The following is a 56,849-nucleotide window of genomic DNA, read 5'->3' as shown; positions in this document are numbered from 1 at the left end:
TCGATTGGGGTATGGGCGAGCACATGGCTTTTGCCTCGCTGGTGGCCAGTGGTTACCCCGTGCGTTTGTCGGGCGAAGATTGCGGCCGTGGCACATTCACCCACCGTCATGCGGTCATTCACGATCAAAAGCGTGAAAAGTGGGACACCGGCTCTTATGTGGCTCTGCAAAATGTGTCTGACAAGCAAGCCCCATTTGTGGTCATTGACTCGATCTTGTCCGAGGAAGCGGTTCTGGCCTATGAATATGGCTATGCCTCCAACGACCCCAATACCTTGGTGGTTTGGGAGGCCCAGTTCGGTGATTTTGCCAACGGCGCTCAAGTGGTGATTGACCAGTTCATCGCTTCGGGCGAAGTCAAGTGGGGCCGTGTCAACGGCATCACCTTGATGCTGCCGCATGGCTACGAAGGCCAAGGCCCAGAGCACAGTTCGGCCCGCGTGGAGCGCTTCATGCAGTTGGCAGCCGACACCAACATGCAGTTGGTTCAGCCCACCACCGCCAGCCAGATCTTCCATGTGCTGCGCCGCCAGATGGTGCGCGATTTGCGCAAGCCGCTGGTGATCTTCACCCCGAAGTCGCTGTTGCGCAACAAAGACGCGACATCGCCAGTTTCCGAGTTCACCAAAGGCAGTTTCCAAACCGTGATTGGTGAGACCAAGGACATCAAGGCTGACAAGGTCAAGCGCGTGATCGCCTGTTCAGGCAAAGTTTATTACGACCTTGTCAAACACCGCGAAGCCAAAGGCGCCGATGACACCGCCATCGTCCGTGTGGAGCAGCTGTATCCGTTCCCGCACAAGGCGTTTGCCGCAGAACTCAAAAAGTACCCGAACGCCACCGATGTGGTGTGGTGTCAGGATGAGCCACAGAACCAAGGCGCTTGGTTCTTCATCCAGCACAACATCCACGAAAACATGCAAAGCGGTCAGCGCCTCGGTTATGCCGGACGCGCAGCCTCCGCATCGCCTGCCGTGGGTTATTCGCACCTGCATCAGGACCAGCAAAAAGCATTGATCGAAGCGGCCTTCTCAAAGCTCAAGGGCTTTGTGTTGAGCAAGTGATCCCAAGAACAAACTGGCGTTTAACCTTTAAAGAGAAATCAACATGGCTATCGTAGAAGTCAAAGTCCCTCAACTGTCCGAGTCCGTGGCGGAAGCCACCATGCTGCAGTGGAAGAAAAAAGTCGGCGACACCGTTGCGGCGGATGAGATCCTGATCGAGATCGAAACCGACAAGGTGGTGCTCGAAGTACCCGCCCCCTCGGCCGGTGTTTTGTCTGAAATACTGGTGGGTGATGGTGGTACGGTCACGGCCGAGCAGTTGATTGCTCGCATCGACACCGATGGCAAAGTGGCCTCAGCTGCACCTGCAGCAGCCGCTCCTGCCGCAGCATCGGCCCCAGCAGCGGCAGCTGCACCTGCGGTGGCTAGCACCAGCATGGCCGGTGTGGCCATGCCTGCAGCAGCCAAGTTGATGGCCGACAACAGCCTGGCCGCTGGCTCGGTTCCCGGCACCGGCAAAGATGGCCGCGTGACCAAGGGCGACGTTTTGTCAGCCGTGGCCGGCGGCGTCAAGTCAACAGCCGCTGTGATCCCCACAGGCGTGCCAACCAAGACCTTGGTCCAAGTGGCAGCACCCGCCGTCAACCTGGGCGACCGCCCAGAGCAGCGCGTGCCCATGACGCGTCTGCGTGCCCGCGTGGCCGAGCGTTTGCTGCAGTCGCAGTCGACCAACGCCATTTTGACCACCTTCAACGAGATCAACATGGCCCCGGTCATGGACATGCGCAAGCGCATGCAAGATCGTTTCGAGAAGGAACATGGCTGCAAGTTGGGCTTCATGAGCTTTTTCGTCAAGGCCGCTGTGCACGCTCTGAAGAAGTTCCCGGTGCTCAACGCTTCGGTGGACGGCAACGACATCGTCTACCACGGCTATTTCGACATCGGTATCGCGGTCGGTTCGCCACGCGGCTTGGTGGTGCCCATCCTGCGCAATGCCGACCAAATGAGCTTTGCCGACATCGAAAAGAAAATTGCCGAGTTTGGCCAAAAAGCCAAAGACGGCAAGCTGGGCATCGAAGAGATGACCGGCGGCACCTTTTCGATCTCGAACGGCGGTACTTTCGGCTCGATGATGTCCACCCCCATCATCAACCCACCCCAATCGGCTATTTTGGGCGTGCACGCGACCAAAGACCGTGCCATGGTTGAAAACGGTCAAGTCGTGGTTCGCCCCATGAACTACTTTGCAATGTCGTATGACCACCGCATCATCGACGGCCGTGAAGCCGTGCTGGGCCTGGTCGCCATGAAAGAGGCGCTGGAAGACCCAGCCCGCTTGCTGTTCGATATCTAAAACTCCTTGTTTTGAATGCCCCCTACCCAGGGGGCGTTTTTCATCCAAAAGGCATTTCTCATGAGCAAACAATTTGACGTCGTCGTCATCGGCGGTGGTCCCGGTGGCTACATTGCGGCCATTCGTGCCGCCCAACTCGGTTTCCAAGTCGCTTGTATCGACGAGTGGAAAAATGCAGCCGGTGGCCCGGCGCCCGGCGGTACATGCACCAACGTGGGTTGCATACCCTCCAAAGCGTTGTTGCAGTCGAGTGAGCACTTTGACCACGCCAACCATCACTTTGCCGAGCACGGCATCAGCGCCACCGGTGTGAAGATCGACGTGGCCAAGATGATTGCCCGCAAAGATACCGTGGTGAAACAAAACAACGATGGCATCTTGTATTTGCTGAAAAAGAACAAGGTCACCTTTTTCCACGGTCGCGGCAGTTTCGCCGGCAAAGCCGATGGGGGCTACACCGTCAACGTGGCGGGCAAGACAGAAGAATCTTTGATGGCCAAACACGTCATCATCGCCACAGGCTCAAACGCCCGTGCCTTGCCCGGAACACCTTTTGATGAAGTGAATGTTTTGTCGAACGACGGTGCTTTGCGTTTAGGCGCTGTGCCCAAGAAGCTGGCCTTGATCGGTTCTGGCGTCATTGGCTTGGAGATGGGCTCTGTATGGCGTCGTCTTGGCGCAGAAGTCACCATCTTGGAAGGCTTGCCAACGTTTTTGGGCGCGGTGGACGAGCAAATCGCCAAAGAAGCCAAGAAGGCCTTTGACAAACAAGGCCTGAAGATCGAGCTGGGCGTCAAAGTCGGCGAGATCGTCAATGGCAAGAAGGGGGTCACGGTCAACTACACCAATGCCAAGGGCGAAGCCGTGGCGCTGGACGCCGACAAACTGATCATCTCGATCGGCCGGGTGCCCAACACCATCGGCTTGAACACCGAAGCGGTGGGTCTGCAGCTGGATGAGCGCGGTGCGATTGTGGTGGACGCGGATTGCAAAACCAACCTGCCCGGCGTGTGGGCAGTGGGTGACGTGGTGCGTGGCCCCATGCTGGCGCACAAAGCCGAAGAGGAAGGCGTGGCGGTGGCCGAGCGCATCGCGGGCCAACACGGTCACGTCAACTTCAACACCATCCCTTGGGTCATCTACACCAGCCCCGAGATTGCTTGGGTGGGACGCACCGAGCAACAGCTCAAAGCCGATGGTGTGGCTTACAAAGCGGGCTCTTTCCCATTCTTGGCCAACGGCCGTGCCCGCGCTTTGGGCGACACGACTGGCATGGTGAAGATGCTGGCCGATGCCAAGACCGACGGAATCCTGGGTGTTCACATCGTGGGACCACAAGCCTCTGAGTTGATCGCCGAGGCCGTGGTGGCCATGGAATTCCGAGCCAGCGCGGAAGACATTGCCCGCATTTGCCATGCTCACCCATCTTTGAGTGAAGCCACCAAAGAAGCAGCCTTGGCCGTGGACAAACGGACCCTGAACTTCTGAGCCCTTGACTCGCCCTCAACTGTGGTTTCGGGTGAGTTGGGTTAAAGTTCACTCACCCTGAAAACCCGGGCCGCACCCGGGTTTTTCTCATTTGAATTGAAGAGTCCACTGCCCATGTCTGTTCGTGAAGTTTACGAAGCTGAGTTGCTCAAGCGTGATTACCAGAGCGATCCAGCACAGCTCAAAGCCATTGACGCCTTGGAGCGCTGTGCCAGCGAGTGGACGACCTACAAATCCAAGCGCTCAGGCTTGTTGGGCAAGTTGTTTTCCCGGCCGGAAATCCCCAAGGGGGTTTATATGTTTGGCGGGGTGGGTCGAGGTAAAAGCTTTTTGATGGACTGCTTTTTTGCCGCTGTGCCGGTGGAGCGCAAAACGCGTTTGCACTTTCACGAATTCATGCGCGAGGTTCACCGCGAATTGACGGCCATTCAAGGTACGGTGAACCCCTTGGACGAGCTGGGCAAGCGCATGGCCAAGCGTTACCAGCTGATTTGTTTTGATGAATTCCATGTGGCTGACATCACCGATGCCATGATCTTGCACCGCCTTCTGGTGGCGCTGTTTGACAACGGTGTGGGCTTTGTCACCACGTCCAACTTTGAACCCAACGGTCTTTACCCCGACGGCTTGCACCGCGACCGGATCTTGCCTGCCATTGCGCTTCTGAACGAGCGCATGCAGGTGCTCAATGTCGACAACGGCACGGACTACCGCCGCAGAACCTTAGAGATGGTCAAGCTCTACCACACTCCATTGGGAGATCAAGCCGACACGGAGATGAACGATGCGTTCAACCGGTTGGCGACCGGCCCAGATGAAAGCCCCGTGCTGCACATCGAGGCCCGTGAGATCACGGCCCTGCGTCGTTCGGGCGACGTGGTCTGGTTTGATTTCAGGGCCATTTGTGGGGGGCCTCGATCGCAAAACGATTACCTGGAAATCGCCACCCAATACCATACCGTTTTGCTGAGCAATGTGCCTTTCATGCCGATCAGCATGGCATCCGAGGCACGCCGATTCACTTGGTTGATCGACGTGCTGTATGACCGCAGGGTCAAACTCATCATGTCGGCCGCCGTGCCGCCCGAGGGGCTTTACACCGCTGGCCCCATGTCCCATGAGTTTCCCCGAACGGTGTCGCGTCTTCATGAAATGCAGTCCAGTGAATTTTTGGCGCTGGAACACCGAACTGTGGACACGAACCTCACATGATCCGCGTTCGCCTGTTTTGGCTGGCTGTCTGGTTTGCGGCTTGGGGTCTGCTTGGTTTGGCACATGCTCAAAACTTGGAGGCTGCAGCATCAGACAATTCAGAACTTCAGACCGTACCCCAAGAAATTGCACTTCAAAGGCAGGCTTTGGCAGTCCAACGTGATGCCATTTTGAAATCTGATGAGCAGCGACAAGTGCTGTGTTGGCAAAAGTTTGCGGTCAATGCTTGTTTGATCGAGTCCCGTCGAATCCGCAGGCAAGCACTTGACCCGTTGGCCCAGCAGGAGCTGGTCTTGAACGCTCGAGAGCGTGAGTGGCGGTCAGAACAGCGTGAACTGCGCTTGCTCGGCAAGCAGCCTGCCAAGCAGGGCACGCCATGATGGACAGTTCGCCGCCAGCATTGCCAGGGTTTGATCTGCACTCACCCCAGCGTCAATTGATCGAGTGGCAAATGGCCCATGCCGATTTGGATGCCTTGATTGACCAAGCATCGGCCACAGCTGCAAACCAAGATGATCTGAGCCTGCGGCGTATGAAAAAAAGGCGTTTGGCGTTGCGTGACCAAATCGCCTCGCTGCAGGCCCGATTGATGCCCAAGGAGCCTGCTTGAACTTGCTTGACCAGCGGGTGGTCGATACCTTATCCAGTCAAGGTGTCTTGGCCCGAGCTGTTCCTGGTTTCCAAGCTAGGCAGGGACAAACTGACATGGCTTTGGCCGTGAGTCGAACGGTTCAAGCTGGTGGGCAGTTGGTGGTTGAGGCGGGTACGGGAACGGGTAAGACTTATGCGTATTTGGTGCCTGTTTTGCTCAGTGGCCAGAGGGCCTTGGTGTCCACGGCGACCAAAGCCTTGCAAGACCAATTGTTTTCGCGTGACATCCCCCGTCTGATCGAGGTCTTGGGTTTGCCGATTCGCGTGGCTTTGCTCAAAGGGCGCTCCAACTATTTGTGTTTGCACCGCATGGAGCAAGCGCGTCACAGCCCCGAATCAGCCCAACCGGGCGCGCAAAAAGCCTTGGCCAAGATTGAGACCTGGTCGCAGTCCACGCGCACGGGCGACATGGCCGAATTGACAGGTTTGGACGAGCGTTCGCCTTTGTGGCCACTGGTGACGTCCACCCGGGACAACTGTTTAGGTTCCAGCTGCCCCCGCTACCGGGCCTGCCATGTGAATCTGGCTCGCAAAGAGGCCATGGCGGCGGACGTGGTGGTCATCAATCACCATCTTTTTTTTGCCGACATGGCGGTGCGTGAGTCGGGTGTGGCCGAGTTGTTGCCCACGGTACGCGTGACAGTGTTCGACGAGGCCCACCAACTCAACGAGATTGGGGTGAATTTTTTAGGCCAGCAGTTGTCCACGGTGCAACTGCACGAGTTGGTGCGAGACGTTTTGGCCACGGGTTTGCAGTTGGCGCGTGGTCTTGTTGATTGGCAGTCTTTGAGCGCTGGCTTAGAAAAAGCAGCCCGCGATTGGCGCTTGGCCGCTGGCATATACCGAGGGGCCGTGCGTTTGCGTTGGACAGGCCAACAGCCAGAAGGCGTAGACCCTGACGAATGGAACACCGGTATGCAGGCTGTGACACAGGCGCTGGCAGACATGCAAAATGGTTTGGACATGGTGAGCGAGTTGGGACCTGATTTTCAGCGCTTGGGGGATCGCGCCCGCGAGCTGATGCAGCGTGCCGCCATGTTTGCCGACACCCCCAAGCCGGAGGGTGTGCGCTGGGCAGAAGTCAGTGCGCAGCTGCGACTGATCGAGTCACCTTTGGACATTGCGCAGTCTTTTTCGGCACTGACACGGCCCGCTTCAGCCGCTCCAGTCAACGATGCAAGCCCACTGGCCGACCCCGATTCTTTAGAAGCTCTCCTGGCCGGAGATCCCAGGAATACATCTTTGGACAGTGCGTCCCATGTCGCTCCTTCGAGCGTGGGTCAGCGTGCTTGGATTTTTACTTCGGCCACATTGGGCGACGAGCCCACTTTGCGTTGGTTCACCGAGCCTTGTGGATTGGGTTCTGCCGAGGTCATGCAAGTCAACAGTCCATTTGACTATGCGAGCCAAGCGGCGCTGTATGTGCCCACCCATTTGCCACGCCCAGGTGATGCAGGTCATGCTGGGCAGGTGGCCCGTTTGGTCCAAGAGGCTTTGGCCATTCTGGGAGGCCGAACCTTGGTGTTGACCACCACATTGCATGCGATGCGAAGCATAGGTGAACATCTTCAGGCGCAGTGCGATGCCAGCGTAGAAGTGTTGGTGCAAGGGCAAAGCCCCAAGCGCAGGTTGATGGAGCGTTTCCGTGAGGGAGGTGGGCAGGGTGATCCACATGGTCGCAGCGGCTGTGTGCTGGTGGCATCCGCCTCGTTTTGGGAGGGTTTTGATGTGCCCGGTGATGCTTTGCAGCTGGTGGTGATCGATAAGCTGCCGTTTCCTCCTCCCGGTGATCCTTTGTTCGAAGCCCGCAGCCAACGCATGACTCAACAAGGCAAAAGTGCTTTTGCCGACCACGCTTTGCCGGAAGCTGCTGTATCGCTCAAACAAGGAGCCGGTCGTTTGATACGGAGTGAAACCGATCGAGGGATCTTGGTGGTGTGCGACAACCGTTTGGTCGGCATGTCCTATGGCCGGCGCTTGGTACGAGGTCTGCCCGAGATGCGCCGTTTAGATGATCACAAAGCCTTTTTGGAGACTTTGCAGCAGCTCACCAAAGACGCCACCAAGCTTTAGTGCCGGATGGAGAATTGCCTGGAAGGTAAGGCGACTGAGGGTAGTTTTTGGTCAATACCCGCAATGCGTCGTCTCGCAAAACCGTCATGCCCATGGCGTCATACGACTTGACCAAAATGGCCAGGGCTTCTTCGATGGCCGGGACACCTTCGAAATCGATGATCGCTTGTTGTGCCCGGTTGATGGCGGCCACATGAGCCCCGCGCTTGGCGTAGTAGCGTGCCACATGCACTTCGTAAGCAGCCAAAGAATTGACCACATGGGTCATGCGCTGACGAGCGTCAGCACTGTACTTGGAGTCGGGGAATCGGGTGATCAGCTCAAGAAAAGATTCATAAGAGTCTTTGGCAGCTTTTTGGTCACGCTCTGACAAGTCTTGTCGAGTCAAAAAAGAAAACATTCCCAAGTTATCGTTGAAATTGACCAAGCCTTTCAAAAACAGGGCGTAGTCCAGTGCTGGGCTGGTGGGGTGCAAGCGAATGAACCTGTCCAAAGTGGCCAAAGCTTGGATTTTGCTGCCCGTTTTGTACTGGGCATATGCTTTGTCGATCTGAGCTTGTTGAGCCAAAACGGTTCCAGCGGCGCGACCTTCAAGCTTTTCGTAGTAGCCAATCGCCTTGTCCCAGGCACCCGCGTTGACCTCGTCGCGGGCTTCGCTGTAAATTTTCTCAGGGGTCCAGCCTGCAGTGGGGTCTTTGGGGTTGTTGGCGCAGCCGCTCAGAAGAAGAAGTCCCGCAGCCATGACAAGACCGACAAGAACCGTCGATAATCTGAAGCTTTGCATCTAAAACACCCTTGATCTGTTGAACACTTTGATTATATCGACCGACCCCGAATTGGAAGACACAGGTCAAGCGCTTGACGACGCAGAGCGCTTGGTGGAGGCCACCCATGAGGTTCGCCACGCTTTGGTGCCTTCGTCATTACACGGTCAAAGGCTGGACCGTGTTTTCGCGCAATTGGTCCCTGAGTTTTCACGCAGCTACTTGCAGCAATTGATTGAACAAGGCGATGCCTTGGTGGAAGGGCGTGTGACCACCAAGGTAGCAGCCAAAGTCCGTTTGGGGCACCAATTACAAATCACACTGCGTGCAACCCCTCAGTCCCAGGCCTTTGTGCCAGAAGCCATGCCCATTGATGTGGTTTTCGAGGATGAGCACCTGCGTGTGATACACAAACCTGCTGGTTTGGTGGTGCACCCTGCGCCTGGCAATTGGGGGGGCACTTTGCTCAATGGCCTGTTGGCTCTGGACCCTAAAGCCAGCGAAGTCCCTCGCGCTGGCATTGTTCACCGTTTGGACAAAGACACCAGTGGTTTGATGGTGGTGGCCCGAACTCGACAGGCCATGGACGCGCTGGTCGATCAAATTGCTGCCCGTGAGGTGCACCGACAATATCTGGCCATGGCCCATAAAAGCTGGACAGGTTCTGCCCAAAAGCATGTGGATGCTGCCATTGGCAGAGATCCGACCAATCGCTTGCGCATGGCGGTGGTGGATTTGACCCATCAATCGGGCAAAACCGCTTCAACGACCCTTGATTTGCTGGCTCAAGGTGAGCGTTGCTGCCTGGTTCGTTGCACTTTGCACACGGGGCGTACACACCAAATTCGAGTGCACATGGCCCACATCGGCCACCCGTTGATTGGCGATGGGGTTTACGGCGGTACGCCATTGGGCGGCATGGCTCGTCAAGCTCTGCATGCATGGCGTTTGGCTTTCGTCCACCCCATCACCGGCGACAGCATCGATTTGCAAACCGACTGGCCACAAGACATGGCTGATGCATTGCATCCATTGGGCCTCAGTTACAATTTGGCAGCTGAAATCTAAGCGTTGCTTGAATCCCCAGTCTGAGTCATTGACGTTTTGCCGAATCTTGAGGCCTGCGTTTGACCATGGTGGCAGCTGATTCCCTAACCTCGCCGTGAGGCGTTTTTTTCCGAAAGACCGACACCATGAACATGGCGCAAGCCAAGCGTGTCCTGGAAGCGGCGCTGCTCACTGCAGGCCAGCCACTGTCCCTGCGCGATCTTCGTGTTTTGTACGACGATGAGCTTGGGGCCGATACCCTGCGGTTGATGCTTCAAGAAATTGAACTCGAATGGGCGCACAAGGGCTTGGAGTTGGTCCATGTGGCGAGCGGTTGGCGTTTCCAAAGTCGACCCGAGCTGCGGTCTTTTCTAGATCGTTTGCACCCAGAAAAACCCCCTAAATACACACGAGCTGTCCTCGAAACCTTGGCCATCATTGCCTACCGTCAACCTGTCACTCGTGGCGACATGGAAGACATCCGCGGTGTCACGATTGGCTCTCAGATCCTCAAGCAACTTGAAGACCGGGGATGGGTTGAAGTGATCGGTCACCGAGAAACGGTGGGCCGCCCCAGTCTTTTTGCCACAACGCGTCAGTTTTTAGACGACCTGGGCTTGGCTTCTTTGGACCAGCTTCCTTTGTTGTCTCAGGTTGACCCGCAGATGTCGGCTTTGTCCAGCATGCTTGAAGAAGCCCCCTTGCAAGCGAGCTTGTCTTTGGACGAGGACCTGTCTGACGCCCCAATTCACTTGGCGTCACTCACCCATGTGCCCGATGCGGCCTCCACAATCGCCCTGAACGGGGATGAAACCCCCAACACATGAACGATCACTCTTCAAACGACCAGAACCCCAACGCTGGCGTTTACGCCAAACGCAAGCCTAGCGCCTTGGCGCCAGAACCGCAGGTTTCTTTCAAGCCCATCGCCTTGGCCGATGTGGTGTCTGGCCAATTCGATGACGAAGAGGTTGCTCAGGCCTTGTCCGAAGATTTGGGCAAGCGAGTTTTGGCACCACAAACCGATTCTCCCAAGTTGCACAAAGTGCTGGCCCAAGCGGGCATGGGGTCTCGGCTCGAGATGGAAAAGCTGATCACTGAAGGCCGGATTGCGGTCAACAACGAACCCGCTCACGTAGGCCAGCGTGTCCAATACGGTGATCAGATCAAGGTCGATGGCAAGCCGATTCGCATCCGCATTGACCCGCCACCTGCCCGTGTCATCGCTTACCACAAGCCTGCGGGTGAAATCGTCAGCCACGACGATCCGCAAAACCGTCCTTCTGTTTTTCGCAAATTGCCACGTTTGCAAAATGGCAAATGGCAGTCGGTGGGCCGTTTGGACCTGAATACGGAAGGGCTTTTGTTGTTCACCAGTTCCGGTGAATTGGCCAATCAGTTGATGCATCCCCGCTTTGGTTTGGAGAGGGAGTACGCCGTTCGTGTTCTGGGCGCCTTGAGCAAGGACGAAAAGCACCGCTTGCTGGACGGCGTCATGCTGGAAGACGGCCCTGCGCAATTCGGATCGATTGAAGATGGTGGCGGGGAGGGGTCCAACTGTTGGTACCGCGTCACCATTTCTGAGGGACGCAATCGGGAAGTACGCCGCATGATGGAGTCCGTAGGCCATGCGGTCAGCCGTTTGATCCGCATTCGTTATGGCGCTATGGTGCTGCCACATGGTTTGCGCCGAGGCGCTTGGCTGGAGCTGGACGAGACGGACATCCGTTCTTTGATGCGAGCGGCGGGAACGTCCGATCGCCCCCGCGCTGTGACCGAGCCTGTGACGCGGACTAACCGCAATGACAGACGTCCGCGAACCGGTGGTCAAGGGCGTGCGGGCACGGCTGTACCAAGAGCCAAACCCGCGGCCAAGCCGAATCAAGCGCCCGGTGGATCGGGTTTGCATGTCAAATCGGATGCCCCCAAAAATGAAGCCAAGTACATCGGTGCTGAAAGCTTCAACCGTTTGAAAAAAGTCCCGGGTAGTTCGGGGCGTGGGGGACGAGGCGGCAGCAAAACCAGCCGTTGAGTTGATTCTTCTATGGAAATTGCCCACTGGCATGAGACCCTTGCTTTGGCGGGGTCGAGGCCTTTGCAGGACACACTCAGGTTAGAATATCTGGCTTTGCTGCTAGGCAAATTTGCTTTATAAAACTCTTGAAATAGGAAAAAATCATGGCCATCGAACGCACTCTCTCCATCATCAAGCCGGACGCCGTCGCCAAAAACGTTATCGGACAAATCTATGCCCGTTTTGAAGCAGCAGGCCTGAAGGTTGTGGCCGCCAAGATGGTGCACCTGTCGCGTGGCGAAGCAGAGCAGTTTTACGGTGTGCACAAAGCACGTCCTTTCTTCAAAGATTTGGTTGATTTCATGATCTCCGGCCCGGTCATGATTCAAGCCCTCGAAGGTGAGAACGCGATTGCCAAAAACCGTGATCTGATGGGCGCTACCGACCCCAAGAAAGCCGATGCGGGCACGATCCGCGCCGATTTTGCTGACAGCATCGACGCCAACGCTGTGCATGGTTCCGACGCCCCTGAAACAGCCGCAGTTGAAATCGCTTTCTTCTTCGCTGGCTTGAACGTTTACGCACGCTGATCGCTTTGCGGCTTTCGCCCGTCCCGACCCCCATGACGGCCAACCTTCTTGAGTTTGATCTGGATGGTTTGGCCGTTTTTTGCGAGGGGCTGGGCGAAAAGCGCTTCAGGGCCACCCAGTTGTTTCGCTGGATTCACCAGCGGGGCGCTGCGGATTTCGATCATATGAGCGACTTGGCCAAATCACTGCGCCAAAAACTCCAGGCTCATGCCCACATCTCGGCATTGCCTGTCATCAGCCAACACATTTCAACCGACGGCACCATCAAGTGGTTGTTCGATGTCGGCGATGGCAATGCCATCGAATCTGTGTTCATTCCCGAAGACGACCGGGGCACTCTGTGTATCTCTTCTCAAGCGGGTTGTGCAGTCGGCTGTCGCTTTTGCTCTACAGGTCACCAAGGCTTCAGCCGCAACCTCACCACGGGTGAGATCCTTGCACAGTTGTGGTTTGCCGAGCATTTTTTACGTAAGCACCTGAATACGCCAGACCGCGTCATCTCCAACGTGGTGATGATGGGCATGGGCGAACCCCTTCAAAACTACTCGGCGTTGGTGCCAGCTTTGCGCGCCATGCTCGATGACCATGGTTATGGCCTCTCTCGCCGCCGCGTGACGGTATCGACGTCGGGCGTAGTGCCCATGATCGAGCGGTTGTCGGGCGATTGCCCGGTCGCCTTGGCAGTTTCTTTGCATGCACCCAATGATGCGCTTCGCGACAACTTGGTGCCTCTCAACCGCAAATACCCGCTTGCTGAACTCATGCAGGCTTGCATTGGTTACCTGGCCCACGCGCCTCGCGACTTCATCACTTTTGAATACTGCATGCTGGATGGTGTCAACGACCAAGTCGAGCATGCCAGTCAATTGATCGATTTGGTGCAAAAACACGCCCGTCAAGGCTTGCGCTGTAAATTCAACCTGATTCCTTTCAACCCGTTTCCGGCCTCAGGCTTGCTGCGATCACCCCATGCCCGTGTGCAGGCTTTTGCCAAGCACCTGCAAGATGCTGGTTTGGTGACCACGGTGCGTAAAACCCGTGGGGATGACATCGATGCAGCTTGTGGACAATTGGCTGGGGATGTGAAAGATCGCACGCAGGTTCAATCCCGCATGGCTCAGCAACGCGTTGTGCCATTGGTGCGACACGCGACACCTGCGGGTCAGGAGTGACCGAATGAACAACGATTCCGATAACCAATCGGGCTCCCCCATGACGGCGGGGCAGATGCTGCGGGAGGCCAGAATGAAGGCGGGTGTTCATGTGGCCGTTTTGTCCGTGAACCTCAAGGTGCCTGTTCGGCAGTTAGAGGCCCTAGAAGCCAATGCCTTTGATGCCGACAAGGGACCGGTTTTTTACCGAGGATTGGCGTCCAGTGTGTGCCGGCAGTTGAACCTTGACCCTGTACCCGTTTTGGCTCTGTTGCCGCGACCATCGGGTCAGCTAACTGCCTTGAAACACATTCAGCAACCGTCAACACTGACGCATGCCCAAAAGAGCAGGACCTTTCAAGCCAAGTTGACATCCAAGGTTTTTTGGCTGGGGGCCTTTTTGTTGGCATTGACATTGTCGTTTGTTTGGATGCCTTCCCCTCTTCATTGGGGTTGGTTGGACCTGTCCAGATTACCCTGGTCGCAAAGCGACGCCAGGGTTGACGTGATTCAAGATATTCGTGTTGCACCCACTCAATCGACTTCAGACAGGGCTTTTTCGCAGACGCGCACTGAACCTTTGAGCCCATCGTCAGTCAGCTTGCCACCTTCAGGGCTTGAGCCAGTTCCTGCGCTCTTGGCCGTGACGCAAGAGGGCAGTGCCATCAAAAATCCTTTCGTAGGTTTGACAGGGCCGACAGTCAAATCTGCACCGTGGGTTTTCAAGGCTTCGGCTGAAAGTTGGTTGGAATTGCGCGATGCTCAAAATGTGGTGGTCTGGAGTGGCCTTTTGAAGGCCGGCGACACCACCCGGATTGACAGTCCACTGCCTGTTCGTGTGGTGGTGGGGCGCGCTCAATCGGTGAGCGTCACACTGCGTGGCGAGGCCTTTGATTTGAAGCCACATACCCAAGTGACCGTGGCACGGTTTGAAGTGAAGGAGTAATCATGTCTTCTGTTTTGACTTCGTCATCGGACCATCCGATTGAAATTGCCAAACCTCTCAAGAGAGTCAGCAGGCAGTCTCGCGTTGTCTGGGGTTCCAAAGTGGTCACGGTGGGCGGTGGGGCACCTGTCAGGGTTCAATCCATGACCAACACCGACACCGTGGATGTCATTGGCACGGCCATACAAGTTAAAGAGTTGGCGATTGCAGGCTCAGAGATGGTGCGCATCACCGTCAACACGCCTGAGGCTGCTCAAGCGGTTCCACACATTCGCGATCAGCTTGACAAAATGGGCATCGATGTGCCTTTGATTGGCGACTTTCACTACAACGGCCACCGTTTGTTGACCGACTATCCGGCTTGCGCAGAAGCATTGTCCAAATACCGCATCAATCCAGGTAATGTGGGTAAAGGCGACAAGCGTGATCTTCAGTTCGGGCAAATGATCGAAGCCGCTATGCGTTGGAACAAGCCCATTCGCATTGGTGTCAATTGGGGTAGTCTGGACCAAGAGCTTTTGGCTGAGTTGATGGATTTGAACAGCCAGCGAGCAGCGCCTTGGGAAGCCCGACAAGTCATGTACGAGGCCCTGATTTCTTCGGCCATTTCTTCTGCCCAAAGGGCTGAAGCCATGGGCTTGTCTGGGGACCAGATCACACTCTCGTGCAAGGTGTCGGGCGTGCAGGACTTGATATCGGTGTACCGAGAACTGGGCCACCGTACCGATTATGTTTTGCACCTCGGCCTGACCGAGGCGGGCATGGGCACCAAAGGCACAGTGGCATCTGCTGCTGCCTTGTCGGTCCTGCTCCAAGAAGGCATTGGTGACACCATTCGAGTGTCACTCACGCCTCAGCCGGGCGAGGCCCGCACGCAAGAGGTGGTGATCGCTTCTGAGATTTTGCAGTCCTTGGGTTTGCGTATTTTTGTGCCCAGTGTGACCGCGTGCCCCGGTTGCGGTCGCACCACCAGCAGCACTTTCCAAGAGCTGGCTAAACAAATTGACGATTTTCTGCGTGCACAAATGCCTGTCTGGCGTGTGCGCTACCCCGGGGTCGAAAACCTCAAAGTGGCTGTGATGGGTTGCATCGTGAATGGCCCAGGCGAGAGCAAGCACGCTGACATCGGCATCAGCCTGCCGGGTACGGGTGAGGCGCCAGCTGCCCCTGTATTCATTGATGGCGAAAAGCGCCTGACTTTGCGTGGCGAAGGGATTGCGCAAGAGTTTCAGGTGCTGGTTGAAAACTACATTGAGAACCGCTTTGGTTCCGAATCTGCAGAACAAAAATGAGCGACGCGCTGAAAGAAAACACCTCTTCAAAATCCGACAAAGCCACCAAGCCGCAAAAGCTGGTGGGCGTGAAGGGCATGAACGATATCTTGCCGCCAGACGCAGCCCGTTGGGAGTGGCTGGAGGGTCAAGTTCGCACCTTGATGGCGCGTTACGCCTACAGAAATGTGCGTTTACCCATCGTTGAGCCCACCGCTTTGTTTGTGCGCGGCTTGGGCGAAGTGACTGACATCGTTGAAAAGGAAATGTATTCCTTTGAAGACCGCTTGAACGGCGAGCAGCTGACTTTGCGCCCTGAAGGCACTGCTGGCTTGGTGCGTGCGGTGGTTGAGCATAACTTGCTCTACGAAGGTGGCAAGCGCCTGTATTACATGGGGCCGATGTTTCGGCATGAGCGTCCGCAGCGTGGTCGTTACCGCCAGTTTCACCAAGTCGGTGCCGAGGTGCTTGGGTTTGGCGGCGCCGAGGTGGATGCCGAGCTGATCTTGCTGGCCAATGACCTGTGGAAGGTGTTGGGTCTGAAAGACGTGCGCCTTGAACTGAACAGTCTGGGGCAGCCGGCCGAGCGCCAAGCCCACCGCGCTGCCTTGATCGCTCACCTTGAAAAGCACAAGGATGCTCTCGACGATGAGGCCAAAAGACGCCTTCACAGCAACCCGCTGCGCATTTTGGACACCAAAAATCCGGCCATGCAAAGTGTGGTCGAAGCGGCACCCCGTTTGCTTGACTTTTTGGGTGAGGCCTCTTTGGCGCACTTCAACGCGGTCAAGGCGATTTTGGATGCCAATGGCATGGTCTTCACCATCAACCCGCGCTTGGTGCGCGGCATGGACTACTACAACCTCACTGTGTTCGAGTTCATCACCACGAGCCTGGGCTCGCAAGGCACGATTTGCGGCGGTGGCCGTTATGACTACCTGATTGAACAAGTTGGCGGTAAGCCGTCACCTGCGGTGGGCTGGGCTTTGGGTGTCGAGCGCGTGTTGGAACTCATCAAAGAGCAGGGCGAGACCCTGCCAGACTTGGCCCCTGATGTTTACGCCATCATTCCAGAAGCCGCGGCCTTGCCCGTGGCCATGCAGGTTCTGCAGTCCTTGCGAGCTTGCGGCGTGTCGGCCCAAATGCATTCGGGCAGTGGCGAAGGCATGGGCAGCATGAAGTCTCAATTTAAAAAGGCCGATGGCTCTGGTGCTCGTTTTGCCTTGATTTTTGGGGCCGAAGAATTGGCCTTAGGACGGGTGGCCGTTAAATCCTTGCGGGATGGCGTAGGGGTTCAGCGCACCGAGTCTTTGGGCACTGTGGCCGACTGGGCCCACAGCCTACAATCACACTTTTGATGTTTACCGAATAGTCAATACACCATGGCCAAAGCCCTCGACCTTGAAGAACAAGAACAACTTGACCAGATCAAGCATTTTTGGAAGAAATACGGCAACCTGATTTCTTGGGTTTTGATCGCCGTTTTGGGCGCATACGCATCTTGGAACGGCTACCAATACTGGCAGCGGGATCAGGCGGCCAAGGCTGCTGTTCTCTTCGATGAGGTTGAGCGTTCGGCCAATGCTGGCGATTTGGCGCGGGTCCAGCGGAGCTTGGCGGACATCAAAGACAAATACTCCGGTACTTTGTTTGCCCATCAGGCCTCTTTGGTTGCGGCCAAATTCTTAAGCACCCAAGGCAAATCTGCTGAGGCGCAAGCAGCCCTGAAATGGGTGGTGGGTGCTGCGCCAGAGCCAGCTTATCGTGACATTGCCCGACTCCGTTTGGCTGCTCTTTTATTGGACGATGGGTCAATGGATGAGGCCATGTCTCAATTGACTCAGCCCTTCGTACCATCTTTGATGGGTTTGGCTTCGGATTTTAAGGGTGATGTTTTGTCAGCCAAAAATCAAAAGCCCGAAGCCTTGTCTGCTTATAAAAAAGCATGGGATGAATTGAGCGAGATCCCTGATTACCGCCGTTTGGTAGAAGCCAAACTCAATGCTTTAGGAGTCGATCCACAAGCTCTAGCATCATCAGGAAAGACCCAGTGATGGCGCCTATGTTTTCAGTGGTGTCGCGTCTCATGCTTGTGGCTGCGGCCTTGCTTGTGGGTGCTTGTTCGAGTGCACCTGAAAAACCCAAGGCTTCGCCTTTGCCTGCAGTCAGTGGTACTTTCAAAGTTCAACCGGTTTGGAAGAGCCAAATCGGGTCCGTGTCACCACAGTTGCTTCCTTCCGTGCATGGGCAGCAGATGGCGTTGGCCTCTTCGCAAGGCCAGCTGGCCTTGATCGATGTTCTCAATGGCCGTGATATTTGGCGCCTTAATCTGAACGCGCCGATCCAAGCGGGTGTGGGGGGCGACGGTCGCCGCTTTGCAGTGGTGACCCAGGCCAATGAATTGGTGGTTGCCGAGGCGGGCAAGGTTTTGTGGCGGCATGTTTTGCCTGCCTTGTCTTACACCCCTCCGTTGGTTGCTGGTGATCGCGTGTTTGTGATGACCGGCGACAGAGCCGTGACGGCTTTTGATGCCGACACCGGGCAACGACTTTGGGGCCAACAGCGTCCCAGCGATCCTTTGTTGCTTCGTCAAGCGGGCCTGTTGATGCCTCTCGGGGACAACCTCTTGGTCGGGTGGGGGGGGCGACTGGCCTCTCTCAATCCATTGACAGGCGCTGTGCGCTGGGAAACTTTGGTGGGCGTGACCCGCGGCACCAATGAAGTTGAGCGCTTGGTTGATTTGGTGGCCGGTACCAGTCGTCAAGGCAATCTCGTTTGTGTTCGCTCTTTCCAAACGGCTGTCGCCTGTTTGGACGGTCTGACGGGACGCATGGCGTGGTCCCGTCCCGCCCAAGGCCATCAAGGTCTGGATGGCAACGAACAAATTTTGGTGGGATCGGAGTCGGATGGCAAAGTATTGGCTTGGCAGCGCAGCACGGGCAACCCACTTTGGACGCAAGACGCTTTGCGCTTTCGCGGTCTGAGCATGCCTTTGCTTTTGAACAATGCGGTGGTGGTGGGCGATCAAGAGGGTTGGCTTCACTTTTTATCGCCACAAAATGGTCAAGCTTTGCAACGCGTGGCCACAGACAGCAGTGCCATCATGGGCAAGCCAATTTGGTCTGGGCAGATGTTGGTGGTGGTGACACGCACCGGGGGCGTTCATGGTTTTCGCCCTGAATGATGGATCGGAAAATTTTTAAGTGAAACCCGTATTGGCCCTCGTTGGCCGCCCCAATGTGGGCAAATCGACCCTCTTTAACCGCCTGACCAAAAGCCGCGATGCCATCGTGGCTGATTTTGCGGGTCTGACTCGCGACCGCCACTACGGCAATGGCAAACAAGGTCGCCAAGAATTTATCGTTATCGACACCGGGGGCTTTGAGCCGGACGCCAGCACCGGTATCTACAAAGAAATGGCCAAGCAAACGCAGCAAGCTGTTGCTGAAGCTGACATGGTGATCTTTGTGGTGGATGCACGCGGCGGGCTGTCAGCACAAGACCACGACATTGCCAAATACCTGCGCAAAATTGGCAAACCCACTTTGCTGGTCGCCAACAAAGCTGAGGGCATGCTCGAAGGCATTCAACTGACGGAGTTCTACGAGCTGGGCTTGGGAGAGGTGATCGCCATTTCGGCTGCTCACGGTCAAGGTACGCGTGGCTTGGTCGAGTTGGCATTTGAATCGCTGAACCTGCCCGATGAACCCGAAGAGACCGAAGATGACCCCTCGGTCATCAAGCTCGCCGTGGCGGGTCGCCCCAACGTGGGCAAGTCAACCCTGATCAATACCTGGTTGGGCGAAGAACGTTTGGTTGCGTTCGATATGCCCGGCACCACACGCGATGCGATCTCGGTGCCGTTTGAAAAGCAAGGTCAGAAATTTGAGTTGATTGATACCGCTGGTTTGCGTCGTAAAGGCAAAGTGTTTGAGGCGATCGAAAAGTTTTCAGTGGTCAAAACGCTGCAAGCCATTGAGTCGGCCAACGTTGTGCTCTTGCTCCTGGATGCTGAGCAGGGCGTGACCGACCAAGATGCGCACATTGCTGGTTATGCCCTTGAAAGTGGCCGTGCCATGGTTTTGGCCGTCAACAAGTGGGACGCGGTTGACGAATACCAGCGTCAATTGGTGCAACGCTCAATCGAAACACGCTTGCCGTTTTTGAGCTTTGCGAACATGCACTTCATTTCGGCCAAAAAACGCCAAGGTTTAGGTCCTGTATGGGCTTCAATCGTTCAGGCTCACAAGGCGGCGATGTGCAAGATGAGCACGCCGATTTTGACGCGCTTGTTGTTGGAGGCTGTTCAGTTCCAAAGTCCGCAACGCGGTGGCATGTTCCGTCCTAAACTGCGTTATGCCCACCAAGGGGGAATGAATCCCCCAGTGATTGTGGTTCACGGCAATTCGCTGGAGCACGTTACTGACACTTACAAGCGGTTTTTAGAGGGGCGTTTTCGCAAGGCCTTCAACCTTTCAGGAACGCCACTTCGGATCGAGATGAAAACATCGACCAATCCCTTTGCTGATAAGGAATCCAGTTGAGGCTCGAGGGATTCATCTCATCTCAAATGGTCACCACAGGCCCTGTGGTAAGGTCAAGACTTTCAAACTTCTGAACACGGAGCATATCGTGAGCAATAAAGGCCAACTTTTGCAAGACCCCTTCTTGAACGCACTGCGCAAAGAGCATGTGCCAGTGTCCATTTATCTGGTCAACGGCATCAAACTGCAGGGTCAAATTGAGTCCTTCGATCAATATGTTGTGTTGCTGCGCAACACCGTCACCCAGATGGTCTACAAACACGCTATTTCGACCATCGTTCCAGGTCGCTCTGTCACTTTCAGCACGCCTGAAACCGGCGAAATCACAGCCTGACCATGCCCTTTGTGGTTTGGGTGGCTTCTCTGGCCACCAAAGGTTGCTGATTTTGTCTGATGCATCCATTAAAAAAACAGCACCGACGCTTTTGATCGGTGTTGATTTTGGTTTGCCGCACTTTGATGCCGATCTGGTTGAATTGGGGCTGCTCGCTAAAACGGCCGGTTTGCTGCCTGTTGCTCGTTTGACGTGCAAACGAAAAGCCCCTGACGCCGCTCTTTTTGTGGGCACAGGCAAAGCCGAAGAAATCAAAGCGATGGCATTGCTTCACGGAGCGGTTGAAATTCTTTTTGACCAAGCCTTGAGTCCTGCACAGCAGCGCAATCTTGAACGACACATCGGTTTGCCGGTCAACGACCGCACTTTGCTGATTCTTGAAATTTTCGGACAACGAGCCCGCAGCCACGAAGGTAAATTGCAGGTCGAATTGGCCCGTCAGCAATACCTGAGTACCCGTTTGGTTCGGCGTTGGTCTCACTTAGAACGCCAAAGTGGCGGCATCGGCATGCGCGGCGGCCCAGGTGAGACGCAGATCGAACTGGACAAGCGCATGATCCAAGACTCGATCAAACGCATCAAGGAGCGATTGATCAAAGTCAAGCGCCAGCGCAGTACCCAGAGGCGTCAACGCGATCGCCGGGATACCTTCAATATTTCTTTGGTGGGCTATACCAATGCCGGAAAGTCCACACTGTTTAATGCTTTGGTCAAAGCCAGGGCTTATGCAGCCGACCAACTTTTTGCAACGCTGGACACCACCACTCGGCAGCTGTACTTGGGTGAAGCAGGCCGTTCAGTTTCCTTGTCAGACACGGTGGGTTTTATCCGTGATTTACCGCACGGCTTGGTGGAGGCTTTTCAAGCCACCTTGCAAGAAGCCACCGATGCTGACTTGTTGATTCATGTGGTGGATGCCTCAAATCCAGATTTTCCCGAGCAGATGTATGAAGTGCAAAAAGTTCTGTCCGAAATTGGCGCAGATCAAGTCCCACAGTTGTTGGTTTTCAATAAAATTGACGCATTAGACCGTGCGAGCTACCCCCTTCATATGCAAGATCAATACGAGTTGGACGGCAAGCCTGTTTCTCGTGTCTTTCTAAGTGCTCAAAGTGGTTTGGGCCTGTCCGTCTTGCGGACCGTTCTTTCGGACATTGTCAAGATTGTTTTGCCCGTGATCTCACTATCAGAAACTGATCCCCGTGACATTGGCCGGGAATATGAGGATGACATGCCCTGAGAGGCTTTCATTTTCGGCACAATGCTGTTTCGTCACATAGACAAAGATTTATCACCATGAATTTCCACCTTCCCCCCCTTCGATGGTCCTTGCTGCCTGCAAAGATTCGAGGCATGTTCAATCTGAACGACCCTCGTTGGGGTCGTGACGACGACAAGCCGTCCAACGATTCGGGTGCCAAACCCAACAACGATGTGCCGCCACCGGGGCCCAAGCCTGATGCTTGGCAACAGCCCTCCGGACGCAACCCTCAGCAGCAAAGCGGTCCACCTGATCTCGATGAGCTGTGGCGTGACTTCAACCGTAAACTGGGTCAAATTTTTGGTGGCAATGGCGGACCCCAGCGGCCTCAAGGCCCCAGCGGCTCTGGCGGAGGTTCGGGGGGGCCTGAAATTCCGGCCTTCATCAAGAACTTGGGCATTGGAGTCATCTTGGGTGGCGCTTTGCTGGTTTGGTTGGCAACGGGCTTCTTCATTGTGCAAGAAGGTCAGCAGGCTGTGATCACTCAGTTTGGGAAGTACCACTCTACGGTCAACGCCGGTTTTAATTGGCGTATGCCTTATCCAGTCCAACGCCATGAGTTGGTTTTTGTGACCCAAATCCGATCGGTTGACATTGGCCGGGACAACATCATCAAAGCCACGGGCCTGCGTGAGTCGGCCATGCTGACCGAAGATGAAAACATTGTTGAGATCAAGTTTGCTGTTCAATACCGTTTGAATGATGCGCGCGCTTACCTTTTCGAAAGCCGCGACCCAACACAAGCCGTTATTCAGTCTGCAGAAACTGCTGTGCGTGAGGTGGTTGGCAAGATGCGAATGGACTCGGCTTTGGCTGAGGAGCGCGATCAAATTGCCCCACGCGTGCGCGAAAAAATGCAGACCATTCTTGATCTGTACAAGGTCGGTATCGAAGTGGTAGGCATCAATTTGCAACAGGGGGGTGTTCGCCCACCCGAGCAAGTTCAGTCCGCATTTGACGATGTTTTAAAAGCAGGCCAAGAGCGTGAGCGTGCAAAAAATGAAGCTCAGGCCTATGCCAATGATGTTGTGCCTCGCGCAGTGGGTGCGGCCTCTCGCTTGAAGGAAGAGGCAGACGCTTACCGTGAACGTATCGTGGCGCAAGCTGAAGGCGATTCGCAGCGATTTAAAACCATCTTGCCTGAGTATCAAAAAGCGCCGCAAGTCATGCGCGATCGCATGTACACAGACACCATGCAGCAGATTTACAGCAACGTGACCAAAGTCTTGGTGGACAGTAAACAGGGCTCGAACTTGTTGTACCTACCGCTTGACAAAATCATGCAGCAGGTGTCCCAGGTCCCCCCCCCCATCATGGACTCCGCGCCAGCCACTGGTGGCAGTACCAACTCAGTTTCAACTGAAACGCGCTCCAGGGATACACAACGTTCGCGCGACCGCGATCCACGATAAGGACTAAGAAAATGAATCGCATCGGATTGTGGATTTCCAGCGCACTGGTTTTGTTTGCGCTTTTGAGTTCAACGCTTTTCGTGGTGGATCAACGTCAGTTTGGCGTTGTTTACGCTTTGGGTCAGATCAAAGAAGTGATCACCGAACCTGGTTTGCATTTCAAATTGCCTCCACCCCTCCAAAATGTCAACTACATTGACAAGCGCTTGCTCACCTTGGACAGCCCGGATAACGAACCCATGCTCACGGCTGAAAAGCAACGTGTGGTGATCGATTGGTATGTCCGCTGGCGAATCACCGACCCTCAGGCCTACATTCGAAATGTGGGTTTGGATGAAAAGGCCGGTACCAGCCAGCTCAACCGTGTTGTTCGCAACGCTTTCCAAGAGCAAATCAACAAGCGCACGGTCAAGGACTTGTTGTCGCTCAAGCGTGAAGAATTGATGGACGATGTCAAGGAAGATGTTTTGGCAGTTGTCCGTGGTGCCAAGCCTTGGGGCGTCGATGTGGTGGACGTTCGCATCACCCGTGCAGATTATGTCGACACGATCACTGAATCGGTTTACCGACGCATGGAAGCTGAGCGAAAGCGTGTCGCCAACGAGCTGCGCTCGACCGGTGCTGCTGAAGGTGAAAAAATTCGCGCAGATGCTGACCGCCAGCGTGAGGTGACTGTGGCCAATGCTTACCGTGATGCCCAAAAGATCAAAGGTGAGGGGGATGCCATGGCCGCCCGTTTGTACGCTGAATCGTTCGGCCGTGACCCACAATTTGCGCAGTTCTATCGAAGCTTGGAAGCTTACAAATCGAGCTTTAACAGCAAAGGCGATGTCATGGTTCTGGACCCCGGCAGTTCAGAGTTTTTCAAAGGCATGCGGGGCACACCTTCCAGCGCACCTTCACGAAAGTAAAGTTTGTTGGGCTCATTCCTTTTGGCTTTGGGCTTGATGCTCATTCTGGAAGGGCTGATGCCCATGGTTCTACCGCGGCTCTGGAAAAGCCTTTTTGAGCAAATGCTCAAGATGGACGATGGTCAAATTCGTCTCTTTGGCATGCTGATGGTGCTGGGTGGCATGTCCGTTATCTGGTTTCTTGCTTGAGGTCTTGGCGCTGATGCTCTTCGGCGCTCAAATTTGTTCTTTGTGTCAAATCAGATCCATTTGACTGGCACTTGACCGAAAATTAGACCGTCAACCCGGTAAAATCCCTTTTTTAACCGTCTCCCCCCATCCCCTCATGTCTGCTTGGGTCCTCCCGGATCACGTTGCCGATGTCTTGCCCTCTGAGGCTCGCCACATCGAAGAACTCCGCCGCGAATTGCTGGATACCGCCCGTGGCTATGGCTACGAGCTGGTCATTCCTCCGTTGCTGGAGCATTTGGAATCCCTGCTGACCGGCACGGGAGAAGCTTTGGATTTGCAAACTTTCAAACTGGTCGATCAACTTTCAGGTCGAACTCTGGGTTTGCGCGCCGACACCACGCCCCAAGTGGCGCGAATTGACGCCCATTTGCTTGGGCGGTCGTCTTTGACGCGTCTTTGCTATTGCGGCCCTGTTTTGCACACCCGTCCGGCGCGGCCGCATGCGACCCGTGAGCCCTTGCAACTGGGTGCAGAGATCTACGGTCATGCGGGTCCTGAAGCCGACCTGGAAATTTTGCAGTTGGCACTCGACTGTCTGTCTGCTGGTCGAGCGGGCAGTTTGCAAGTCGACTTGGCCGATGCCCGCATCGTCAATCGTTTGTTGCGCGATGAGATGCTGAGCGAAGACCTTCGCCACCAGATCCACGCCGCTTTGGCGCGTAAAGACGCCTCAAGCTTGAAGACTTTGTGCAAAAGCTTGTCACAGACGGTCCGCGAGGGCTTGCTTGCATTGGTCGACTTGTACGGTGATTTAAGTGTCCTTGATGTTGCCGCCGAGCGTTTACCCTTATATCCTGAGGTCTCTGAGTCTTTAGACCAATTGCGCTGGTTGTCGTCACAAATTTCCGGTGCTGCCGTGAGCTTTGATTTGGGCGATTCGCGTGGTTACGCCTATTACAGTGGCATGCGTTTTGCCGTTTATGCGCAAGGCGCATCCGATGCGTTGGCCAGGGGTGGCCGTTACGACGGCGTAGGTGCGGTTTTCGGCCATCGCATTGACCGTGACCGTCCGGCAGTTGGCTTCAGTTTGGATCTGAAAGAACTGGTCGCTGCTGTCAAGCCACTGCCCTTGCGCGCAGCCATTCGGGCCCCTTGGGGTTCATCTGCATCTTTGCACACGGCAATTGCATCTCTGCGCAGTCGCGGTGAAACAGTGGTTTGTGTTTTGCCCGGGCACGAAAGCGAAATCGACGAATTCCATTGCGACCGCGAACTGGTTGAAGCGGCTGGGCAATGGGTTGTACAAGCTCTTTGAGAAAGAACATTTCAAGCATGAACATGAAGCAAGGCCGTAACGTGGTCGTCGTGGGTACCCAATGGGGCGACGAGGGCAAAGGCAAACTGGTCGATTGGTTGACCGAAAGTGCCCAAGGCGTGGTGCGTTTTCAAGGGGGCCACAATGCGGGCCACACATTGGTCATCAACGGCGTGAAAACTGCTTTGCACTTGATCCCCAGCGGCATCATGCGCCCAGGCGTCAAGTGCTACATCGGCAACGGCGTTGTCTTGTCGGTGCCCAAGTTGCTCGAAGAAATTGCAGGCCTTGAAAAGGCTGGTGTTGAGGTTCGTTCACGCTTGCGTGTGAGCGAAGCCTGCCCATTGATCTTGCCTTACCACGTCGCCCTCGATGTGGGCCGCGAAGCCGCCAAAGAGAAAGCCGGCACGGCCAAAATTGGCACCACTGGCCGTGGCATTGGTCCGGCCTATGAAGACAAAGTGGCGCGTCGCGCATTGCGTGTGCAAGACCTCAAGTACCCCGAGCGTTTCGCCACTAAGCTGCGCGAAAACTTGGCTTTGCACAACGAGATTTTGGTCAATATTTTAGGCGCTGCGGCGGTGGACTTTGACACCACGTACAACGAAGCCATGGCCTACGCCAAGGACTTGTTGCCCATGGTGGCCGATGTTTCACGCGAACTCAACGAGGCTCACAATGCGGGTGCTAATTTGCTTTTCGAAGGCGCACAAGGAACTTTGCTGGATGTGGACCACGGCACTTACCCCTTTGTGACCTCCAGCAACTGTGTCGCGGGCAATGCCGCTGCCGGTGCGGGTGTGGGCCCGGGCATGCTGCATTACATTTTGGGCATCACCAAGGCTTACTGCACCCGCGTGGGTGGCGGTCCGTTTCCGACAGAGCTCGACTGGGAAACTCCCGGTACCCCCGGCTACCACATGTCTACCATTGGCGCTGAAAAAGGCGTGACCACCGGGCGTTCACGTCGCTGTGGCTGGTTTGATGCGGCCTTGCTCAAGCGCAGCGCTCAGGTCAATGGTTTGAGCGGTCTGTGCATCACCAAGCTCGACGTGCTCGATGGTCTGAAAGAATTGATGCTGTGCACCGGCTACGAACTGGATGGCGAAACGATTGACATCTTGCCCATGGGCGCAGACGAAATCGCCCGCTGCAAACCCATTTACGAAGTCATTCCTGGTTGGACAGAAACCACGGTGGGCGTGACCGAGATGGACAAATTGCCGGCGACCGCCCGTTATTACCTGGATCGCATTGCCGAAGTGACCGGTGTGCCTGTGCACGTGGTGTCCACCAGCCCGGACCGAGACCACACGATCTTGTTGCACAACCCCTTCGCGGTCTGAACCCCTTGGTCTGCGATCCCCTCGATTTCAACCCCTGACTTTTTTGGAGTGAACCCATGTTGACCGAAGACGGCAAACACCTGTACGTGAGTTACGACGAGTACCACAATTTGATCGAAAAGTTGGCAATTCGCATCCACCAGTCGGGCTGGCAGTTCGACACCATTTTGTGCCTGGCCCGTGGCGGCATGCGCCCAGGTGACATCTTGTCGCGCATTTTTGACAAGCCTTTGGCCATCATGTCTACCAGTTCTTACCGCGCCGATGCGGGCACGGTTCAGGGTCACTTGGACATTGCGCGCTTCATCACCACGCCCAAAGGTGAAATAGCGGGCAAAGTGCTGTTGGTCGATGATTTGGCCGACACTGGCCACACCTTGCGCGCCGTGGTTGACCAGCTCAAAAACAATTACAAGCCAGTGACGGAGCTGCGCACAGCCGTGATCTGGACCAAAGGGGTGTCCACCTTCAAGCCTGATTACTCGATCGAGGATTTGCCGACCAATCCTTGGATTCACCAGCCTTTTGAGCCCTACGACGCTATGCGTCCTGAAAAATTGTTGGAAAAGTGGAGCGTTTGATCCGCTTCGGACTTACCCGCATTTGCGTTGTTTCAGCCTCCTTCTGGAGGCTGTTTGCATTAGGATCCCTGCATGCAAGATGAATCCTCTAAAAACGCTTTCGGCCACATCACAACTGGCCTGATCCACCACCCCTATGTCCCACCCAGCGGTTTTGATGCACCGCAACCGGGTGTGTTCAAAGCGTCGACCGTTTACTTTCCCACGGTTGCGGCCATGCGGCAACGCGAGTGGAAGGACAAATCTGCCTACACCTACGGCTTGCACGGCACGCCCACCACTTATTTGCTGGAGGAGCGTTTGTGCGCTTTAGAGGGAGGCCAGCAATGTGTTTTGGTGCCCAGTGGGCTTGCTGCGTTGGCTTTGGTGGCTTTGTCTGTTTTGAGCGCCGGTGATGAGGTGCTCATTCCCGACAATGCTTACGGCCCCAACAAGGCGCTGGCTGATGGCGAGTTGCGCCACTTTGGCATTTCTCACCGCTTTTATGACCCCATGGACCCGGCCGATCTGACGAGTCAAATCACGCCGCAAACGCGCTTGGTCTGGCTCGAAGCGCCGGGCTCAGTGAGCATGGAGTTTCCTGATTTGCCGGAACTTGTGCGCCGTTGTCGCTTGCAAGGCGTCATGTGCGCGCTGGACAACACTTGGGGTGCTGGCTTGGCCTTTAAGCCATTTGATCTGTTGAATGATGCTCAGATAGACCCTTCAGGCACTGGCGGTCAAGGCAGTTTGTCGGTGGACATCAGCGCCCATGCGCTGACCAAATACCCCAGTGGTGGTGGTGATGTGCTCATGGGCAGCGTCATCACACGGGATGCGGCATTGCATATGAAAATCAAACTTTGTCATATGCGGCTAGGCTTGGGCGTGGCTGCCAACGATACCGAAACCGTTTTGCGCTCGCTGCCCAGCATGGACCTGCGTTACAAGGCCCACGACCAGACCGCCCGCGCTTTGGCAGCGTGGTGGCAAGACCAGCCGCAATGTGCGCAACTGATGCACCCCGCCTTTGAAGGGGCCCCCGGCCATCAACATTGGCAGACCTTGTGCGAGCGAAATCCAGGCAGTGGATTGGCAGCTGGCTTGTTCAGCGTCATGATCGATGCACGCTTTAGCCAAGCCCAGATTGACGCATTTTGTGACGGTTTGAAACTTTTCAAAATTGGCTACAGCTGGGGTGGGCCCGTGAGCTTGGTGGTGCCTTATGACATCGCGTCGATGCGAAAAAAATGGCCTCGTCACTTAAAACATGGCACGCTGGTTCGTTTTTCTACGGGTCTTGAATCTGCGCATGACCTGATACTTGACCTGCATCAAGCAGTGCAAGCGCATTTGCCCATGCCCTGATCATGCAGGTCAAGAAAAAAGTGATTGTTTGAATCAAAGCCTACAGTTTGGGCACTTGGATGACTGTTCAAAGCCAGTCTGTAGCGTTACCCTGATCGTTTCATTTTGGGAAACGCATCTTTGCCATGACCGCTGCAGACAATTTCCCTGAGCATGATTCAGACCTGCCCAGCATGGCCACGCCTTATGTGCCGCCGCCACCCGTTGGGCCGCGATCGCGCATGCGGTCCTTGGGTTTTGTGGACCCTTTTCGCTGGTTGCGCCGAGGTTTGAGTGATTTGCGTCACCATCCGGGTATTGCCCTGTTTTATGGCCTGTGTTTTTGGGGTATGGCGCAGGTGCTGGCCTGGGTTTTCCAGCACAAGCCTGAATACACCATGTCCTTGGTTTCAGGCTGTTTGCTTTTAGGGCCTTTTTTGGCCATGGGTCTTTACGATGTCAGCCGTAAGCGCGAAAGTGGCGAACTGCCTGAGATGGTTTCGTCGCTCATGTGCTGGGACATACATCGCCGCAGCATGGCCATGCTGGTGTTGGTGCTGATGGTGTTGGAGCTGCTCTGGGGCAGGGCGTCATTGGTGGTGTTTGCCGTGTTCTTCAACACCGGCATGCCCTCCACAACCGGGGTGATCGAGGCGATATTCAACCGACAAAATATGGACTTCCTTCTGGTTTACTTGGCGGTGGGCGGCGCTTTTGCTGTGCTGGTCTATGGCTTGTCGGTGGTGTCGATTCCCATGATTTTGGACCGCGACACCGATGCCATCTCGGCGGTCATCACCAGTTTGCGGGTGGTTTTCTCACACCCAGGTGTGATGCTGCTCTGGGGCTTGCTGCTCAGTGTTTTGGTGCTGCTGGCCCTGTGGCCATGGGGGCTAGGGATCATCGTCGTGGGGCCTTGGCTGGGTCATGCCAGCTGGCATGCTTATCGGGGCAGTGTCGAGTGGGATGAATACCCCAAAGAAGCTGTTACATTGGGCAGCACAAATTAAAGGAGCCATCTTGGCCACACCCAACTACGGATTCGAAAAGCGCCAGAAAGAATTGGCCAAAAAACGCAAAAAAGAGGACAAGCTCAAAGCCAAGTCTGATCGGAAATCGGGCCTGTTGGCCGAAGACGGCTCTGAAATCGAGGGCGATGAGATCGATGCCAACACTGCCGCGCCAGGAGCGGCCGAATCCTCAGCACCTGCAGCGTGAGCGAACTACCACGGATCTGAAAAGAACTTTGCAAAAAAAAGGTGTTCAGACCGATTGCACCAGTTGCTTGGCCAATGACAGCATGTGAGCCATGCTGTGGCTGGCGGGCGAAATCAGGGGCGCTTTGGCATAGTGCACAAAATTTTTGCCCGTAGATGTCTCGTAGCCAGGGTCGTAATGTCCTGAGAGTAACTCAGTCACCACCTCACGCATTTCTCCCCGTTCGATCCGATCTTGCCAGCCTTGCACCACGGCTTTGCCGCGCAGGGCGGTGAGACGTTCAAGCCGGTCGGCAAACAGGGCGCGGTCTTGCGTGAAAAACGCATAGTCTTCTAGCAGTAAATTCACCCGGTTGTCCAGCGACAGTTCTATGCGCAGACATGGACTCGCACGCATGGCCACCATCAGTTCTGCGGGCACGGTCAAATTACCTACCTTCTTGCTCTCTGCTTCCACAAAGACGTGCCTGTCGGCGCTGAAACCGCGTAAAGCATTCCAAACTTGGGTGTCGAAAGCTTTTTGCGTAGGTTGAGGCGTGCCGGGAATCAATCCCAGTACTGAGCTGCGGTGGCAGGCAATGGCTTCAAGGTCTAATACCTGCGCACCCTGTTGTGCCAACGCTTGGAGCAAACGCGTTTTGCCCGAACCTGTAGGGCCACACAGCACCTGAAACTGCAGGCGTTGTGCTTGGCGCGGCGTGTCTTCCATCACCTCTTTGCGAAAAGCTTTGTAACCACCCTCAATCAGGTGCACCTTGAAACCAATTTGCCCCAAGATCAGTGCCAGCGAATTGCTTCGTTTGCCGCCGCGCCAGCAATACACCAGGGGTTGCCAGCTGCGTGGCTTGTCCATCACTTTTGCTTCGATGTGACGGGCAATGTTTTTGGCGACCAACGCGGCGCCCACTTTTTGCGCTTCGAAGGGGTTAACTTGCTTATAAAGTGTTCCGACCTTGATGCGTTCTTCGTTGTTGAGCGAGGGCCAGCTCAGTGCGCCGGGGAGGCAGTCTTCGGCGTGCTCACTTTCTGAGCGAGCGTCCAGGATCGCATCAAATTGGTTCAGTTGGGCCATAGCATCTGCGGCCGAAATCAGGTGAAGGCTCATTTCAATTGTTTCTTCAAAGTGGGCCACACATTGGCCAGCAAGCGCGGCTGCGCCGCTTCATTGGGGTGAATGCGGTCGGGCTGGAACCATTTGAGCGGATCCGGGTCATCGCCAACGCCTTTCAAAAAGAAAGGCACCAGCGCCGCCTTTTGGCTTTTAGCCACTTGTGCGTAAGCAGCTTCAAACTGGCGGGCCATGTCGGGGCCGTAATTGGGCGGCATTTGCATGCCCAGCAGCAGCACCTGTGCGCCAGTACTCTTGGACTGTTTGGTCATTTCGAGCAAGTTGCCTTCCGTCATGGCCATGGGCAAGCCGCGCAGGGCGTCGTTGCCACCCAGCTCGATCACCACATGGCTGGGCTGGTGCTTTTTGAGCAAGGCGGGCAGACGAGAGCGACCACCTGATGTGGTGTCACCACTGATGCTGGCGTTGATCACTTCTACGCCAGGTTTTTCTTGTGTCAATTGCTTTTGTAGCAAAGCCACCCAGCCTGTGCCTCTGGCCAAGCCGTACTCAGCGCTCAGGGAGTCACCCAAGACCAAAATGCGTTGCACAGATGCAGGTGAGGTGGCTTGAAGAGACGTGGCAAAGCCCCAGCCGACCAGGGCCAGCAGGGTAAAGGTAAAGTGGCGTCGTCTCAACAAAGGTGTGTGCATGCCTGAATCCATCATTGCCGTGCGTGGCGTCTCTAAAAGTGTGCAAGATGCCAGCGGTCAGCTGGACATTTTGCGCGATATCGATTTTTCGTTGAACGCCGGGGAAACAGCAGCCATTGTCGGTGCTTCCGGTTCTGGCAAAAGCACTCTGCTGGCGATTTTGGCGGGTCTTGACACACCCAGCAGTGGGCAAGTGGTTTTGGCTGGCCAATCGCTTTTTGATTTATCGGAGGACGAACGCGCCGCTCTGCGCGCCCAACATGTGGGTTTTGTGTTTCAAAGTTTTCAACTGATGCCCAACCTCACGGCGCTCGAAAACGTGATGCTGCCCCTTGAATTGGCCGATCGGCCGGATGCACGCAGCACCGCTACGGCCATGCTGCAGCGCGTGGGTTTAGGCGAGCGCCTCAAGCACCTGCCCAAAGTCTTGTCGGGTGGTGAACAGCAGCGAGTGGCTTTGGCCCGCGCCTTTGTGGTGCAGCCTGAATTGCTGCTGGCCGATGAGCCCACAGGCAGCCTCGACCATGCCACCGGCGAAGCCATCATGGATTTGATGTTCGCGCTCAATCGTGAACAAGGCACCACCTTGATTTTGGTCACGCACGACCGTCAGTTGGCTGCCAGGTGCGAGCGCAGTCTGGTGATTCAGGCTGGCCATTTGAGCGAGGCGACCTCCGGGCTCAGCAAATAGAACCGTAACGCTCATCTCTCAGTGCTTTGGGGAACAACGATAATCAACGCATGTCATCCCACAAAGTGCTATTCGGCTTCCATGCCGTCGGCGTTCGCCTCAAGATCGCCCCCCAATCTGTTGTTGAAATCCATTTCGAAGTCACCCGCCGCGACGCCCGCATGCGGCAGTTCATCGACAAGGCCCGTGACTCGGGCATGCGCATGATCGAATCAGATGGCGAGCGATTGTCCAAGCTGGCAGGTGGTCATGGCCATCAGGGCGTTGTGGCTTTGGTCACGCCCATTCCGCAAAACCACTCTCTGGATGACCTGCTTGATACTGTCGAAGGTCCGCCCTTGCTCTTGATCTTGGATGGCGTGACCGATCCGCACAACCTTGGCGCTTGCCTGCGTGTGGCCGATGGTGCCGGTGCACATGCGGTGATCGCCCCCAAAGACCATGCCGCCGGCATCAATGCCACCGTAGCCAAAGTCGCCAGCGGTGCAGCTGAAACCATGCCTTACTTCATGGTGACCAATCTGGCGCGCACTTTGGGTGAGCTCAAAGAGCGCAGCATATGGGTGATTGGTACGAGCGATGATGCGCCTCGCAACATCTACCAAGCTGATCTGAAAGTGCCCACTGCTTTGGTGTTGGGCGCTGAGGGCGACGGTATGCGTCAGCTGACACGTAAAAATTGTGATGAGTTGGTCAGCATCCCGATGCGCGGAGCGGTTGAAAGCCTGAACGTGTCGGTGGCCAGTGGAGTTTGCCTTTACGAAGCCTTGCGTCAACGCAGCTGAGTTGCCCCTTAGACATCACCCTCAAATCATCTAATTCCAATATGTTCCAAAGATCCATCCTCTCCGTGTGTGTGCTTGCTGGTTTGCTGGCCTTCTTGTCGGCCTGTACGCAGGAGCAGCAAAACAAAATCAGCCGTGGCATTCAAAATTGGACGGGTACCAACGGCGTGATGGAGGTTTATGCGGGTGACAAACTCGTTCGCCGTTTCATTCAGGTCGACAAAGTCAGCACGGCGTTGGGAACCGATGACAAACAGCCACGCGCCTACCGGTATGGCTATGGGGTGTTGGATGAGAACCTGAACATGGCCGTCGACCCCGGCGAGAAGAAAGTCTATTTTGAGGTGAGCGACTATTCGAACACGGTGTTTTTCGAAAGTCCACGCTGATTTAAAAAGTCTTTAGATCCAACCCAAAGCCCCAATCACGGCGCCCGCTCCAAGCAACCAAAGCAGGTGAATGCGGGTCCGCCAAACCAAGAGCATCGAGGCCAAGGTCAAGAGCCAAAGTGGCCAGTCTCTTTTCGGATCGTTGTGACTGGCGGTCAATAGCCAACCCGTAGAAACCAACAAGGCAATAACCACCGGGGCCATGCCTAATTTGAAGGCCTTGATGCCGCGTTTGTCTCGGTGACGATGCGCCCATTGCGTGGTGGTGTAAGTTAATACGGAAGACGGCAGCATGATGCCTAAAAGGCTGAGAAAAACGCCCAAGCTCGACAAAGCGACGCTCATCCAACCGCCACCCAATCCGGCTCCTGCATTCAGCCCCACGTTCCAACCAATGACAGCCACAAAGAGAACATTTGGACCCGGAGATGCTTGTGCCAAAGCAATGGAGGAGCTGAACTGCTGATCGGTTAACCACCCGTTATCGTCCACCAAAAACCGGTGCATGTCTGGCGCAGTGATGATGGCCCCGCCCACCGCCAAAAGAGAAAGCGATAAAAAGTGGTTAAAAAACGTCAGCCAATCACCGATCGTCAATTGCAAACTGATGATCATGTTGGGGCCTCGAGTTCAGCCAGTCTTGTCAGCTGAAGATAAGCCCATGAGCAGGCCAGGGAGCCAATGCCCAGCAATACCCAAAGCAGGGGCCAGCGCAACAAACTCACACTCACAAAAGTGCTCAGCATCACGGCAAAACACACCATCATGCCCATCGGGTTTAGCCTCAAAGCGCTGATCAACTTGATGCCGGTGGCGGCAATCAGTCCGGCTGCTACTGCACCCATGCCTCGCAATGCGCCCTGCGCCCAAGCGGCGTCAGACACACCGCCGAACACGGAGGCCAGAATCAAAACCACAGCCAAAGGCGCCAGCAGCAAACCTGCTAAAGAAGCCAAAGCCCCACCCAAGCCAAAGTGGCGGCCACCAATGATCAGACAAAAATTGACCACATTGGGGCCCGGCATGATTTGAGCCACGGCCCAATCTTCGACAAATTGAGCCTGAGTCATCCAGCGCTTTTTTTCAACCAGTTCGCGTTGAACAACAGCCAAGACGCCACCAAAGCCTTGCAGCGCCAGTAGGGTGAAAGACAAAAACAAATCAGTTTTGGACTCTGGGGCGTTGAGCGGGGCAATATCTGTCATCTTGAAATTATGCAGACCATCAGAGACTCCAGCTGTCACCGGCAGGGCAGGTGGCGCTGTGGCTTGAATGGGCCGAAACCCGTCGTTTCAACGAAACTCGCAGTTGTTGGGGCTCAGGTGGCGGAGGGCTCAGCGATGCCACCCACCACTTGGCTGAAACCACCGTCCACATAGGTGATCTCAGCGGTCACGCCCGCAGCCAAGTCGCTCAGCATGAATGCGGCCACATTGCCCACGTCCTCAATGGTCACGTTGCGACGAATCGGCGAGGCTTCTGCTACCACAGACAATATCTTTCCAAAACCCTTGATGCCGCTGGCTGCCAAAGTCTTGATGGGGCCCGCAGAAATGCCGTTGGCCCGCAGCCCCCGGTTCTGACCACCCAGCGACTCGGCCAAATAACGTACCGACGCCTCCAGGCTGGCTTTGGCCAAGCCCATGGTGTTGTAGTTGGGCACAGTGCGGATTGCGCCGAGATACGTCAAGGTCAGAACAGCCGATTTGTCGTTCAAGTAGGGCAGGGCGGCTTTGGCCATCGCCGGAAAACTGTAGGCGCTGATGTCGTGGGCGATCTTGAAGCCTTCGCGCGACAAACCATCGAGAAAATCACCGGCAATCGCTTCGCGTGGTGCGTAGCCAATGGCATGCACAAAACCGTCGAACTTTGGCCAAGTGGCAGACAGGTCGGTGAACAGCTTTTCAATCTGCTCGTCACTGCCTACATCGCAATCAAAAATCAATTTGGAGTCAAAATCGGCCGCGAATTCGGTGATGCGGTCCTTGAAACGATCGCCCACGTAGCTGAAAGCCAGTTCGGCTCCTTGGGCATGGCAGGCTTTGGCGATGCCATAAGCAATCGAGCGGTTGGATAAAACGCCCGTGATCAACAATTTTTTGCCCGACAGAAATCCTGTTTTTGTGGTCATGCCTTCAACTCCTGAAAAATGTGTGCAGAATTGTCGCATGCGAAGACCCTTGGCCCGTTTCTGGACACACTGCTGCTTGGCCCTTGGGCTTGGGGTGGCGGGCAACGCTTTGGCTGCACATGCGTATGCCCAATTCGGGGATATTCGCTACCCAGCCGGGTTTGCCCATTTTGCGTATGTGAACCCTGACGCGCCCAAAGGCGGCGAGATCATGCTGGTTCCGCCCACCCGACAGTCCAACTTTGACAAGTACAACCCATTTACCTTGAAGGGCAGTGCCCCGCCGTCCATGCTGGGCATGATGTTCGATACGTTGTTGGTGGGCAATATGGACGAACCAACCACATCCTATGGCCTGCTGGCATCGGATGTTTCTGTGGCCAGCGACCGTTTGTCGGTCACCTTCCAGATCCATCCTTTGGCTCGCTTTCACAATGGTGATCCGGTCCTGGCTGCCGATGTGCGCTATTCTTTTGAGCGCCTGACCAGCAAGCAGGCTGCGCCGCAGTACCGCACCTATTTTGGTGAAGTTAAAAAAGCGACTGTGTTAACGGAGCGCAGCATCCGTTTTGATTTTGTCCGGCCCAACAGCGAACTGCCCTTGATCGTCGGTAGTTTGCCAGTTTTCAGTCAAAAGTGGGGGCTGGAGGGCGGCGTGCTAAAGCCCTTTGACCAAATGGTCATGGATATTCCCATCGCTTCTGGCCCATACCGCATTGGCCGTGTGCAGTTTGGCAAGGACATCACCTACGAGCGCGATCCGGCTTATTGGGCGCGCGACCTGAACGTCCGCAAAGGCCAATTCAACTTCGACCGCATCACCTACAAAATATACAAAGACAGCACCGCCCAGCTTGAAGCCTTCAAGGCGGGTGAGTTCGATTACATGCAGTCCTTTATCGCGCGGGAATGGGCCAGGGCTTTCAGAGGTCGTGCGTTTGATCGCGGTGATCTGATCAAAGCAGAATTGGTGCATGGCAACGCGGGAGACTTTCAGGGCTTTTTGTTCAATACGCGTCGTGACAAGTTCAAAGACGTGCGGGTGCGCCAGGCCATTGCCCTGGCCATGGATTTTGAGTGGCTGAACCGCCAACTTTTTTACAACGCCTACAGCCGTGTGCGCGGCTATTTTGTGGCCAGTGATTTCGAAGCCAAGGGCCGACCTGGTTCAGACGAGTTGGCATTGCTTGCACCTTTGAGGGACAAGCTGCCTGCTGCGGTGTTTGAGCAAGATGTGCCGCAACCACCCCAAACCGAGCTCGATCAAGCCTCGGGCCACACTTTGCGCGACCATTTACGCCAAGCGCGTGATTTGCTCAAAGATGCCGGGTGGACTTACAGGGATGGCGCATTGCGCAATGGCAAGGGACAAGCCCTCAGCATCGAGTTTCTGGACAGTTCTGGTTCCATGGGCCGCGTCGTCACGCCATTTGCCAAGAACCTTGAAAAACTGGGCATACAGGTGCAGTACAAGGTGATCGACTTTGCGCTGTTGCAAAAGCGCATGGATGTGTTCGACTTTGACATCGTCAGCAACCGCACCGTGGGCAGCGAAGCACCCGGCACCGAGTTGCTGGAGCGTTACGGTAGCCGATCGGCCGACGTGGAAGGTTCTGGCAATGTGATCGGCCTGAAAGACCCGGCTGTGGACGCGCTGCTGGACAAGGTGGTCAGTTCCACATCTCGGCCAGAGCTGGTGACCAGCCTGCGAGCCTTAGATCGGGTGCTCCGTCACGGTCATTACGCGGTACCACACTGGTATGGTGGGGTGCACAGGGTGTCATGGCGTGCCAAAGCCTTTGCGCGCCCAACCGAGTTACCCCGTTTTTACCAGCCGGAAAAACTGGTCACCACCGTTTGGTGGTCGCCCAATGTTTCAATGTCCGCACCGTCACAAGTGACCCCAAAGGCCCCTTGACCCATGCTGGCCTATATTTTTAAACGCTTGCTGTTGATGATCCCGACCTTGTTCGGGGTCTTGTTGATGACCTTTGTGGTGATCCAGTTTGTGCCTGGGGGGCCGGTCGAACAAATGGTGGCCCAACTTCAAGGCCGGGACACGGGCGGGGAGGGCGCCGCCGCTGGTGGCAGCGGCTACCGAGGCCGTCAAGGCGTAGACGCTGCCCGCATTGCCGAAATCAAAACGCTGTACGGCTTTGACAAGCCACCCACTGAGCGCTTTTGGATGATGCTCAAGCAGTTTGCGCAGTTTGATCTGGGCAAAAGCTTTTTCTACCCGAAAGACGTTTGGAGCTTGATCAAGGAGAAGCTACCGGTTTCCATCAGCTTGGGTTTGTGGACGTTTTTTTTGAGTTATCTGGTGTCGGTGCCTTTGGGCATTGCCAAAGCGGTCAGGGCCGGTACGCGCTTTGACACCCTCACCAGTTTGCTGGTGCTCGTGGGCTATGCCATTCCGGGTTTTGTGCTGGGTGTGGCCCTGCTGGTCATCTTTGGTGGGCAGCTGCAGTGGTTTCCGCTGCGCGGCCTGACCTCGTCCAATTGGGAGCAGCTGAGCTGGGGGGCCAAAGTGGTTGACTATTTGTGGCACATCGCTTTGCCGGTCACGGCCAGTGTGGTGGGGTCGTTTGCCGTCATCACCATGCTGACAAAGAACGCTTTTCTGGAAGAAATTCGCAAGCAGTATGTGCTGACCGCCCGCGCCAAAGGTCTAAGCGAAAACCGGGTTCTTTACCGCCATGTCATGCGCAATGCCTTGATTCCGCTGGTCACGGGTTTCCCAGCGGCATTCATTGGTGCGTTTTTCACCGGCTCGTTGCTGATCGAAACCCTCTTCTCACTCGATGGGTTGGGTTTGCTGAGCTACGAGGCCGTGATCCGGCGTGACTACCCGGTGGTGCTGGGCACCTTGTATTTGTTTACCCTGATTGGCCTGGTGACCAAGTTGATCAGTGACCTGTGTTACTTGTGGGTGGACCCGCGTGTGAAGTTCGACAAATGAGCACCCTAGCCCCATCCACTTTGCCTGCGCAAGCTTCGCCTTCAGCGCGAGCTTGGCAGCGCTTTCGTCGCAACCGCCTGGGCTTTGGTAGCCTGATCATTTTTGTGACGCTGTTTGTGCTCAGCTTGGGTGCTGAGTTCTTGTCCAACGACAAGCCTCTGGTGGTGCGCTTTGAGGGGCAGTGGTATTTCCCTGTGGTCCAACCATTGCCAGAAAAAGTCTTTGGCGGAGACTTTGAGACGCCTGCAGATTACCTGGACCCGTTCATTCAACAGCAACTGAAAAAGGACGGCAACTGGGCATTACAGGCTCCCAATCCTTACCATCACACCACACTTGACTATTTCGCCCCTTTGCCCAACCCAGCGCCGCCCACGGGTCATAACTGGTTGGGGACTGACGACAGGGGCCGCGATGTGTTGGCACGGTTGTTGTATGGCTTCAGGGTATCGGTGCTGTTTGCTTTGGCCCTGACTTTATTTGGTGTGGTGTTGGGTGTGTTGACCGGCGCAGTGCAAGGCTTTTTTGTGGGCAAGACCGACTTGGTGTTTCAGCGTTTCATTGAAATCTGGAGTGCCATGCCCGAGTTGTATTTGCTGATCATCTTCTCGGCTGTGTTCGAGCCCAGTGTCGGCCTTTTGCTTTTATTGCTCAGTCTGTTTGGCTGGATGGGTTTGTCCGACTATGTGCGGGCCGAGTTCCTGCGCAACCGTCAACTCGATTACGTCAAATCGGCACGGGCGCTGGGCCTGGGAAATTGGCAGATCATGTGGCGGCACGTGCTGCCCAACAGCATGACCCCGGTGGTGACCTTTTTACCTTTTCGCATGAGCGGTGCCATTTTGGCCTTGACCTCGCTGGACTTTCTGGGTCTAGGTGTGCCACCCGGTACGCCCTCTTTGGGTGAATTGCTTGCCCAAGGCAAAAACAACATCGATGCATGGTGGATATCCATTTCCACTTTTGTGGTGCTGGTGGTGACCTTGTTGCTGTTGACTTTCATGGGCGATGCCTTGCGCGACGCGCTGGATCCGCGAAAGGCGCAAGCATGAGCACGGCCAAGGTTTTGTTGGAACTCAAAGACCTGCGCATCGCCTTTGGTGGACAAGCGGTGGTGCATGGTGTGAACCTCAGCATTCAGGCCGGTGAGCGCGTGGCCTTGGTGGGCGAGTCTGGCTCGGGGAAGTCGGTCACTGCGCTGTCGGTTCTGCGTTTGCTGGAGTCTGCTGATATTTCTGGCCATGTGCTTTGGCAAGGCCAAGATTTGCTGCTGCAAACGCCTTTGGAGATGCAGCGCATCCGTGGCGACGAGATCGCCATGATTTTTCAAGAACCGATGACGGCCCTTAACCCTTTGATGACTGTGGGCTCGCAAATCTCGGAAGTTCTGCAGCTCAAAAAGCTGTTGCCTCGGCGTGATGCGGATGCGCGGGCCGTGCATTTGTTGTCCGAAACCGGGATCGATGACCCCGAGCGGCGTTTTGGTGCTTATCCGCACCAGTTGTCTGGGGGGCAACGCCAACGCGCCATGATGGCCATGGCTCTGGCGTCTGAGCCCAAGTTGCTGTTGGCCGATGAACCCACCACTGCATTGGACGCCAGCTTGCGCCTGCAGATGCTGCAGTTGCTGGCCAATTTGCAACAAAAAACCGGAATGGCTGTGCTGCTCATCACACACGACCTGGCCTTGGTCCGCCACTTTGCCAGCCGTGTTGTCGTGATGGAAAAAGGGCATGTGGTGGAGCAAGGTGACATACAAGCTGTATTTGCGTCGCCCCAGCACCCCTACACGCAGCGCTTGCTGTCAAGTCACCCCAGCCGAGATGGCTTGGTTGCTACGCCGCCCGCGCATACACTTCCAATCCTTCAAGTGCGGAAACTCCAGGTGAGCTACCCCATCGCTGTGCCTGGATTCAAAGCTTGGTTTAAAAGACACCATTTCACAGCTTTGCATGGTGCGGATTTCTCGATCGCGCCTGGTAGCACGTTGGGTGTGATGGGGGAATCCGGCTCAGGTAAATCCAGTTTGGCACAGGCGGTGTTGGGCTTGATCCCTTTTAAAGGTGACTTGTCGTTTGCAGGGCAAACCTGGCAAGGCAGTCCGGCATTGGATAAAGCTTTGCGTCGCCGGGTGCAGGTGGTTTTTCAGGACCCCTATGGCAGCTTGTCCCCGCGCATGACCGTCGGTGAAATCGTCTCTGAAGGCTTGCGCTTGCACCATCCGCAATGGACATTCGCCCAAATAGAAGAGCGCGTTCGCCAAGCTTTGGAAGAGGTGGGTTTGGGTGGTGAGTCTTTTGATGTACTCAGCCGCTACCCACACGCTTTTTCTGGCGGACAGCGCCAACGCATCGCTTTGGCCCGCGCTTTGGTGGTGGAGCCCGAACTTTTGGTGCTGGACGAGCCCACCAGCGCTTTGGACGTGACGGTTCAACAACAGATACTGGAGTTGTTACAAGCGTTGCAAAAAAAACGCGGTATGGCGTATTTGCTGATCACCCATGATGTCGATGTTTTGCGGGCGATGGCCCATCAGGTGTTGGTTCTTAAATCTGGAATCGTGGTGGAGCAAGGGGCTTGCGACCAGGTTCTCGGTCATCCTCAGCATGAATACACCCGGACTCTGGTGCAAGCATTTCCCGATTTGAGATGAGCCAATTGACGTCCCCTTTGCCATGATTTCCTTGAAAATCACACACTTACAACGATTTTTCAGATAGAATATTGTCTTCACGACCAAACGGGCGGGTTTTCACCGCCCGTTTTTTTTGGGTCTTTCTTTTTTAACGTTGACATCCTGAAGCTCTGTGGCATTGCAGCAAATTGTTCAAGAAACTGTGACTGGACTGGGTTATGACCTGGTTGAGATTGACCGCACAGCGGGCGGTTTATTGCGCATCACGATTGATTGGCCTTGGACTGTTGGATCTGAGCACTTCATCAACGTTGAAGACTGCGAAAAAGTGAACCGCCAGTTGCAGTTTGCTTTGGAGGTTGACGGAGTGACCTACAACCGCCTAGAAGTGTCCTCTCCTGGCATTGATCGCCCATTGCGCAATGAGCAGGATTTTGAGCGTTTTGTTGGTCAGTTGATTGACATCACCCTCAAGGTGCCAATGGGTGACAAATCAGCTGGCATGGTCAACCCAACGCGCAAAAAATTTCGTGGCACGCTCGAGCGTGATGCCACTGGCCAGGGCTGGCAAATCGTCTGGAGCGATGCACCCGTTGTCAAGCCCGGGCAAAAAGTCAGCAAAAAAAGAATCCCAGAGCCCCTCAATGCGCTGGGTTTTGTATTCGTTGAGTTGCGCGAAGCGCGTCTTGCCCCCGTGGTGGACTTTAAAGGACGAAAGTCCAAACAAGAAACCTGACGGTTGGCCCATTTTTCAGATCAAGTATTTGGGGCCTGCTTGTTTGGCCCGTTTGAACAGGAGATTTAAGTCATGAATCGCGAAATGTTGATGTTGGTCGAAGCCATCTCACGTGAAAAGAACGTTGAGCGCGACGTGGTGTTTGGTGCCGTTGAAGCGGCTTTGGCTCAAGCCACCAAAAAATTGTTCACAGGCGAAGTTGACATTCGAGTGGCTGTTGACCGTGACAGCGGCAATTACGAGAGCTTTCGCCGTTGGCACGTGGTTCCCGATGAGGCGGGTTTACAGCTGCCGGAACAAGAAATTCTGTTGTTTGAAGCCAAAGAGCAGATCCCTGATATCGAGGTTGACGAGTACATCGAAGAACCCATCGAGTCCGTACCGATTGGCCGGATTGGCGCCATGGCCGCCAAGCAGGTGATTCTGCAAAAAATTCGTGACGCTGAGCGCGAAATGCTCCTCAACGACTTCATGTCGCGCGGCGAGAAGATTTTTGTGGGCACCGTGAAGCGGATGGACAAGGGCGACATCATCTGTGAGTCGGGTCGCATCGAAGGCCGCTTGAGACGCAGCGAGATGATTCCCAAGGAAAACCTTCGAAGTGGTGACCGTGTGCGCGCCATGATCATGGAAGTCGACTTGACGCTTCGTGGAGCGCCGATTCTGTTGTCACGTTCGGCGCCTGAATTCATGATTGAACTTTTCCGCCAAGAAGTCCCCGAGATTGAGCAAGGCTTGTTGGAAATCAAAACTTGCGCCCGTGACCCTGGTTCGCGCGCCAAGATTGCGGTTTTGTCGCACGACAAACGCGTTGACCCCATCGGCACCTGCGTAGGCGTTCGTGGCACCCGTGTCAACGCCGTCACGAACGAATTGGCTGGTGAGCGCGTAGACATCGTGTTGTGGAGTGAAGATCCAGCCCAGTTTGTGATCGGCGCTTTGGCACCTGCCAATGTTCAATCTATTGTGGTGGACGAAGAAAAACACGCCATGGACGTGGTGGTCGACGAGGAAAACCTCGCGATCGCCATTGGTCGTGGCGGTCAAAACGTTCGTTTAGCCTCTGACCTCACGGGTTGGAAAATCAACATCATGGACGCGGCCGAGTCCGCCCAAAAGCAGGCTGAAGAGACCACGGGCATTCGCCAGTTGTTCATGGAAAAGCTGGATGTCGACCAAGAAATTGCCGACATCCTGATTGGTGAGGGCTTCACCAGCTTGGAAGAAGTGGCCTACGTGCCGATTCAAGAAATGCTGGAGATCGAAAGCTTCGATGAAGACACGATCAATGAGCTGCGGACCCGTGCCAAAGATGCACTGCTGACGCTTGAGATTGCGCGTGAAGAGAGCGTTGAAGACGTCTCCCAGGATTTGCGTGACTTGCCGGGCTTGACGCCTGAGTTGATTTCTAAGCTGGTGGACGCGGGCATCCAAACCCGTGATGACCTGGCTGACTTGGCCACTGATGAGTTAACAGACATCACGGCCCAGACGGCTGAAGAGGCAACCGCCTTGATCATGAAAGCTCGCGAACATTGGTTCGCTGGCCAGGCCTGAAGCCTGATGGAGTCTTGAACAAAATTATGTCCAGTACCACTGTTGCCGAGTTCGCCAATGAACTCAAAAAATCTGCCGATGTCTTGCTTGATCAATTGCGATCTGCGGGCGTTGCAAAAGCCTCTGACAATGATGTGTTGACAGATGCTGACAAGCAAAAATTGCTCAGTTACCTGCAAGCCAGCCACGGCACCGTCACGGCGGACCGTAAAAAGATCACTTTGGTCAAGAAATCGACCAGCGAGATCAAGCAAGCCGATGCTTCGGGCAAGGCACGCACCATTCAAGTAGAGGTTCGCAAGAAGCGCACCGTGCTCAAACGCGATGACGAGTCGAGCGCAGTGGTGGAAGAGCCCGTCATTGACCATGCCGATTTGGCCCGTCGAGAAGAAGAAGCCCGTCACCAAGCCGAGCTGATCAGTCGCCAAGAGCAAGAGTTGGCTGAAATGCGCCGCCAACGCGAAGCTCAAGAAGCCCAGCAGCGTTCTGAAATGGCAGCGCAAGAAGCCCAAGCGCAAGCCGATGCCAAAGCATTGGCCGAAGCTGCTGCGTTGTCTACGGGTCAAACACCCGACAAGCCAGCTTTGAGCCGCGCTGACCGCGAACAGTTGGCCCGTGCAGAAGCGGCCAGCATCAATGCTGCCTCTCAAGCCAAACTGACACCGGTGGTGTCTGCCGAAGACAAAGCGGCCAACAAGGCGGCCGAGGCTGTAGAAGCTGCCACCGCCAAAGTCAAAGCTGATCAGGCTGTGCGCGAAGCCGCAGTGCTCAAAGCTGCGGCGGATTCAAAAGCCAAAGCCGATGAAGAAACCGCCCGCGCTCAAGAATTGGACTTACGCCGCCGCAAAGCCTTGGCCGAAGCCGAAGCCATTCGCAGCATGATGAATGCGCCCAAAAAGGTCTTGGTCGCTAAAAAAGATGAGCCCAAAGCCGAGCCCAAAGCGGCCGTCAAAGGGACCTTGCATAAACCTGCGGGGACACCAGCACCAGGCACCCGAGCAGCGGCGGCACAAGCAGCTGCCCCTGTAGCGCCTGGCGTGAACAAGGAAGTCAAATCCGCCAAGCTGTCGTCCAGTTGGGCAGGAGACCCCGCCAAAAAGAAAGCCATCCCAACGCGCGGCGACACCAGTGGTGGTGTAGGCCGCAACAATTGGCGCACCGGTCCTCGTGGCCGACGTGGCAACGACCGTGATCGTGATGATGGCCAGAACCAGCAGGCCCCAACCGAAGTTCGCGTGATCGAAGTTCACGTGCCAGAGACCATCACCGTGTCCGAGTTGGCTCACAAGATGGCCATCAAAGCCTCTGAAGTCATCAAGCACCTGATGAAGCTGGGCCAAATGGCCACCATGAACCAGCCATTAGACCAAGACACTGCCATGATCGTGGTGGAAGAGATGGGCCACAAAGCGGTGGTGGCAGCTTTGGATGATCCAGAAGCCTTTACCGATGACGAAGTGTCGGATCAACAAGCCGAGTCCCTGCCACGTGCCCCAGTGGTCACCGTCATGGGCCACGTCGACCATGGAAAAACTTCGCTGCTTGACTACATTCGCCGTGCCAAAGTGGCTTCTGGTGAAGCCGGTGGCATCACGCAGCATATTGGTGCCTATCACGTCGAGACGCCTCGCGGCATGATCTCTTTTCTGGACACGCCTGGTCACGAAGCCTTCACGGCCATGCGTGCCCGTGGTGCACAAGCCACTGACATTGTCATTCTTGTGGTGGCCGGTGACGATGGCGTCATGCCCCAGACCAAAGAAGCCATCAAACACGCCAAAGCGGCCGGTGTCCCGATTGTGGTGGCCATCAACAAGATGGACAAGCCCGACTCCAACATCGAACGCGTCCGTGCTGAGCTGATTTCTGAAGAAGTCGTGCCCGAAGAATTCGGTGGGGAATCACCTTTTGTCTCCGTTTCGGCCAAAACCGGCATGGGCATCGACGATCTTTTGGAGCAAGTGCTCCTGCAGGCCGAAGTGCTGGAACTCAAAGCCCCGGTGCAAGCCGCCGCCAAGGGTCTGGTCATCGAAGCGCGTCTGGACAAGGGTCGTGGTCCTGTGGCCACCATCCTGGTTCAGTCAGGTACCTTGAACACAGGTGACGTGGTGTTGGCAGGTCAGACTTTTGGCCGCGTGCGAGCCATGTTGGATGAAAATGGTGCTGCCATCAAGTCCGCTGGCCCCTCGATCCCTGTTGAGATTCAAGGCTTAACCGAAGTGCCCCAAGCGGGTGACGAATTCATGGTCATGGGCGACGAGCGCCGTGCCCGAGAAATCGCCACCTACCGCGCTGGCAAGTTCCGCAACACCAAATTGGCCAAACAACAAGCTGCCAAGCTTGAGAACATGTTCACTGACATGTCTGCGGGTGAGGTCAAGATGCTGCCTATCATCATCAAGGCCGACGTACAAGGTTCACAAGAAGCCTTGGGTGCATCCTTGCTTAAACTGTCTAACGAAGAAGTCAAAGTCCAACTGGTTTACTCCGGCGTGGGCGGCATCAGCGAGTCGGACATCAACTTGGCGATTGCCTCCAAGGCTATTGTCATCGGCTTCAACGTGCGTGCTGACGCCGGTGCGCGCAAGCTGGCCGAAGGCAATGGTGTTGACCTTCATTACTACAACATCATTTATGACGCTGTGGATGAACTCAAGGCCGCCATGTCGGGCATGTTGGCACCTGAGCAGCGCGAAGAAATCATGGGCATGGCCGAAATCCGGACCGTGTTTGTGGCTTCTAAGATCGGCACTGTTGCCGGTTGTATGGTCACCTCGGGTCAAGTTACCCGCAGCGCCAAGTTCCGCTTGTTGCGCGACAACGTCGTCATCTACACGGGTGAACTCGACTCGCTCAAACGCCTCAAGGACGACGTGCGCGAAGTCAAAGAAGGCTTTGAGTGCGGTATCAAACTCAAAAATTACAACGACATCAAAGAAGGCGATTACCTCGAATTCTTCGACGTCAAGGAAATTGCGAGAACGCTGTAAATGGTCCGAAGAAAGCAGTCTTCTGTGCCCAACCGCGGTTTCCGCGTGGCCGACCAGATCCAGCGCGATCTGGCCGAGTTGATTGCGCGCGAGTTGAAAGACCCGCGAGTCGGCATGGTCACGATCAATGCGATCGAGGTCACACCGGATTACGCGCACGCCAAGGTCTTCTTCAGTGTTTTGACGGGTAACCCCGACGAAGCCACCGAAGGACTGAATGCGGCAGCCGGTTTCCTGCGAAATGGTTTGTTCAAGCGTTTGCACATCCACACCGTGCCAACGTTGCATTTTTTGTTTGACCGCACCACCGAGCGTGCGTCCGACATGAATGCCTTGATCGCTAAAGCTGTGTCGTCTCGCGCCCAGGAGGACTGAGCATGAACTCGCCACGCACCAGGGTGCAGCGGCGCCCTGTGCATGGGGTGTTGTTGCTCGATAAACCTTTGGGTCTTTCCAGCAATCAGGCTTTACAAAAAGCCAAATGGTTGCTTCGGGCTGAAAAAGCTGGCCATACCGGCACACTCGACCCATTGGCCACAGGCGTCTTGCCTTTGTGTTTTGGTGCAGCCACGAAGTTCAGCCAGCAACATCTCGATGCCGACAAGACTTACGAAACGACAGTGCGTCTGGGCTTGAAAACCAGCACAGGCGATGCCGAAGGCGATGTGATCACTGTCCGCGAAGTGTCATGTTCAGCGGGTATGGTGGTGGAGGTGTTGGACAAGTTCATGGGCCCCATCAGTCAAGTACCCCCGATGCACAGTGCCTTGAAGAAGGATGGCAAGGCCTTGTACGAGTATGCCCGCGAGGGTGAAACCGTTGAGCGCGAGCCGCGCAACGTGGTGATTCATGATCTGGATTTGCTGGACATGCAACTGCAAGGCGATGCCCCTTTTTTGCGTTTGCGTGTGCGTTGCAGCAAAGGCACTTACATCCGAACGCTGGGCGAAGACATTGCAGATGCCTTGGGTTGTGGTGGCCACTTGAGTGCATTGCGCCGAGTGGTCACTGGGCCTTTTGCAGAGGCTGAGTGCGTGTCATTGATGCAACTGGAGGCCATGGACGAAGACCAGCGTTTGGCAGTCCTGCAGCCGGTAGAGGTCTTGTTGCCGGGTTACACCGAGGTGCAGCTCGACAAAACCAGCTCAGATCGTTTTTTGAATGGGGTGCGCAGACACGGCCCTTGGGTTGATTGTGATCAAGTTGCCGTGTATGGAGGACATCCTCGTGCCTTGCTGGGAACAGCAGTTGTGCATGGCGGCGAATTGATTCCGGGTCGATTGTTGAGCCCGATGGAAATTCAACAGATTTTAGAAAAATCACCTGCCACCGAGCCGTTGCTGGCCGAGCAGGTTTAAAGGAAGAGAAAGCATGACCAAGCAAATTCGCAACATCGCCATCATTGCCCACGTTGACCACGGCAAGACCACCATGGTGGACCAACTGCTTCGCCAGTCGGGTACCTTCGCTGACCACGAAAAAATCGTGGACACCGTGATGGACAACAACGCCATCGAACGCGAGCGTGGCATCACGATTTTGGCCAAGAACTGCGCGGTGAGCTGGGAGGGCACCCACATCAACATCGTTGATACACCCGGTCACGCGGACTTTGGTGGCGAAGTCGAGCGCGCTTTGTCCATGGTGGACGGTGTTGTGCTTCTGATTGACGCCCAAGAAGGCCCAATGCCTCAAACCCGTTTTGTGACCAAGAAAGCATTGGCTTTGGGCTTGAAGCCCATCGTGGTGGTGAACAAGGTCGACAAGCCCGGCGCCAACCCAGACAAGGTGGTTAATGCCGCTTTTGACCTGTTTGACAAACTCGGCGCCAATGACGAGCAGCTCGATTTCCCAGTCGTCTACGCATCCGGTATCAACGGCTGGACATCGATGGACGAGGGCGCACCTGGTGAGCAGTGGGGCCCTGACATGTCGGCCTTGTTCAACACTGTTCTGAAGCATGTCCCCCCCCAACAAGGTGACCCAGCAGCACCTTTACAACTTCAAATCTCTGCGCTCGACTTCTCGACCTTTGTAGGCCGCATCGGCGTAGGCCGCATCAGCCAGGGCACCATCAAACCCCAAATGGACGTGGTCGTCATGGAGGGACCGAACGGCAAAACCATCAAGGGCCGCATCAACCAAGTCCTCAAGTTCCAAGGTTTGGACCGTGTGCAAGTGACCGAAGCCGGTCCTGGTGACATCGTTTTGATCAACGGCATTGCCGATCTGAACATTGGCGTGACGGTGACCGACGTGACCAACCCCGCACCATTGCCGATGCTCAAAGTGGACGAGCCCACGCTCACCATGAACTTCTGTGTGAACACAAGCCCTCTGGCCGGTCGTGAAGGCAAGTTTGTGACCAGCCGTCAAATCTGGGACCGCCTGCAAAAAGAACTGCAACACAACGTGGCTTTGCGCGTCAAGGAAACTGACGAAGAAGGTATCTTTGAGGTCATGGGCCGCGGCGAATTGCACCTGACCATTTTGCTGGAAAACATGCGCCGCGAAGGCTACGAAATGGCGGTTTCCAAGCCTCGCGTGGTGTTCCGAGATGTGAATGGCGAGCGCCATGAGCCTATCGAGTTGGTCACTGCAGACATTGAAGAAACCCACCAAGGTGGTGTGATGCAAGCCTTGGGCGAGCGCAAGGGCGAATTGGTCAACATGGAACCCGATGGCCGTGGTCGTGTGCGTTTGGAGTACCGTATTCCAGCCCGTGGTCTGATCGGTTTCACCAACGAATTCCTGAACCTGACACGTGGCTCCGGCTTGATTTCCAACATCTTTGACAGCTACGAACCCCACAAAGGTGACATTGGCGGTCGCAAGAACGGCGTGCTGATTTCCATGGACGACGGTGAAATCTTCACCTACGCCCTGGGCAAGTTGGACGACCGCGGTCGCATGTTCGTCAAGGCCAACGATCCGGTGTACGAAGGCATGATCGTGGGTATCCACAGCCGTGACAACGACTTGGTGGTCAACGCCACCCGCACCAAGCAGCTGACCAACTTCCGAGTGTCAGGCAAGGAGGACGCGATCAAGATCACGCCCCCGATTGACCTGACCTTGGAATACGGCGTCGAGTTCATCGAGGATGACGAGTTGGTTGAAATCACGCCCAAGAGCGTACGTCTGCGCAAGCGCTTCTTGAAAGAAAGCGACCGCAAGCGCAACAAGTGATCGGCCATCAATCATGCGCATGACCCACGGCATGGCCGTTTGGACCATGGTGGGCTGCACCGCCTTGTGGTCCATGGCTGGTGTGGTCACTCGGTATCTTGAGGAAGCCCGTAGCTTTGAAGTCACCTTCTGGCGCAGCTTCTTTACCGTGGTGTCCCTGCTGATCATCTTGCCTTTGTGGCAAGGCAGGGACGTCTGGTCTCGGTTGCCTTGGCGCAACCGCTATTTCTGGCTCTCTGGCCTGTGCTGGAGTGTGATGTTCACTGCTTTCATGGTCGCTTTGACCTTGACGGCAGTGGCCAATGTTTTGGTGACCATGGCCGTAGGCCCATTGCTGACCGCGCTTTTCACCCGTGTCTTTTTGCACCACCATTTGCCCTTAAGGACTTGGATCGCGATTTGGGTGGCGGGCCTTGGCATCGGGTGGATGTACGGCACACAGCTGAGTTTGGGTGACCCCAACTTTTTGATCGGTTCTCTGGTGGCCCTTTGCGTCCCCATTGCAGGTGCCGTTCAATGGACATTGGCTCAAAAGAGCCAAAACGAAGGACACAGCCTGGACTTGGTTCCATCGGTTTTGTTGGGCGCCATCTTCTCCACTTTGTTGACCTTGCCCTTGGCGATGCCTTTTCAGGCTTCTGTTCACGATGTAGGGCTGCTGGCCATCTTAGGCCTGTTCCAATTGGCCATTCCTTGCGTGCTTTCGGTCATTTGTGTGCGGGTGCTCAAAGCGCCTGAAGCCTCATTGCTGTGTTTGCTCGAGATTGTCTTTGGCATTGGATTGGCTTGGTGGGGTGCTAACGAAGCCCCGCAAATGAGCGTATTGTTAGGTGGCTCCCTCGTCCTGGGGGCTTTGCTCATGAACCAATGGTTAGGCTGGAAACAAAACAATGACTGATGTCATCGCACAAATCGAAGGCCGCATTGGCTGCATCACCCTGAACCGTCCGAAGGCACTGAACGCTTTGTCATTGGAAATGGTGCGTCACATCACAGACGCGCTGATGGCTTGGAAAAACGAGCCCCAAGTCTTGGCTGTGGCCGTGCGCGGCATGGGCAAAGAGGGCCCATTTGGTTCCTTTTGCGCGGGTGGCGACATCCGGTTTTTCCATCAGGCTGCTCACGCAGGCGATGCTTCTTTGGCTGACTTTTTTACCGAAGAATACCGCCTCAATCACCTGATTCACACCTACAGCAAGCCTTACATCGCTTTCATGGACGGCATCGTCATGGGCGGCGGCATGGGCATCAGCCAGGGCGCCAGCGTGCGAGTGGTGACTGAGCGAACCAAAATGGCCATGCCTGAAACCCACATTGGCTTGTTCCCGGACGTGGGGGGGGGCTATTTCTTAAGCCGTTGCCCTGGGCGATTGGGTGAATATTTGGCCCTGACCGGAACCATGCTGACCGGCGCGCAAGCTGTGGCAGCCAAGTTGGCTGACATCGCCTTGCCCAGTGGCATGCTGGAGCCCATCTGGCAAACCTTGATCAGCAGTCCTTTTGAAAACGCCGAATCGGTAGAGCGCTGGGTGCTGGCCCAATCAGGTTCACTGACCCCTGAAAAGCTCATTCAACAGCCTCAGATCGATGAAGTTTTTGGCTTGTCTTCGGTGGCCGACATGGTGCATTGTTTAGAAGCGGCTTCAGACGAATGGAGCCAAAAAACGGCCGGTACCTTGCGCCACCGCTCGCCTTTGATGCTGCACGTGGTGCTTGAGCAAATTCGTCGCGCCCGGCAAATGAGCTTGGCCGATGACCTGCGCATGGAGCGTGACATGGTGCACCATTGTTTCCACCTGCGTGCTGTCAAGGACAGCGAAACGGTGGAAGGCATTCGTGCTTTAGCGATCGACAAAGACCACAGTCCGCAATGGAAACCGGTTCGGGTGGAAGAAGTGAACGCGTTGGAAGCGGCAAGTTTCTTTGTGAGTCCATGGTCTTTAGAAGATCACCCGCTGCGCGATTTGAGCTGAACGGCAGAGTCCTGCGCGGGCGAACTCAGCGGTCGCGGTGGCGGCTCTTCATGGCGCGTTCCACTTCTCGTTTCCCTTCACGGTCCTTGATGGTGTCACGCTTGTCGTGCTCGGCCTTGCCCTTGGCCAGTGCAATGTCACACTTCACCTTGCCCGATTTCCAGTGCAAATTGATGGGCACCAGGGTGTAGCCCTTTTGCTCAATCTTCCCGATCAAGCGCTTGATCTCTTCTTTGTTCAGCAGCAGTTTGCGTGTCCGTGCTGCTTCAGGGTTGATGTGCGTTGACGCGGTTTTGAGCGGGTTGATCAAGCAGCCGATGATGAACAACTCGCCATTGCGAATGACCACATACCCGTCGGTGAGTTGCACCTTGCCTTCACGGATGGCCTTGACTTCCCAGCCTTCCAGCACCATCCCAGCCTCGTAGCGTTCTTCAAAAAAATAGTCGAAGGACGCTTTTTTGTTCTCGGCGATCTTAGAAAAGGTGGGGGCAGCAGGGGACTTTTTGGTGGTGGCCATGAGGAGCAGATAAGGACGGCAAGGCCGTTCGCAAGGGTGTGCAGCTGACTGATCCGCCTGCAGGCGCATCGAAAAACTACAATCGCTGCATTGTATGAAGAATATCCACAAGTCCGTTTTGATCTGGTACTCGCCAGAAGAAATGTTTCGCCTCGTGACCGACGTGGCGCGTTACCCCGAATTTTTGCCGTGGTGTGACAAAGCCAGCGTGCTCGAAACCGACGCCCAAGGCATGGTGGCCGAGGTCGGCATCAGCCTGGGCGGCATCCAGCAAACCTTCACCACCCGCAACACCCACGAAGAAGGTCGTTCGGTCGGTATGAGCCTGGTCAAAGGCCCTTTTTCAAACCTGAGTGGCATGTGGCGCTTCACCCCCGTGGGCGATGGCACGCAACGCGCTTGTAAGGTGGAGTTGGAGTTGCAATACGGTTTTTCGAGCAAAACGCTGGCGGCTATTGTGGGTCCTGTCTTTGACAAGATTGCTGCCAGCCTGGTCGATGCCTTTGTGAAACGCGCAGAAGCCATCTATGGTTGAGCAAGACATTCTTGTCACGCTTTGCTGGAGCTTGGGGCCCCGTCATGTGCAAGAAATGCGCTTGCAAGTGCCCAATGGCAGCACGGTGGCGTTTGTGCTGGAGCAGGGGGTGGCGCAAAGTCTGAAAAGTCAGGGTTCAACCGACGATGTCTCTTTGTCATCTCTCCAGTTTCAGCAGCCCGGCATTTGGGGCAAACCAGTACCCTGGAATCAGGTGGTTCAAGCCGACGACCGGATTGAGTTGTACCGCCCACTCAAGGTGGACCCCAAGGTCGCACGCCGCCAGCGCTTCAAGCGCCAAGGTAAAGGCCGCACGGGCCTCTTTGCCAACCGCAAAAGCGGCTCCGCTGCAGGATATTGAAAACAACGTGCAAGCCCTTTTGAACGCCATCTCCCAGATGGAAAACACAGCCGACGTGCACCGGGTCTTCCACGGGCGTGGCGGGCTGTATCCCGGATGCGAGCACTGGACGCTTGATTGGTTTGCACCCGTCTGGGTCTTGACCAGTTTCAAGCCCGTGAGCGAGGAAGAATTGGCCCGGTGCCACCAGACTCTGGCCCAGCGCTGGGAGAACCTGGCCCCAGGCGAGCCGCTCAACTGGGTATTTCAGTGCCGCGCGCAGGGGGAAGCACAAACCCGTCTCATGGCCGGTAGCGTGCCCGAGCCGCATTTGGTGACAGAGCAGGGTGCCAAGTACTTGGTGCATGTGATGCGCGGTCAAAATCACGGTCTTTTTTTGGACATGGCCAACGGTCGCGAGTGGCTCAAACGCCATGCACAACACGAAAACATCCTCAACCTGTTTGCTTACACCTGCGCTTTTTCGGTGGTGGCTCTGCAGGGTGGAGCGGCCCAAGTGGTCAATCTGGACATGAGTCAGGGCGCATTGGCCGTGGGCCAGCAAAACCACCGCTTGAATGACTTGCCTGCCAAAGCCCGGTTTTTAGGGCATGACATCTTCAAGACTTGGGGCAAGATCAAAAAAATGGGGCCGTACGGCGTGATCGTGGTTGATCCGCCCAGCTACCAAAAGGGCAGTTTTATCGCTTCCAAGGATTACATCAAGCTGATCCGGCGCTTGCCGGATTTGCTGGAGCCTCAAGGCCATGTGCTGCTGTGTCTGAACGCGCCCGAACTGGACACTTCTTTTTTGCACGCGCAGGTGGCGCAAGCGGCGCCAATCTTGCGTTTTGTGGAGCGTTTGGCCAACCCGCAAGCTTTTGCCGACACCGACTCGGAAAAGTCGCTCAAGGTCCTGCACTACCAAAACACCTGAGCCTTTTGAGCCTTCGATTTTTGAGGTCAGATCAGGGAAATCCCTTGGTCTGCACGGGTACAATCCATTTTTTGGAGCCTCAGCTTATGCGCCTACTTGGTAAAGCCCTGACTTTTGACGACGTTCTCCTCGTTCCCGCGTACTCCCAAGTCCTGCCCAAGGACACGTCTCTCGCGACGCAATTCACCCGCAACATTCGCCTGAATCTGCCCCTGGTTTCCGCCGCCATGGACACTGTGACCGAGGCGCGTTTGGCCATTGCCATCGCGCAAGAAGGTGGTATTGGCATCGTCCACAAAAACCTCACCGCCCAAGAGCAAGCTGCCCAAGTGGCCAAGGTCAAGCGCTACGAATCGGGCGTGTTGCGCGACCCGGTGGTGATCACCCCCGAGACCACCGTGCGCCAGGTCATGGCATTGAGCGACGAGCTTGGCGTGTCGGGCTTTCCGGTTTGCGACGGCGGCAAGGTGGTCGGCATCGTGACCGGTCGAGACCTGCGCTTTGAGACCCGCTACGACCAAAAGGTCAGTGAAATCATGACACCGCGCGAGCGTTTGGTAACCGTCCCCGAAGGCACCACGCCCGAGCAGGCCAAGCATTTGCTGAACAAACACAAACTCGAACGCCTGCTGGTGGTGAACGAAGCCTTTGAACTGAAGGGACTGATCACGGTCAAAGACATCACCAAGCAACTCAACTTTCCCAACGCCGCCCGCGATACAGCCGGAAAGCTGCGTGTGGGTGCGGCCGTCGGCGTTGGTGAGGGTACCGAAGAGCGCGTGGAAGCGCTGGCCCGTGCCGGTGTGGACGCCATCGTGGTGGATACAGCCCATGGCCACAGCAAAGGCGTGATCGACCGCGTGCGCTGGGTCAAGCAAAACTACCCTCACATCGAAGTCATTGGCGGCAACATCGCCACCGGCGCTGCCGCTTTGGCCTTGGTCGAAGCCGGCGCCGACGCGGTCAAAGTGGGCATCGGTCCCGGCTCGATCTGCACCACCCGCATTGTGGCTGGCGTGGGCGTGCCGCAAATCATGGCGGTGGACTCTGTGGCCACAGCCCTCAAAGGCACAGGCGTACCACTCATCGCTGACGGCGGCATCCGCTACAGCGGCGACATCGCCAAAGCGATAGCCGCGGGCGCTGGCACTGTGATGATGGGCGGCATGTTTGCGGGTACCGAGGAGGCACCCGGCGAAATCGTCTTGTTTCAGGGTCGCAGTTATAAAAGCTACCGCGGCATGGGCTCAATTGGTGCCATGCAGCAGGGCAGTGCTGACCGATACTTTCAAGAGTCCAGCACTGGCAACCCGAATGCCGACAAATTGGTGCCCGAGGGCATTGAAGGCCGTGTGCCCTATAAAGGCTCGGTCGTGGCCATCATTTACCAAATGGCGGGTGGTTTGCGGGCCAGCATGGGCTACTGCGGCTGCGCCACCATCGAGGCCATGCACAACGAGTCGCAGTTTGTGGAAATCACCGCTGCGGGGATTCGAGAAAGCCATGTTCACGATGTGCAGATCACCAAAGAAGCCCCGAACTACAGGGCCGACTAAAATCTGTGCTTGATAACCAAGGCGTCTGCACCCCAGACGCCTTTTCATTTCTTTAGAACGGCGCCTGCCATGCAGCACTCCAAAATCTTGATCCTCGACTTCGGTTCACAAGTCACCCAGCTGATTGCTCGCCGTGTGCGCGAAGCGCATGTTTTTTGCGAAGTGCACCCCTGTGATGTCAGCAGCGACTGGGTGCGCGAGTACGCCAAAGACGGCAACCTCAAAGGCATTATTTTGTCGGGCAGCCACGCCAGCGTCTACGAAGTCGATGACCGTGCACCGGACGCCGTGTTTGAGTTGGGCATTCCGGTGCTGGGTATTTGCTATGGCATGCAGACCATGGCTGAGCAATTGGGCGGCAAGGTGGAGGCGGGCACTACCCGCGAGTTTGGTTACGCAGAAGTGCGTGCGCATGGCCACACCGAATTGCTCAGGGGCATTGAAGACTTCGCCACACCAGAAGGCTTCGGCATGCTCAAGGTTTGGATGAGCCATGGCGACAAGGTCACCGCCATGCCTCCCGGGTTCAAAGTCATGGCCTCGACCCCGGCTTGCCCGATTGCGGGAATGGCCGATGAATCGCGTCATTTCTATGCGGTGCAGTTTCACCCTGAAGTCACGCACACCGTTCAAGGCCAAGCGCTGCTCAACCGCTTTGTGCTCGACATTTGCAAGGCCAGCCCTGACTGGATCATGGGCAACTACATCGAAGAAGCCGTGGCCAAAATTCGTGAACAAGTGGGTGACGAAGAAGTCATCCTTGGCTTGTCGGGCGGCGTGGATTCGTCCGTGGCCGCCGCGCTGATCCACCGCGCCATTGGCGACAAACTCACTTGCGTGTTTGTGGACCATGGCCTGCTGCGCCTGAATGAGGGCGACATGGTCATGGAGATGTTCGTCGGCAAACTGCATGCGAAAGTTATCCGCGTCGATGCCAGCGATTTGTTCCTGGGCAATCTGGCGGGCGTGAGCGAGCCCGAAGCCAAGCGCAAGATCATCGGCGGTTTGTTTGTGGATGTGTTCAAAGAGCAGGCTGCCAAGTTGAAAGCCGGTGACGGCGGGCATAAGGGCGCGACGTTCCTGGCCCAAGGCACGATTTACCCCGACGTCATTGAGTCGGGCGGCGCCAAAAGCAAAAAAGCCGTCACCATCAAGAGCCACCACAACGTGGGCGGCTTGCCC

The 56,849-nt window shown here is 55.7% G+C and carries 56 protein-coding genes (2 of these 56 cut by a window edge); 49 read left to right on the top strand and 7 right to left on the bottom strand.

Features of this window, described 5'->3' with window-relative positions; all coding sequences use genetic code 11:
* From Q1M54_RS06525 to Q1M54_RS06495, 7 genes are all read left to right on the top strand, one after another.
* Positions 1 to 1,064 carry the 3' portion of a 2-oxoglutarate dehydrogenase E1 component gene (locus Q1M54_RS06525; protein WP_300555426.1) on the top strand. Its footprint begins 1,804 nt before the window's first position, so only the last 1,064 of its 2,868 coding nucleotides appear in the window; its start codon lies off the left edge, out of view; it ends in the stop codon at positions 1,062 to 1,064.
* Positions 1,065 to 1,107: 43 nt separating this feature from the next.
* A complete protein-coding gene (gene odhB, locus Q1M54_RS06520; protein ID WP_300555424.1) occupies positions 1,108 to 2,358 on the top strand; it encodes a 2-oxoglutarate dehydrogenase complex dihydrolipoyllysine-residue succinyltransferase in 1,251 nt (416 codons plus the stop codon).
* A 60-nt stretch (positions 2,359 to 2,418) separates the two neighbouring features.
* Complete coding sequence (gene lpdA, locus Q1M54_RS06515) at positions 2,419 to 3,846, top strand: dihydrolipoyl dehydrogenase (protein ID WP_300555422.1); 1,428 nt, start codon at positions 2,419 to 2,421, stop codon at positions 3,844 to 3,846.
* Positions 3,847 to 3,960: 114 nt separating this feature from the next.
* The gene (zapE, locus tag Q1M54_RS06510; RefSeq protein WP_300555420.1) at positions 3,961 to 5,058 is read left to right on the top strand and encodes a cell division protein ZapE; all 1,098 of its coding nucleotides are present in this window, start codon (positions 3,961 to 3,963) and stop codon (positions 5,056 to 5,058) included.
* Complete coding sequence (locus Q1M54_RS06505) at positions 5,055 to 5,438, top strand: hypothetical protein (RefSeq protein ID WP_300555418.1); 384 nt, start codon at positions 5,055 to 5,057, stop codon at positions 5,436 to 5,438. The genes zapE and Q1M54_RS06505 overlap by 4 nt, the downstream gene beginning before the upstream one ends.
* Positions 5,438 to 5,668 (top strand): YdcH family protein, encoded by a 231-nt coding sequence (locus Q1M54_RS06500; RefSeq protein ID WP_300555444.1) that lies wholly within the window; start codon positions 5,438 to 5,440, stop codon positions 5,666 to 5,668. Before Q1M54_RS06505 ends, Q1M54_RS06500 begins: the two co-directional genes overlap by 1 nt.
* Positions 5,669 to 5,763: 95 nt before the next feature.
* On the top strand, positions 5,764 to 7,782 hold the full coding sequence (locus Q1M54_RS06495) for an ATP-dependent DNA helicase (RefSeq protein ID WP_300555442.1): 2,019 nt from the start codon (positions 5,764 to 5,766) through the stop codon (positions 7,780 to 7,782).
* Here the strand turns inward: Q1M54_RS06495 and Q1M54_RS06490 are convergent.
* Positions 7,757 to 8,524, bottom strand: a complete 768-nt coding sequence (locus Q1M54_RS06490) for an outer membrane protein assembly factor BamD (RefSeq protein WP_300555416.1) — start codon at positions 8,522 to 8,524, stop codon at positions 7,757 to 7,759. The two genes, Q1M54_RS06495 and Q1M54_RS06490, sit on opposite strands and share 26 nt — an antisense overlap.
* Positions 8,525 to 8,618: 94 nt before the next feature.
* On the opposite strand from Q1M54_RS06490, the gene Q1M54_RS06485 reads away from it, so the two are divergent.
* The 22 genes from Q1M54_RS06485 to Q1M54_RS06380 all read left to right on the top strand — a co-directional run bounded on the left by Q1M54_RS06485 (position 8,619) and on the right by Q1M54_RS06380 (position 29,984).
* A complete protein-coding gene (locus Q1M54_RS06485) occupies positions 8,619 to 9,614 on the top strand; it encodes an RluA family pseudouridine synthase (protein ID WP_300555440.1) in 996 nt (331 codons plus the stop codon).
* A gap of 125 nt (positions 9,615 to 9,739) precedes the next feature.
* Positions 9,740 to 10,420, top strand: a complete 681-nt coding sequence (scpB, locus tag Q1M54_RS06480) for an SMC-Scp complex subunit ScpB (RefSeq protein WP_300555414.1) — start codon at positions 9,740 to 9,742, stop codon at positions 10,418 to 10,420.
* A complete protein-coding gene (locus Q1M54_RS06475; RefSeq protein WP_300555412.1) occupies positions 10,417 to 11,625 on the top strand; it encodes a pseudouridine synthase in 1,209 nt (402 codons plus the stop codon). Before scpB ends, Q1M54_RS06475 begins: the two co-directional genes overlap by 4 nt.
* Before the next feature lie 146 nt (positions 11,626 to 11,771).
* Positions 11,772 to 12,197 (top strand): nucleoside-diphosphate kinase, encoded by a 426-nt coding sequence (gene ndk, locus Q1M54_RS06470; RefSeq protein WP_019427923.1) that lies wholly within the window; start codon positions 11,772 to 11,774, stop codon positions 12,195 to 12,197.
* A gap of 32 nt (positions 12,198 to 12,229) precedes the next feature.
* The gene (rlmN, locus tag Q1M54_RS06465; RefSeq protein ID WP_300555408.1) at positions 12,230 to 13,369 is read left to right on the top strand and encodes a 23S rRNA (adenine(2503)-C(2))-methyltransferase RlmN; all 1,140 of its coding nucleotides are present in this window, start codon (positions 12,230 to 12,232) and stop codon (positions 13,367 to 13,369) included.
* A 4-nt stretch (positions 13,370 to 13,373) separates the two neighbouring features.
* Complete coding sequence (locus tag Q1M54_RS06460; RefSeq protein WP_300555406.1) at positions 13,374 to 14,294, top strand: helix-turn-helix domain-containing protein; 921 nt, start codon at positions 13,374 to 13,376, stop codon at positions 14,292 to 14,294.
* Between the two features lie 2 nt (positions 14,295 to 14,296).
* Positions 14,297 to 15,586, top strand: a complete 1,290-nt coding sequence (ispG, locus tag Q1M54_RS06455; RefSeq protein ID WP_300555404.1) for a flavodoxin-dependent (E)-4-hydroxy-3-methylbut-2-enyl-diphosphate synthase — start codon at positions 14,297 to 14,299, stop codon at positions 15,584 to 15,586.
* A complete protein-coding gene (hisS, locus tag Q1M54_RS06450) occupies positions 15,583 to 16,923 on the top strand; it encodes a histidine--tRNA ligase (protein WP_300555402.1) in 1,341 nt (446 codons plus the stop codon). Before ispG ends, hisS begins: the two co-directional genes overlap by 4 nt.
* Before the next feature lie 24 nt (positions 16,924 to 16,947).
* Positions 16,948 to 17,619 (top strand): tetratricopeptide repeat protein, encoded by a 672-nt coding sequence (locus Q1M54_RS06445; RefSeq protein ID WP_300555400.1) that lies wholly within the window; start codon positions 16,948 to 16,950, stop codon positions 17,617 to 17,619.
* Positions 17,619 to 18,749 (top strand): outer membrane protein assembly factor BamB, encoded by a 1,131-nt coding sequence (gene bamB, locus Q1M54_RS06440; RefSeq protein WP_300555398.1) that lies wholly within the window; start codon positions 17,619 to 17,621, stop codon positions 18,747 to 18,749. The genes Q1M54_RS06445 and bamB overlap by 1 nt, the downstream gene beginning before the upstream one ends.
* A 19-nt stretch (positions 18,750 to 18,768) precedes the next feature.
* Positions 18,769 to 20,109: a ribosome biogenesis GTPase Der gene (der, locus tag Q1M54_RS06435; protein WP_300555396.1), complete on the top strand. Its 1,341-nt coding sequence runs from the start codon at positions 18,769 to 18,771 to the stop codon at positions 20,107 to 20,109.
* A gap of 88 nt (positions 20,110 to 20,197) precedes the next feature.
* Positions 20,198 to 20,443 (top strand): RNA chaperone Hfq, encoded by a 246-nt coding sequence (gene hfq, locus Q1M54_RS06430; protein WP_019429044.1) that lies wholly within the window; start codon positions 20,198 to 20,200, stop codon positions 20,441 to 20,443.
* Positions 20,444 to 20,486: 43 nt separating this feature from the next.
* Positions 20,487 to 21,683 carry a GTPase HflX gene (gene hflX / locus Q1M54_RS06425; protein ID WP_300555394.1) on the top strand — a complete coding sequence of 399 codons (1,197 nt, stop codon included), beginning with the start codon at positions 20,487 to 20,489 and terminating at the stop codon, positions 21,681 to 21,683.
* A 56-nt stretch (positions 21,684 to 21,739) separates the two neighbouring features.
* Positions 21,740 to 23,116, top strand: a complete 1,377-nt coding sequence (hflK, locus tag Q1M54_RS06420) for an FtsH protease activity modulator HflK (RefSeq protein WP_300555392.1) — start codon at positions 21,740 to 21,742, stop codon at positions 23,114 to 23,116.
* An 11-nt stretch (positions 23,117 to 23,127) separates the two neighbouring features.
* Complete coding sequence (hflC, locus tag Q1M54_RS06415) at positions 23,128 to 24,027, top strand: protease modulator HflC (RefSeq protein WP_300555390.1); 900 nt, start codon at positions 23,128 to 23,130, stop codon at positions 24,025 to 24,027.
* A 3-nt stretch (positions 24,028 to 24,030) separates the two neighbouring features.
* A complete protein-coding gene (locus Q1M54_RS06410) occupies positions 24,031 to 24,216 on the top strand; it encodes a DUF2065 family protein (protein ID WP_300555388.1) in 186 nt (61 codons plus the stop codon).
* Positions 24,217 to 24,352: 136 nt separating this feature from the next.
* The gene (locus Q1M54_RS06405; protein ID WP_300555386.1) at positions 24,353 to 25,513 is read left to right on the top strand and encodes an ATP phosphoribosyltransferase regulatory subunit; all 1,161 of its coding nucleotides are present in this window, start codon (positions 24,353 to 24,355) and stop codon (positions 25,511 to 25,513) included.
* A gap of 17 nt (positions 25,514 to 25,530) precedes the next feature.
* Positions 25,531 to 26,859 (top strand): adenylosuccinate synthase, encoded by a 1,329-nt coding sequence (locus tag Q1M54_RS06400; protein ID WP_300555384.1) that lies wholly within the window; start codon positions 25,531 to 25,533, stop codon positions 26,857 to 26,859.
* A 56-nt stretch (positions 26,860 to 26,915) separates the two neighbouring features.
* Positions 26,916 to 27,440, top strand: coding sequence for a phosphoribosyltransferase (locus Q1M54_RS06395; protein WP_300555382.1), 525 nt, complete (start codon positions 26,916 to 26,918; stop codon positions 27,438 to 27,440).
* Positions 27,441 to 27,512: 72 nt separating this feature from the next.
* Positions 27,513 to 28,787: a PLP-dependent transferase gene (locus tag Q1M54_RS06390; protein WP_300555380.1), complete on the top strand. Its 1,275-nt coding sequence runs from the start codon at positions 27,513 to 27,515 to the stop codon at positions 28,785 to 28,787.
* Between the two features lie 173 nt (positions 28,788 to 28,960).
* Positions 28,961 to 29,776: a DUF2189 domain-containing protein gene (locus tag Q1M54_RS06385; RefSeq protein WP_300555438.1), complete on the top strand. Its 816-nt coding sequence runs from the start codon at positions 28,961 to 28,963 to the stop codon at positions 29,774 to 29,776.
* Positions 29,777 to 29,786: 10 nt separating this feature from the next.
* On the top strand, positions 29,787 to 29,984 hold the full coding sequence (locus Q1M54_RS06380) for a hypothetical protein (protein WP_300555378.1): 198 nt from the start codon (positions 29,787 to 29,789) through the stop codon (positions 29,982 to 29,984).
* Positions 29,985 to 30,029: 45 nt separating this feature from the next.
* Here Q1M54_RS06380 and mnmH read toward each other — a convergent pair whose 3' ends face one another.
* Both mnmH and Q1M54_RS06370 read right to left on the bottom strand, forming a co-directional pair.
* Positions 30,030 to 31,088: a tRNA 2-selenouridine(34) synthase MnmH gene (gene mnmH, locus Q1M54_RS06375; RefSeq protein ID WP_300555376.1), complete on the bottom strand. Its 1,059-nt coding sequence runs from the start codon at positions 31,086 to 31,088 to the stop codon at positions 30,030 to 30,032.
* On the bottom strand, positions 31,085 to 31,744 hold the full coding sequence (locus Q1M54_RS06370; protein WP_300555374.1) for an arylesterase: 660 nt from the start codon (positions 31,742 to 31,744) through the stop codon (positions 31,085 to 31,087). The genes mnmH and Q1M54_RS06370 overlap by 4 nt, the downstream gene beginning before the upstream one ends.
* Here Q1M54_RS06370 and Q1M54_RS06365 point away from each other — a divergent pair.
* From Q1M54_RS06365 to Q1M54_RS06355, 3 genes are read left to right on the top strand one after another with little or no spacing between them, the layout of a single operon-like run.
* Complete coding sequence (locus Q1M54_RS06365; protein ID WP_300555372.1) at positions 31,743 to 32,435, top strand: ABC transporter ATP-binding protein; 693 nt, start codon at positions 31,743 to 31,745, stop codon at positions 32,433 to 32,435. The genes Q1M54_RS06370 and Q1M54_RS06365 overlap by 2 nt on opposite strands.
* 50 nt (positions 32,436 to 32,485) lie before the next feature.
* A complete protein-coding gene (gene rlmB / locus Q1M54_RS06360; RefSeq protein ID WP_300555370.1) occupies positions 32,486 to 33,220 on the top strand; it encodes a 23S rRNA (guanosine(2251)-2'-O)-methyltransferase RlmB in 735 nt (244 codons plus the stop codon).
* Positions 33,221 to 33,261: 41 nt separating this feature from the next.
* Positions 33,262 to 33,609: a hypothetical protein gene (locus Q1M54_RS06355; RefSeq protein ID WP_300555368.1), complete on the top strand. Its 348-nt coding sequence runs from the start codon at positions 33,262 to 33,264 to the stop codon at positions 33,607 to 33,609.
* 12 nt (positions 33,610 to 33,621) lie between these two features.
* Here the strand turns inward: Q1M54_RS06355 and Q1M54_RS06350 are convergent, their stop codons facing one another.
* The 3 genes from Q1M54_RS06350 to fabI form a co-directional block, all read right to left on the bottom strand.
* Entirely contained in the window at positions 33,622 to 34,224 is a 603-nt protein-coding gene (locus Q1M54_RS06350; RefSeq protein WP_300555366.1) for a chromate transporter, read from the bottom strand.
* Positions 34,221 to 34,814, bottom strand: coding sequence for a chromate transporter (locus Q1M54_RS06345; RefSeq protein ID WP_300555364.1), 594 nt, complete (start codon positions 34,812 to 34,814; stop codon positions 34,221 to 34,223). Before Q1M54_RS06345 ends, Q1M54_RS06350 begins: the two co-directional genes overlap by 4 nt.
* A gap of 113 nt (positions 34,815 to 34,927) precedes the next feature.
* Complete coding sequence (gene fabI / locus Q1M54_RS06340) at positions 34,928 to 35,740, bottom strand: enoyl-ACP reductase FabI (protein WP_300555362.1); 813 nt, start codon at positions 35,738 to 35,740, stop codon at positions 34,928 to 34,930.
* Positions 35,741 to 35,777: 37 nt separating this feature from the next.
* Between fabI and Q1M54_RS06335 the strand changes: the two genes are divergently transcribed.
* The 12 genes from Q1M54_RS06335 (at position 35,778) to Q1M54_RS06280 (ending at position 51,779) form a co-directional block, all read left to right on the top strand.
* Entirely contained in the window at positions 35,778 to 37,658 is a 1,881-nt protein-coding gene (locus tag Q1M54_RS06335; protein WP_300555360.1) for an extracellular solute-binding protein, read from the top strand.
* A gap of 3 nt (positions 37,659 to 37,661) precedes the next feature.
* On the top strand, positions 37,662 to 38,699 hold the full coding sequence (locus Q1M54_RS06330) for an ABC transporter permease subunit (RefSeq protein WP_300555358.1): 1,038 nt from the start codon (positions 37,662 to 37,664) through the stop codon (positions 38,697 to 38,699).
* Positions 38,696 to 39,751, top strand: a complete 1,056-nt coding sequence (locus Q1M54_RS06325) for an ABC transporter permease (protein ID WP_300555356.1) — start codon at positions 38,696 to 38,698, stop codon at positions 39,749 to 39,751. The genes Q1M54_RS06330 and Q1M54_RS06325 overlap by 4 nt, the downstream gene beginning before the upstream one ends.
* Positions 39,748 to 41,352, top strand: coding sequence for a dipeptide ABC transporter ATP-binding protein (locus Q1M54_RS06320; protein WP_300555354.1), 1,605 nt, complete (start codon positions 39,748 to 39,750; stop codon positions 41,350 to 41,352). The genes Q1M54_RS06325 and Q1M54_RS06320 overlap by 4 nt, the downstream gene beginning before the upstream one ends.
* Before the next feature lie 154 nt (positions 41,353 to 41,506).
* Entirely contained in the window at positions 41,507 to 42,070 is a 564-nt protein-coding gene (rimP, locus tag Q1M54_RS06315) for a ribosome maturation factor RimP (RefSeq protein ID WP_300555352.1), read from the top strand.
* A gap of 72 nt (positions 42,071 to 42,142) precedes the next feature.
* Complete coding sequence (gene nusA / locus Q1M54_RS06310; RefSeq protein ID WP_300555350.1) at positions 42,143 to 43,627, top strand: transcription termination factor NusA; 1,485 nt, start codon at positions 42,143 to 42,145, stop codon at positions 43,625 to 43,627.
* 26 nt (positions 43,628 to 43,653) lie between these two features.
* Complete coding sequence (infB, locus tag Q1M54_RS06305; RefSeq protein WP_300555348.1) at positions 43,654 to 46,617, top strand: translation initiation factor IF-2; 2,964 nt, start codon at positions 43,654 to 43,656, stop codon at positions 46,615 to 46,617.
* Entirely contained in the window at positions 46,618 to 46,992 is a 375-nt protein-coding gene (gene rbfA, locus Q1M54_RS06300) for a 30S ribosome-binding factor RbfA (protein WP_300555346.1), read from the top strand.
* Between the two features lie 2 nt (positions 46,993 to 46,994).
* The gene (truB, locus tag Q1M54_RS06295; RefSeq protein ID WP_300555344.1) at positions 46,995 to 47,975 is read left to right on the top strand and encodes a tRNA pseudouridine(55) synthase TruB; all 981 of its coding nucleotides are present in this window, start codon (positions 46,995 to 46,997) and stop codon (positions 47,973 to 47,975) included.
* 13 nt (positions 47,976 to 47,988) lie between these two features.
* The gene (typA, locus tag Q1M54_RS06290; RefSeq protein ID WP_300555342.1) at positions 47,989 to 49,806 is read left to right on the top strand and encodes a translational GTPase TypA; all 1,818 of its coding nucleotides are present in this window, start codon (positions 47,989 to 47,991) and stop codon (positions 49,804 to 49,806) included.
* 13 nt (positions 49,807 to 49,819) lie between these two features.
* Positions 49,820 to 50,704, top strand: coding sequence for a DMT family transporter (locus Q1M54_RS06285; protein ID WP_300555340.1), 885 nt, complete (start codon positions 49,820 to 49,822; stop codon positions 50,702 to 50,704).
* Positions 50,697 to 51,779, top strand: a complete 1,083-nt coding sequence (locus Q1M54_RS06280; RefSeq protein ID WP_300555338.1) for an enoyl-CoA hydratase/isomerase family protein — start codon at positions 50,697 to 50,699, stop codon at positions 51,777 to 51,779. Before Q1M54_RS06285 ends, Q1M54_RS06280 begins: the two co-directional genes overlap by 8 nt.
* Positions 51,780 to 51,804: 25 nt before the next feature.
* Here Q1M54_RS06280 and smpB read toward each other — a convergent pair whose 3' ends face one another.
* Positions 51,805 to 52,299, bottom strand: a complete 495-nt coding sequence (gene smpB, locus Q1M54_RS06275) for an SsrA-binding protein SmpB (RefSeq protein WP_300555336.1) — start codon at positions 52,297 to 52,299, stop codon at positions 51,805 to 51,807.
* Between the two features lie 94 nt (positions 52,300 to 52,393).
* Here smpB and Q1M54_RS06270 point away from each other — a divergent pair, with 94 nt between their 5' ends.
* The 5 genes from Q1M54_RS06270 to guaA all read left to right on the top strand — a co-directional run.
* Entirely contained in the window at positions 52,394 to 52,834 is a 441-nt protein-coding gene (locus Q1M54_RS06270; protein ID WP_300555334.1) for a type II toxin-antitoxin system RatA family toxin, read from the top strand.
* A complete protein-coding gene (locus tag Q1M54_RS06265; protein ID WP_300555332.1) occupies positions 52,827 to 53,195 on the top strand; it encodes an RnfH family protein in 369 nt (122 codons plus the stop codon). The genes Q1M54_RS06270 and Q1M54_RS06265 overlap by 8 nt, the downstream gene beginning before the upstream one ends.
* A gap of 7 nt (positions 53,196 to 53,202) precedes the next feature.
* Entirely contained in the window at positions 53,203 to 54,111 is a 909-nt protein-coding gene (locus Q1M54_RS06260) for a class I SAM-dependent methyltransferase (protein WP_300555331.1), read from the top strand.
* Between the two features lie 86 nt (positions 54,112 to 54,197).
* The gene (gene guaB, locus Q1M54_RS06255; RefSeq protein ID WP_300555329.1) at positions 54,198 to 55,667 is read left to right on the top strand and encodes an IMP dehydrogenase; all 1,470 of its coding nucleotides are present in this window, start codon (positions 54,198 to 54,200) and stop codon (positions 55,665 to 55,667) included.
* Between the two features lie 69 nt (positions 55,668 to 55,736).
* Positions 55,737 to 56,849, top strand: partial view of a glutamine-hydrolyzing GMP synthase gene (gene guaA, locus Q1M54_RS06250; RefSeq protein ID WP_300555327.1) — the 5' portion only. Its footprint extends 501 nt past the window's final position; the window shows 1,113 of its 1,614 coding nt (coding positions 1-1,113); its start codon is at positions 55,737 to 55,739; its stop codon lies beyond the right edge, outside the window.

This window comes from Limnohabitans sp. Rim8, from assembly GCF_943326455.1.
Taxonomy (GTDB): Bacteria; Pseudomonadota; Gammaproteobacteria; order Burkholderiales; family Burkholderiaceae_C; genus Limnohabitans_A.
Note: the sequence above shows the minus strand (reverse complement) of the source record. Positions and strands in the feature narration are given on the sequence as shown.

Excerpts from the sequence above, each read along its gene's own strand:
- odhB (WP_300555424.1), top strand. The coding sequence starts at position 1,108 with ATGGCTATCGTAGAAGTCAAAGTCCCTCAACTGTCCGAGTCCGTGGCG.
- lpdA (WP_300555422.1), top strand. The coding sequence starts at position 2,419 with ATGAGCAAACAATTTGACGTCGTCGTCATCGGCGGTGGTCCCGGTGGC.
- zapE (WP_300555420.1), top strand. The coding sequence starts at position 3,961 with ATGTCTGTTCGTGAAGTTTACGAAGCTGAGTTGCTCAAGCGTGATTAC.
- Q1M54_RS06505 (WP_300555418.1), top strand. The coding sequence starts at position 5,055 with ATGATCCGCGTTCGCCTGTTTTGGCTGGCTGTCTGGTTTGCGGCTTGG.
- Q1M54_RS06500 (WP_300555444.1), top strand. The coding sequence starts at position 5,438 with ATGGACAGTTCGCCGCCAGCATTGCCAGGGTTTGATCTGCACTCACCC.
- Q1M54_RS06495 (WP_300555442.1), top strand. The coding sequence starts at position 5,764 with ATGGCTTTGGCCGTGAGTCGAACGGTTCAAGCTGGTGGGCAGTTGGTG.
- Q1M54_RS06490 (WP_300555416.1), bottom strand. The coding sequence starts at position 8,524 with ATGGCTGCGGGACTTCTTCTTCTGAGCGGCTGCGCCAACAACCCCAAA.
- scpB (WP_300555414.1), top strand. The coding sequence starts at position 9,740 with ATGAACATGGCGCAAGCCAAGCGTGTCCTGGAAGCGGCGCTGCTCACT.
- Q1M54_RS06475 (WP_300555412.1), top strand. The coding sequence starts at position 10,417 with ATGAACGATCACTCTTCAAACGACCAGAACCCCAACGCTGGCGTTTAC.
- ndk (WP_019427923.1), top strand. The coding sequence starts at position 11,772 with ATGGCCATCGAACGCACTCTCTCCATCATCAAGCCGGACGCCGTCGCC.
- rlmN (WP_300555408.1), top strand. The coding sequence starts at position 12,230 with ATGACGGCCAACCTTCTTGAGTTTGATCTGGATGGTTTGGCCGTTTTT.
- Q1M54_RS06460 (WP_300555406.1), top strand. The coding sequence starts at position 13,374 with ATGAACAACGATTCCGATAACCAATCGGGCTCCCCCATGACGGCGGGG.
- ispG (WP_300555404.1), top strand. The coding sequence starts at position 14,297 with ATGTCTTCTGTTTTGACTTCGTCATCGGACCATCCGATTGAAATTGCC.
- hisS (WP_300555402.1), top strand. The coding sequence starts at position 15,583 with ATGAGCGACGCGCTGAAAGAAAACACCTCTTCAAAATCCGACAAAGCC.
- Q1M54_RS06445 (WP_300555400.1), top strand. The coding sequence starts at position 16,948 with ATGGCCAAAGCCCTCGACCTTGAAGAACAAGAACAACTTGACCAGATC.
- bamB (WP_300555398.1), top strand. The coding sequence starts at position 17,619 with ATGGCGCCTATGTTTTCAGTGGTGTCGCGTCTCATGCTTGTGGCTGCG.
- hflK (WP_300555392.1), top strand. The coding sequence starts at position 21,740 with ATGAATTTCCACCTTCCCCCCCTTCGATGGTCCTTGCTGCCTGCAAAG.
- hflC (WP_300555390.1), top strand. The coding sequence starts at position 23,128 with ATGAATCGCATCGGATTGTGGATTTCCAGCGCACTGGTTTTGTTTGCG.
- Q1M54_RS06405 (WP_300555386.1), top strand. The coding sequence starts at position 24,353 with ATGTCTGCTTGGGTCCTCCCGGATCACGTTGCCGATGTCTTGCCCTCT.
- Q1M54_RS06400 (WP_300555384.1), top strand. The coding sequence starts at position 25,531 with ATGAACATGAAGCAAGGCCGTAACGTGGTCGTCGTGGGTACCCAATGG.
- Q1M54_RS06395 (WP_300555382.1), top strand. The coding sequence starts at position 26,916 with ATGTTGACCGAAGACGGCAAACACCTGTACGTGAGTTACGACGAGTAC.
- Q1M54_RS06390 (WP_300555380.1), top strand. The coding sequence starts at position 27,513 with ATGCAAGATGAATCCTCTAAAAACGCTTTCGGCCACATCACAACTGGC.
- Q1M54_RS06385 (WP_300555438.1), top strand. The coding sequence starts at position 28,961 with ATGGCCACGCCTTATGTGCCGCCGCCACCCGTTGGGCCGCGATCGCGC.
- mnmH (WP_300555376.1), bottom strand. The coding sequence starts at position 31,088 with ATGAGCCTTCACCTGATTTCGGCCGCAGATGCTATGGCCCAACTGAAC.
- Q1M54_RS06365 (WP_300555372.1), top strand. The coding sequence starts at position 31,743 with ATGCCTGAATCCATCATTGCCGTGCGTGGCGTCTCTAAAAGTGTGCAA.
- Q1M54_RS06370 (WP_300555374.1), bottom strand. The coding sequence starts at position 31,744 with ATGCACACACCTTTGTTGAGACGACGCCACTTTACCTTTACCCTGCTG.
- rlmB (WP_300555370.1), top strand. The coding sequence starts at position 32,486 with ATGTCATCCCACAAAGTGCTATTCGGCTTCCATGCCGTCGGCGTTCGC.
- Q1M54_RS06355 (WP_300555368.1), top strand. The coding sequence starts at position 33,262 with ATGTTCCAAAGATCCATCCTCTCCGTGTGTGTGCTTGCTGGTTTGCTG.
- Q1M54_RS06350 (WP_300555366.1), bottom strand. The coding sequence starts at position 34,224 with ATGATCATCAGTTTGCAATTGACGATCGGTGATTGGCTGACGTTTTTT.
- Q1M54_RS06345 (WP_300555364.1), bottom strand. The coding sequence starts at position 34,814 with ATGACAGATATTGCCCCGCTCAACGCCCCAGAGTCCAAAACTGATTTG.
- fabI (WP_300555362.1), bottom strand. The coding sequence starts at position 35,740 with ATGACCACAAAAACAGGATTTCTGTCGGGCAAAAAATTGTTGATCACG.
- Q1M54_RS06335 (WP_300555360.1), top strand. The coding sequence starts at position 35,778 with ATGCGAAGACCCTTGGCCCGTTTCTGGACACACTGCTGCTTGGCCCTT.
- Q1M54_RS06330 (WP_300555358.1), top strand. The coding sequence starts at position 37,662 with ATGCTGGCCTATATTTTTAAACGCTTGCTGTTGATGATCCCGACCTTG.
- Q1M54_RS06325 (WP_300555356.1), top strand. The coding sequence starts at position 38,696 with ATGAGCACCCTAGCCCCATCCACTTTGCCTGCGCAAGCTTCGCCTTCA.
- Q1M54_RS06320 (WP_300555354.1), top strand. The coding sequence starts at position 39,748 with ATGAGCACGGCCAAGGTTTTGTTGGAACTCAAAGACCTGCGCATCGCC.
- nusA (WP_300555350.1), top strand. The coding sequence starts at position 42,143 with ATGAATCGCGAAATGTTGATGTTGGTCGAAGCCATCTCACGTGAAAAG.
- infB (WP_300555348.1), top strand. The coding sequence starts at position 43,654 with ATGTCCAGTACCACTGTTGCCGAGTTCGCCAATGAACTCAAAAAATCT.
- rbfA (WP_300555346.1), top strand. The coding sequence starts at position 46,618 with ATGGTCCGAAGAAAGCAGTCTTCTGTGCCCAACCGCGGTTTCCGCGTG.
- truB (WP_300555344.1), top strand. The coding sequence starts at position 46,995 with ATGAACTCGCCACGCACCAGGGTGCAGCGGCGCCCTGTGCATGGGGTG.
- typA (WP_300555342.1), top strand. The coding sequence starts at position 47,989 with ATGACCAAGCAAATTCGCAACATCGCCATCATTGCCCACGTTGACCAC.
- Q1M54_RS06285 (WP_300555340.1), top strand. The coding sequence starts at position 49,820 with ATGCGCATGACCCACGGCATGGCCGTTTGGACCATGGTGGGCTGCACC.
- Q1M54_RS06280 (WP_300555338.1), top strand. The coding sequence starts at position 50,697 with ATGACTGATGTCATCGCACAAATCGAAGGCCGCATTGGCTGCATCACC.
- smpB (WP_300555336.1), bottom strand. The coding sequence starts at position 52,299 with ATGGCCACCACCAAAAAGTCCCCTGCTGCCCCCACCTTTTCTAAGATC.
- Q1M54_RS06270 (WP_300555334.1), top strand. The coding sequence starts at position 52,394 with ATGAAGAATATCCACAAGTCCGTTTTGATCTGGTACTCGCCAGAAGAA.
- Q1M54_RS06265 (WP_300555332.1), top strand. The coding sequence starts at position 52,827 with ATGGTTGAGCAAGACATTCTTGTCACGCTTTGCTGGAGCTTGGGGCCC.
- guaB (WP_300555329.1), top strand. The coding sequence starts at position 54,198 with ATGCGCCTACTTGGTAAAGCCCTGACTTTTGACGACGTTCTCCTCGTT.